This window comes from Haemophilus sp. HN_Hi08 (genome assembly GCF_049824455.1).
In the GTDB taxonomy this organism is placed as follows: Bacteria; Pseudomonadota; Gammaproteobacteria; order Enterobacterales; family Pasteurellaceae; genus Haemophilus; species Haemophilus influenzae_D.
In genome coordinates, this window is record NZ_CP187493.1 from 1,384,116 (window position 1) to 1,441,786 (window position 57,671).

Sequence of the window (57,671 nt, forward strand, 5' to 3'; positions counted from 1 at the left end):
GAAAATTTCTGTTACGCTTTCTGTTTCAATATGATGACCTAAAAGTGCATCTAATTTACTACGGCGAAGTTGAACTGTATTGACTTTAGGAAGATGAGTTTCATTGCTTACTTCGCAAATTCCCCCTGCTTCACCACCACAGATTTCAAGCAATAATGCGGTTGCTCGTTCCATTGCTTTACGGGCTAATTCAAAATCCACACCACGTTCAAAACGGTGTGATGCATCAGTATGTAAACCATATTGTCTTGCACGGCCTGCAATCGCTAATGGAGCGAAAAATGCAGATTCTAAAATTACATCTTTCGTTTCGCTATTCACGCCACTTTCAGCACCACCAAAAATCCCAGCTATTGCTAAAGGACCATTTTGATCAGCAATTAATAACGTGTTTGATTGAAGTTTTGCGGTTGAGCCATCTAATAATACTAATTCTTCCCCCTCTTTCGCTAAGCGAACTTGAACGGGTTGTGCAACTTTAGCTGCATCAAACGCGTGCATTGGCTGACCAAGCTCAAGCAAAATATAGTTAGTAATATCGACAATAGGATCAATAGAACGAATGCCACAACGACGCAATTTTTCTTGCATCCATATTGGCGATGCAACCTTCACATTAACGTTTTTCACCACACGCAATAAATAACGCGGGCAGGCATCTGGTGCTTGTAAATCAATTTGAATTTTATCAGAAATTGTTGCTGGCATCGCTTCAAAGTGCGGTTGATTTACTGGCTGTTTATTTACCACACCAATTTCACGCGCAATACCCGCAATGCTCAAACAATCCGCACGATTTGGCGTTAAGCTAATTTCGATGGCATTATCATTTAAACCCAAATATTCACGTAAATCAGTGCCGATTGGTGCATCAACTGGCAATTCAATAATACCGTCCGCTTCAACATCAATACCTAATTCAGAAAATGAACAAAGCATTCCTTCTGATGGTTGACCGCGTAATTTCGTTTTCTTAATTTTGAAATCGCCCGGTAATACAGCCCCTTCTGTTGCGCAAGCGACTTTTAAGCCTTGACGACAATTTGGTGCACCACACACGATATCCAATAAACGATCACCGCCTACGTTCACTTTAGTTACACGTAATTTATCCGCATCTGGATGTTGTGCACATTCCACCACTTCACCAACAACGACACCATTAAATGTACCCGCAACGGCTTCTACACCATCCACTTCTAAGCCAAGCATGGTAATTTGCTCGCATAATTGCTCGGTGGACACCGCAGGGTTCACCCATTCTCTTACCCACTGTTCACTAAATTTCATTTGTTGTTATCCTTTTAATTCTAATCCGAGAAATTACTTAAATTGTTTTAAAAAACGTAAGTCGTTTTCAAAGAACGAACGTAAATCTGTGACGTTATAACGTAACATTGTTAAACGCTCAACGCCCATTCCCACGGCAAAACCAGAATATTCATTCGGATCAATACCAACGTTACGCAACACATTTGGGTGCACCATACCACAGCCCAACACTTCTAACCATTTACCGTTTTTACCCATCACATCCACTTCGGCTGAAGGTTCAGTAAACGGGAAATAAGATGGACGGAAACGCACTTGTAAATCTTCTTCAAAGAAAGCGCGTAAGAAATCGTGTAATAAGCCTTTCAATTCTGTGAAATTTGCTTTTTTATCCACATAAAGCAATTCAATTTGGTGGAACATTGGCGTGTGGGTTTGATCGTAGTCATTACGATATACACGTCCTGGAGCCATAATACGGATTGGTGGCTGCATTTTTTCCATCGTACGAATTTGCACGCCAGAAGTTTGGGTGCGAAGTAATAATTCTGGATTAAACCAGAAAGTATCATGATCCGCACGTGCTGGGTGATGTTTAGGAATATTTAACGCATCGAAGTTGTAATAATCACTTTCAATTTCAGGGCCATTTTCAACTGAAAAGCCAAGTTCTGAGAAAAATTTTGTTACACGATTAATCGTCATGGTAACTGGGTGTAAGCCACCAGTTTCAACTTTGCGGCCTGGTAAACTGACATCAACACGTTCTTTTTCTAATTTTGCGTTAAGTTCAGCCTGTTCCCACTCCGTTTTTTTTGCATTTAAAAATTCTAACGCAGCTTGTTTTGCTTCGTTAATTTTTGCGCCCATAGCCGGACGCTCTTCTGCTGACACATTACGCAATTCTTGCATTAATTGAGTAAAATGCCCTTTCTTACCAAAATATTCGACACGGATTTCATCCAAAGCCGTTAAACTTTTATCCTGAATGGATTCAATCGCTAATTTTGCTTTCTCAACAAGCTCGTTCAGATGTTGCATAGTTTCCCCTACTTCTCTTTTCTCTATAAAATAAAAAACCGAGTAATGATAATACCAAGTCCTTAAAAAGTAAAAGAATAATACGAAAAATCATTGGTTTATCAAAAATAAAAATGGAATAACCTTATCGCTATTCCATTTTGTCTTGTTACCAACAAAATCGTTCATTCACAAAATTTTCTGACCGCTCTTTTTGCCATTTTTCTTTATTTTTTGGATTGCCAAAAAAACGTGCTTGTTCCTGTAAACGTTGAACTAATTTTTCCTCAGCTTCTTTTAATGCTTTTTGACGATTTGCAAATTTTGAGGGCAATGCTGGTAAGAAAATAACTTCATAAGGATGCGTAATTGTCCATTTCATCGCGTTTTCTGCAGCACGACTTTGTTTATCAAAATTGCAAAACGCATAAGCATTAACAAACTGCCCTACTACGTGGCTGAAGCCTGTATTATCCTGTACCGTTTGTTTTGGTAAATCCAATACATAAAGTGCGGTGATCAAACGGTTTTGTCCACGATAAAACCAAGTAACCGCTTCATCTCTTAAGCCAAAATCGTAAGCCCGAGCAGATAATGTGAACATTGTGATTGGGGAAATACGAGCAGGATTTTCTTCTACAAAATTTACCGCACTTTTATAACCTTTTAGCGTATTTTCACGTAACATAGGATCGATTTCTTTATGTACAAATACATTTTCTGCTTTTCCATTTTCCGCCGAATAATAAGGTTTAATATAAATATCCACAGATTTCACTGGAGTTTTACTGATAGAGCTACAAGCCGTAATAAAAAGTGCGGTTATAAAATATAGCATTTTAAAAATAGGAATTTTGGCAAAATTCAAACAAATCCACTGACTAAGTGAAGTTTTTATCAATAATTTCATATTTTCCTTATATAATGGCACGACAAATTTCAACATATCGTTATTATGAAAATCCATCTTATCCGCCATAACACCACATTAGAATTTAATAATGAAACAAGTTTACTCGATCATCTCGAGAAAAATAATATTCATCATGAATATCAATGCCGTAATGGCTATTGTGGTTCTTGTCGTGTGAAGATTAAAAAAGGCAAGGTGTCTTATAAAGAAATGCCTCTTGCCTTTCTACAACCCGATGAAATTCTACTTTGTTGCTGTCAAGTAGAAAGCGATATTGAACTTGATTTATAAATTATTTAAATCCAACACATCCGTCATATCAAATAAGCCATTTGCTTTATTTTCCAGCCATTTACCCGCACGCACTGCACCATTAGCGAAAGTCATACGGCTTGATGCTTTATGGGAAATTTCTACACGCTCGCCAATATCAGCAAACCAAACAGTGTGTTCCCCCACCACATCCGAAGCACGAATAGTTGAAAAACCAATTTCATCACGTTTACGTTCGCCTGTAATTCCTTCACGGCAGAACACTCCGTGAGTTTTTAAATCACGACCTAAAGTTTTCGCGATATGTTCGCCCATTGAAAGTGCGGTGCCAGAAGGTGCGTCCACTTTGTGGCGATGATGCACTTCGATCACTTCAATATCGCAATAATCCCCCATCACTTTTGCCGCTTTTTCTAAAAGCTTGAAGACTAAATTCACACCAACACTGAAATTTGATGCAAACACAATAGCAATTTTATCTGAAGCTGCTTTAATCGCCGCTTTACCATTTTCATCAAAACCTGTTGTACCGATCACCATTTTTTTATTATTCGCTACGCAAAATACAATATGCTCAAGGGTACCTTCTGGTCGAGTAAAATCAATTAATAAATCGAATTTATCTTTTTGGCTTTCAAGATCGTCTAAAACTATTACACCAATTTGACCAATGCCCGCCAATTCTCCCGCATCTGTTCCGACTAAAGATGATCCTTTGCGTTCAAAAGCTGCACCTAGTTCTACGCCTTCCGCAGAATGAACCGCTTGAATTAATTGACGCCCCATTCTTCCGCCAGCACCAGCGATTGCAATTTTTAATGTCATGTTACTTCCTTTTTTATTAATGAATTATTTCGTTGATGCCATTATAGACAAGCACACAACCAAAAAATAAAAATACAATACCTGCCATATTATCAATATAACGACTGTATTGACTGTATAAACGCTTGGCAATATTACGTGAAAAAATCAATGAAATCACATAAAAATAACAAAATGTTTCTACCACAATCACTGCAAAAGCCAAGATAATTTGCCACATTTCAGTGATATTCACTAAAACAAGCGACATCACGCTACTAAAATACACCACGACTTTTGCATTAGATAAATTCACTAAAAGTCCTTTCAAAATTTCTTTTTTAATCGTGGTTTGCTGATTAAATTCAGTATCAGAGTGCGGTTCAAATTGAGCGTGTTTTTTACTGCGAGCCATTAAAAAACCGAGATATGCTAGGTAACTACCGCCTAGCAACATAATAACACCATGTAATGCAGGAATAGTAACGAACAACACCGCCAATCCCAACATTGAAAGCATTGCCCAAAAAGCGATGCCAAGCGTTATACCTAAAATGCCACAAACTGTATTACGACGAGAGTTACTTGCCGCCATCCGACTTACATAAAAGAAATCAGGGCCTGGCGTCATTAAGCCAAATAAATGCACAATGATTAAATTCAGCATCACAACATCCAATACTGAATTGCAAATACGACAATCACCGCATAAATTGCCGCTAATACATCATCGACCATAATACCAAAACCACTTTCGAGTTTTTCGTCAAAATAACGAATTGGGAACGGTTTTAAAATATCAAAAAAGCGGAATAGCACAAAAGCAGACACAATCCATTGCCAAGATAATGACGGGATCGCCGCTAATACAATAAATACACCAATAAATTCATCCCAGACGATAGAACCATGATCATGCACACCCATATCTGCTGTGGTTTTTTGACAAAGGTAGCAACCGAGTAGAAAACAAAGTGCGGTAAAAATTAAAAAGGTTTTTACGCCTAATAAGGAAAGTAAAATCACGCCTAAAATTGTTCCAGCCAAACTCCCCCAAGTGCCGGGAGCAGGATGAATTAAGCCTGAGCCAAAACCAACGGCAAGCAAATGAATAGGATTTAAAAGAGAGATTTTTTTAAGAGGATTATTTTCTGTCATTTTGATTCCTTAAAATGATCGAACCCACTTGAAAAAGTTATATACACAGGTTTTCCATCACGTAAAAAACGAGGCGAAAAGTCACCGCACTTTTCAGTGATTTGACCAATTCGAGTACAAGACACGTTCAGTTTTTTCAAGCGTAATTCTAATTCATCTTTATATTCGGGCGGTATGGTAAAACAAAGTTCATAATCTTCTCCGCCAGTTAAGGCAAATTGTTCCGCTTGAACGCGATCATATTTATGCAAAATCGCTGATGAAAGAGGTAATGAAGAAAATTCAACTTCGGCACTACATTGGCTTCGTTCAAGAATATGCCCTAAATCAGAGATTAACCCATCGGAAAGATCAATGGCTGCATGGGCAATATCAATTAACACCCGTCCAAGTTCAATTCTAGGTGTGGGTCTAAGATGACGTTGTTGCAAAAAAACATCATCAGAATCAACCGCACTTTTGCCCGATAAAATTTGCGTTAAACCTGCTGCGCTATCGCCTAAGGTGCCTGAAACATAAATTAAATCGCCGATTTGTGCTTTATGCCGACAAATTCCTTTGTCTTTTTCGACAAAGCCTTGTGCCGTAATCGTAATAGACAAATTACCTTTTGTAGTATCGCCACCAATTAATGTGACGTTGTATTGTTTTAATGTATGCAATAAACTTTGACTAAATGTTGAAAGCCAATTTTCATCTACATTTGGCAAAGTTAATGCCAGAGAAACCCATTTTGGCAAAGCCCCCATTGCAGCAAGATCACTTAAATTTGTTGCAACGGCTTTGTAAGCTAAATCTTCAGGAGAAATGCTTGGTAAAAAATGCGTATTTTCCACCATTGTATCCGTCGTAATGGCAAGCTGATAATTCTCAGGAATAGAAACCAGCGCACAATCGTCGCCAATAGACAATTGAACGGAATCATCAACTAATATTTGTTGCTGAAAATATCCTTTAATTAAATCAAATTCACCCATTGCCATTTTTCACCTATCTTATTAAAGAAAAGGCACGCGTTAAAAACGCGCGCCATTTTCAGTTTAAAAGGATTATTTACGCCCTAATGCTGGTGCGATTTTATCAAGTACGCCATTGATATATTTATGGCTTTCATCTGCACCGAAGACTTTTGCCACTTCAATCGCTTCATTGATAACCACTTTATATGGCACATCTAACTCGAAGCGCAATTCATAAACGGCTAAACGCAAAATTGCCGTTTCAATAGGATCAAGCTCATCAAAAGCGCGGTCAGTATAAGGCGAAATTGAAAAATCAACGGTTTCAATATTTTCTACTGTTTGACGAAATAATTTACGGAAGTAAGGTTTATCTACCCCATCCATATCTTGATCTAACACAAAGGCTAATTCCACTTGTTCTACAGTATTGCCGGATACTGCCCAAGAATACAAGGCTTGAACAGTACATTCACGCGCACGACGACGAGCAGAAGGCTTTTTCACTTGTTTTTGTTCTGTCATCATTTATGCCGCATCAATTTGTTGAATAAGATTAACCATTTCAAGTGCGGTTAAGGCTGCTTCTGCACCTTTATTACCTGCTTTAGTGCCAGCACGTTCAATTGCTTGCTCAATATTTTCTGTGGTTAATACGCCAAAAGCGACTGGGATTTCAGCATCCATTGCAACTTTTCCTAAACCGCTGCTTGCTTCCCCTGCTACATATTCAAAGTGTGCTGTACCACCACGGATAACTGTACCTAATGCCACAATCGCATCAAATTTTTTACTTTCGGCTAAACGACGAGCAACTAATGGCAATTCATAGGCACCAGGAGCACGCACGATAGTGATATTTTCATCTTTCACTTGACCGATACGTTTTAATGCATCAATTGCGCCTTCTAATAAACTTTCATTAATAAAACTGTTAAAACGAGCAATTGCTACTGCAACTTTTGCATTAGGTGCTGCGACTGAGCCTTCTAAAACTTTCATATTTTTTCCTATTATTAGCCATAATGATTTTGGCTCGGGATTTTAGCACAAAATCGCATATATTCAATATTAATAAGGCTTTACCCCATTTTATTTGAGGTATGTTTTTAAGACTATTTTAGTATTCATAGACCGCACCAATACTATATTTTTATGGAAAATTTCCTTTATTAAGGTAAACTATCAGCCATTTTGTGTGAATTAAATTTAGTTACAGAGGTTTAATATGTCTAAAGTGGCATCGATTGTTGATGTATTACGAGGAAAAGTGGCGATTGGCGAAACCGTCACTGTGCGTGGTTGGGTACGTACCCGTCGCGATTCTAAAGTAGGCTTATCTTTCTTAGCAGTTTATGACGGTTCTTGCTTTGATCCAATTCAAGCGATTATTAATAACGATATTGAAAATTACGAAAACGAAATTTTACGTTTAACAACAGGCTGTTCTGTCATTGTAACAGGTAAAATCGTTGAATCTCCTGCAGAAGGACAAGCGGTTGAATTACAAGCAGAAAAAGTGGAAGTGACAGGGTTTGTTGAAGATCCAGATACTTACCCAATGGCAGCAAAACGCCACTCTATTGAATATTTACGCGAAGTGGCTCACTTGCGTCCTCGCACTAATATTATTGGTGCTGTCGCACGTGTTCGCCATTGTTTATCTCAAGCAATTCACCGTTTCTTCCATGAGCAAGGCTTCTACTGGGTGGCAACTCCATTAATTACTGCATCAGATACTGAAGGTGCAGGTGAAATGTTCCGTGTTTCAACGCTTGATTTAGAAAATCTTCCACGTGGTGAAAATGGAAAAGTTGATTTCAGCCAAGATTTCTTCGGTAAAGAATCATTTTTAACGGTTTCAGGTCAGTTAAACGGCGAAACCTATGCTTGTGCATTAAGCAAAATTTATACTTTCGGCCCAACATTCCGTGCGGAAAACTCGAATACTACCCGTCACTTAGCTGAATTCTGGATGGTTGAACCTGAAGTTGCATTTGCAACGTTAGAGGATAACGCAAAACTTGCAGAAGATATGTTGAAATACGTATTCCGTGCAGTGTTAGCAGAGCGTAAAGACGACTTACAATTCTTTGAAAAACATGTAGATAAAGATGTTATTACGCGTCTAGAAAACTTTGTAAACTCAGATTTTGCACAAATTGACTATACTGATGCCATTGATGTGTTATTAAAATCTGGTAAGAAATTTGAATTCCCTGTTTCTTGGGGTATCGATCTTTCTTCTGAACACGAACGTTTCTTGGCGGAAGAATATTTCAAATCACCGGTTGTGGTGAAAAACTATCCAAAAGACATTAAAGCATTCTATATGCGTTTAAATGACGATGGAAAAACGGTGGCAGCAATGGACGTGTTAGCACCGGGAATTGGTGAAATCATCGGTGGTTCACAACGTGAAGAACGTTTAGAGGTGCTTGATAAACGTATGGAAGAAATGGGATTAAATCCAGATGATTATTGGTGGTATCGCGATCTTCGTAAATATGGTAGCGTTCCACATTCTGGTTTTGGTCTTGGTTTTGAACGCTTAATCGTCTATGTAACTGGCGTGCAAAATATTCGTGATGTGATTCCATTCCCACGCGCGCCAAGAAATGCGAATTTCTAATTAAATTTAACGTTAATATTGACCGCACTTACGCCAAAGTGCGGTCAATTTTTTCAGAATTTTAAGGAAAGCAAAATGGATAAAATTAAACAACTCTTTGCCAACAATTACAGTTGGGCGCAAAGAATGAAGGAAGAAAATTCAACTTACTTCAAAGAACTTGCGGATCATCAAACGCCACATTACCTTTGGATTGGTTGCTCTGATAGCCGTGTGCCCGCTGAGAAATTGACAAATCTTGAACCAGGCGAGCTTTTTGTTCACCGTAATGTTGCTAACCAAGTAATTCACACAGATTTTAATTGCCTTTCTGTTGTGCAATATGCCGTCGATGTACTTAAAATCGAACATATTATTATCTGTGGTCACACCAACTGCGGAGGAATTCACGCTGCTATGGCAGATAAAGATTTAGGGCTTATCAACAACTGGCTTCTTCATATTCGCGATATTTGGTTTAAACACGGACATCTTCTCGGTAAACTTTCCCCAGAAAAACGTGCCGATATGCTAACTAAAATTAACGTAGCGGAACAGGTTTACAATCTAGGGCGTACATCAATTGTAAAAAGCGCTTGGGAACGCGGACAAAAACTCTCATTGCACGGCTGGGTATATGACGTAAATGATGGATTTTTAGTGGATCAAGGTGTAATGGCAACCAGTAGAGAAACCCTTGAAATTTCCTATCGAAACGCTATCGCTCGTTTATCAATACTTGATGAAGAAAATATTTTGAAAAAAGATCATATTGAACCAACAGCAAATTGATACTCGCAATATTTCCACTAGAATTTCATTTATCTATTGTAGAATTTTATTGCTTGTAATGTCTTTTTATTGCAGCAGATTTTGTAAGTTTAGGTCGAGAAAAATGACAGTGGATAAAATAAAAAAGAAGCTAATTTTCCCGAAAATTTGCAAACAATATCATAAATAAAAACATTTGAGCGTTTTTGCACAATTTTAGTTAATAAGATTTTCTATACTGATACCTCATTTACATCAGAAAAGGGAAAATTATGAAAAAAATGATCTCAAGCGTATTTTGTTCGCTTATTGCTGGTACAGCTTGTGCAAAAACTCATCTGTTTTTAGCATTAATGTGCCAGATTTACCTAAACACGGATTTCACGCTAAAAACTTGTTAAGTGCCGATTATGGTTTTGGTTGCAATGGAGGAAATCTGTCACCAGCGATTTCTTGGGCGAATGCCCCGAAAGGGACGAAAAGTTTTGTAGTAACGATCTATGATAAAGATGCACCAACAGGCATTGGCTGGATGCATTGGATAGTTACAAATATTCCTGCAAATACGACCGCTCTTCCTGAAGGCATTAAAGCTGATGGTACTAATTTACCACAAGGTGCGCTGCAAACCCACACTGATTTTGGCGTGCCAGGATTTGGCGGAGCTTGTCCACCCGAAGGACAAAAACATCGTTATGAAATTAAAGTCACAGCAGTAAGTCTAGAAACCTTGCCAAATGTGACGGCAGATACACCAGCTTGGATAATTTTCTCTCCATTTATCCAACGCAAAATTTTTCTACCACGCCTAACCTAAATAACGGCAGGTTGCGTAAAATAGGATTTATCTAGTTTCAATTTATGTCTTTGTATAATGGTATTTTTTTCAGCAAGATTAGGACGAATGGGCATAAAAATTCCTTGTAAAAGTGCGGTCATTTTAAGTAATTTTTTATGAGTGTTCTAAATTATGCTAAACTCTCTCCCAATTTTTAAATGAAGGATCATTTAGAATAATCTGCTACCTATACAGATAAAATTATCGTTCAGTTATGTAATCAAATAATAGATGGAGAAGATTGCGAAGAATTTAACTGATTTATAGCTTTTGATATGATTATTTATAATAAAAAGAGCAGTTAAAAATTATGATATTTTTAACCGCCCTTTGTTTTGTTAAAGGTTAGATTGAACGCTTAACCTCAACCACTTCAAACACCTCGATTTGGTCGCCGACTTTTACATCGTTGTAGTTTTTCACGCCGATACCACATTCCATACCGTTACGAACTTCAGATACATCATCTTTGAAACGACGAAGAGATTCTAATTCCCCTTCAAAGATAACGACGTTGTCACGTAATACACGGATTGGGTTGTTACGTTTCACTACCCCCTCGGTTACCATACAACCTGCGATTGCACCAAATTTCGGATGACGGAATACATCACGAACTTCAGCTAAGCCAATAATTTCTTGTTTAAATTCAGGCTCTAACATACCGCTCATTGCTGCTTTAATTTCATTCAACAATTCATAAATGATTGAGTAATAATGTAAATCAATGTTTTCTGCCTCAATGACACGACGAGCTGTTGCATCCGCACGAACATTAAAGCCAACAATGATGGCATTAGATGCTGCCGCTAAAGTTGCATCAGTTTCAGTAATACCACCTACACCTGAACCAACAACTTTAACTTTTACTTCATTAGTAGAAAGTTCATTTAATGCTTGAACAATCGCTTCTACGGAGCCTTGTACGTCCGCTTTCACAATGACGTTCAATTCAGCCACATCGCCTTCAGACATATTGCTAAACATATTTTCAAGTTTCGCTTTTTGCTGGCGAGCTAATTTCACTTCACGGAATTTACCTTGACGATATAACGCCACTTCACGTGCTTTTTTCTCATCACGTACAACGGTTGCTTCATCCCCCGCTGCAGGCACACCTGAAAGACCTAATAATTCAACTGGAATTGAAGGACCAGCTTCATCAACTTCTTTTCCGTTTTCATCACGCATTGCTCGTACACGGCCGTATTCAAAACCACAAAGTACGATGTCACCTTTACGTAGTGTACCTGATTGCACCAAGATAGTTGCCACAGGCCCTCGACCTTTATCCAAGTAAGATTCAATGACTACACCACTTGCCATACCGTCTTTTACAGCAGTCAATTCAAGCACTTCTGATTGAAGTAGGATAGCATCTAATAAATCATCAACCCCTGTACCTTTCTTCGCAGATACTGGGACAAATTGCACATCGCCACCGAATTTTTCAGAAATGACATCATGTTGTAATAATTCTTGCTCAACACGGTCTGGATTTGCTTCTGGTTTATCAATTTTATTTACTGCAACCACTAAAGGCGCACCTGCTGCTTTTGCGTGTTGAATCGCTTCGATAGTTTGAGGCATCACACCATCATCGGCCGCAACAACAAGAACAACAATATCTGTTGCTTTTGCACCACGCGCACGCATAGAAGTAAAGGCAGCATGTCCTGGAGTATCCAAGAAAGTGATCATTTTGCCATCATCCATTTCTACGTGATACGCACCGATATGTTGGGTAATACCACCTGCTTCGCCTGCAGCCACTTTCGCTTTACGAATATAGTCTAGTAAAGAAGTTTTACCGTGATCAACGTGTCCCATAATAGTTACAACTGGCGCACGCGTTACTTTTTCTGCGTTTACATCACGATCGCCTAATACTGCTTCTTCAAGCTCATTTTCATTGCGAAGAATCACTTTATGACCAAGTTCTTCCGCTACTAATTGAGCGGTTTCTTGATCGATAACTTGGTTAATGGTGACCATTTCACCCATTTTCATCATCACTTTAATGATTTCTGTCGCTTTCACCGACATTTTGTTCGCAAGTTCTGCAACGGTAATGGTTTCGCTAATCACAACATCTGCTTTTACTACTTGAACTGGTTTAGTAAAAGCTTGTTGAAGTGCGGTGCCTTTTTTTCCATTTTTACCTTTACCAAACTTAGCATCTTTTTGATTTTTACGATTAGATTCGCGCTCGTTTTTCGAGTTTTTGCTATTTTCATCGTCACGACCGCCTTTTTTTGCTTTTGCTACTTTATTTTTACCTCGACCACGATTTTCATTACGACGATCTTCTTCATCTTCTGCTTCAAGTGCATATCTTGAACTTAAATTGTAATCAGAATAGTCTTCTGAAGAAGATTCATTGTCTGAATCATCTGCTTCAGCATAACGTTTAGCTTCTTCTGCTGCACGACGAGCTTGTTCTTCTGCTTTTTGACGAGCCACTTCTTCAGCTTTACGACGAAGTTCAGCTTCTTCTGCTTTACGTTTCTCTTTTTCAGGATCAACAAATTTAGCTTTAGAATCTACCGCACTTTTTGCTGGCTTAGCGGTTTCTGCTTTCGCTTTTTCAGCTTTTGATTTTTCATCAGCTTCTTTCTTAGTTGCCGCTTTTTCAGCTTCTAAACGAGCTTTTTCTTCTGCCGCTTTTTGTTCAGCAATTTTTTTCGCTTCCGCTTCTTGCTGTGCTTTTAATTTTGCTTCTTCTTGTTGAGCAATATCGGTTTTTACTGTGCGTTTTTTACGTACTTCTACTTGTACAGCTTTACTTTTTCCACTCGTTGTTGTACCACTCACTGTAGTTTTTGTTCTGCGTTGAATGCTTAATTTTTTTGGCACATCAGCCTTTACATCTTCAGTCATTACAGCTCTCCTTATTCTTCTTCGCCAAACCAACAAATATTACGTGCAGCCATAATTAAATCTGCGGCCTCTTCTGCGGTTAATTCTTCAATATCAGTTAAATCATCAACGCCTTGTTCTGCGAGTTCTTCAAGGGTGGTAATTTGTTTTTCTGCTAGTTTGATCGCAACGTGACGATTCATTCCCTCTAAATTCAATAAACGATCTTCAACATTCGCTTTTTTCAGAGCTTCTTCTTCAGCTACTGCTGCGGCTGTAATCGCATTTTTAGCACGGGTTTGAAGTTCTTCAACAAGATCTTCATCTTCTAAACCATCAATTGCTGTCAATTCATTCATTGGCACATAAGCAATTTCTTCTAAACTTGTGAAACCTTCTTCCACAAGGATTTGAGCAAATTCTTCATCAAGTTCTAAGGCATTCATAAATAAGTTTAACACTTTGTTATCTTCTGCTTGATGTTTTGTGTTTAACTCATCGGTCGTCATTACGTTTAGTGTCCAACCCGTTAATTGTGTTGCTAAACGCACGTTTTGACCATTACGACCAATTGCTTGCGCAAGGTTAGCTGCTTCAACGGCAATATCCATAGAATGATTATCTTCATCAACAATAATAGAAGACACATCCGCAGGTGCCATTGCATTGATCACAAATTGCGCTGGATTATCATCCCAAAGTACAATATCAACTCGTTCACCGCCAAGTTCATTGGTAATTGCCTGAACACGTGCACCACGCATTCCTACACAAGCACCAACAGGATCGATACGTTTATCATTTGATTTTACCGCGATTTTAGCACGAGAACCCGCATCACGAGCTGCACCACGAATTTCAATCATTTCTTCGCCAATTTCAGGCACTTCAATACGGAATAATTCGATCAACATTTCTGGTTTAGAACGTGTCACAAATAATTGTGCAGTTTTGCCTTCAGGATTCACTTTATAAAGTACCCCACGAACACGATCTCCCGGACGGAAGTTTTCACGTGGTAACATATCTTCACGTGCAATCATCGCTTCCGCTTTATTGCCAAGGTCTAAAATAATACTGTCTCGACTTACTTTTTTTACGGTGCCTGTTACAATTTTTCCTTCTTCTTCACGAAATTGTTCAACCACTTTTGCACGTTCAGCTTCACGAATTTTAGTGCTAATAACTTGACGTGCCGTTTGCATTGCAATACGGTCAAACGCAATAGATTCAATTTGATCTTCTACATACTCTCCAAGTTGCAAATTTGGATCATCAAATTGCGCCGCTTCCAAAGTAATTTCCTTCGTTGGTACTTTTACTTCATCTACGACTAACCAACGGCGAAAAGTATCAAATTCCCCTGTTTTTGGATTAATTGAAACGCGAATATCCGTTTCATATTCAAACTTCTTCTTAGTAGAAATCGCAATCGCACTCTCCAATGCTTCAAAAATTTTCTCACGTGGTAATAATTTTTCATTGGATACAGCTTCTGCCGCCAGTAAAATTTCTTTACTCATTTCTCTTTTTCTCCTTTTAAAATTTTGCAACAACATTCGCTTTTTGAATGTTTCCGAAGACTAAAATTTGTTCTTGATCATCAACGATTAAAGTAATCATATCCTTTTCAATACGCTCTAACTTACCTTGCCATTTACGGCGTTCCATCACTGGAATTCGCAAATGTACTGCGATATCTTGCCCAATATAACGTTCAAATTGTAGTAAGGTAAATAGCGGACGATCTAAACCTGGTGACGACACTTCTAGATTGTATTTATCCGCAATTGGATCTTCCACGTCTAAAATTGCGCTCACTTGACGACTTACATCAGCACAATCATCAACCGTCACACCATCATCTTTATCTATAAATAAACGCACCGTCATAAAACGCCCCGCACGCTGACACTCAATTCCCCACAATTCACAGCCTAAATCCTCTACCGCATCTTGTAGCATTTCTTGTAAATTTTGTTCTAACGTAGCCAATTTCTACTCCTATATAAGGTGCAATTCATCGCACTATATCATAACCTTATGAAACCTTATCCTAAACAATACTTATCTCCTCTATTTTAGTAATAGTAAGAAGATAGTTTATTAAATCTCAGGCATAAAAAAAGGGTTAGGTTCATAAGAACCTAAGCCCAGTTACTAAATTTCTTATAGAAAAAAACCCCAAAACTGGGGTTCTTTTACTGAACTTATTATTGGTTGCGGGGGCTGGATTTGAACCAACGACCTTCGGGTTATGAGCCCGACGAGCTACCAAGCTGCTCCACCCCGCGTCCGAAATATGTGCGACATTATAGTGATAAAAATTTAATATGCAAGGAATTTTGTAAAATCATTGGGATAACAATTTAATAAAATTAACAATATATCTCCTAAAAGTAATCTTTTTTATATAAAAGAAAATACTGGTTAGAAAAATTTATATCATTAACACAAATTAAAATAGTCAATATAAATTCTAATTATTCAATAATTTAATTTTCTCAATCACGTTTGTTGTTGAACAACCATTTTCAAAGTTTAGCACTTTAACATCGCCACCGTTTGCCCAAACTTCTTTTGAGCCAGCAATCTCTTCGGGTTTGTAATCTCCGCCTTTGACTAAAAGATCTGGTAGAATGTCACCGATTAAACGCTGTGGTGTGTCTTCGATGAATGGCACCAACCAGTCCACAGATGCCAAACCAGCCAATACCGCCATACGAGTTTCAAGATTGTTAATTGGGCGATTTTCGCCTTTTAAGCGTTTAACAGAATCGTCGCTATTTACTGCGACAATTAAACGATCGCCTAATTTACGTGCATTTTCTAAATAAGAAACATGGCCTGGATGCAAAATATCGAAACAGCCATTAGTCATCACAATTTTTTCACCACGCGCTTTCGCTTGTGCGACTGCATCTTTTAATTCTGCTTCGCTCATAATGCCAAATCCCGTTTCAGGACGAGCATGAATCGCATTTTCAAGTTCCACGGTCGAAACCGTTGAAGTACCCAATTTACCCACCACAACTCCTGCGGCAACATTGGCTAAATAACAAGATTCTTCGAAAGAACGTCCATCTGCTAATGCGGTTGCTAATACACTAATGACAGTATCACCGGCTCCCGTCACATCAAATACTTCTTTTGCGACAGTTGGCAAATGATAAGGCTCTTGATTTGGGCGTAATAATGTCATTCCTTTTTCAGAACGCGTCACCAAAAGTGTGGTTAATTCAATATCAGAAATTAATTTTAAACCTTTTTCAATAATCTCTTCTTCTGTATTGCATTTGCCCACAACGGCTTCAAACTCAGACATATTTGGTGTCAATAATGTCGCACCACGATAACGTTCAAAATCAGTTCCCTTTGGATCGATTAACACAGGCACATTTGCTTTGCGTGCAATTTGAATCATTTTTTGAACATCTTTAAGCGTGCCTTTGCCGTAATCAGAAAGAATCAAAGCACCGTAATTTTTTACCGCACTTTCTAACTTCGCTAATAAATCCTTGCAATCTACATTATTGAAATCTTCTTCAAAATCAAGGCGGAGCAGCTGTTGATGACGAGATAAAATACGTAATTTAGTAATGGTTGGATGAGTCTCTAATGCAACAAAATTACAATCGATTTTTTGTTTTTCTAATAAGTAGGAAAGTGCAGAACCAGTTTCATCTTGTCCAATCAATCCCATTAACTGAACGGGTACATTGAGTGAAGCAATATTCATTGCCACATTTGCTGCACCACCCGCGCGCTCTTCATTTTCTTGTACACGAACCACTGGCACTGGCGCTTCTGGTGAAATACGGTTGGTTGCACCGAACCAATAACGATCAAGCATCACGTCACCTAATACGAGTACTTTTGCTTGCTTAAATTCTGCTGAATATTGAGCCATTTTAAAATCTCTCTAATTTGAATAACCAAAATTGTGGCGATTTTACCACAACTCAAATTTACGATAAACTACGCCCCTAACTTACGTGGAAAGAACAATGAAAAACGAAAAACTCCCTCAATTTCAACCGCACTTTTTAGCCCCAAAATACTGGCTGTTTTGGCTAGGTGTGGCAATTTGGCGAAGTATTTTATGTCTTCCCTATCCTATTTTGCGCCATATTGGTAATAGTCTCGGTTGGCTGTTTTCACATTTAAAAGTGGGTAAACGTCGAGCTGCCATTGCACGCCGTAATCTTGAACTTTGTTTCCCTGATATGCCTGAAAACGAACGTGAGACGATTTTACAAGAAAATCTTCGTTCGGTAGGCATGGCAATTATCGAAACAGGTATGGCTTGGTTTTGGTCGGATTTACGTATCAAAAAATGGTCAAAAGTTGAAGGCTTACATTATCTAAAAGAAAATCAAAAAGATGGAATTGTTCTCGTCGGCGTTCATTTCTTAACGCTAGAACTTGGCGCACGTATTCTTGGTTTGCATCATCCTGGCATTGGCGTTTATCGTCCAAATGATAATCCTTTGCTTGATTGGCTACAAACACGAGGTCGTTTACGCTCTAATAAAGATATGCTTGATCGTAAAGATTTGCGTGGAATGATCAAAGCTTTACGCAATGAAGAAACCATTTGGTATGCGCCTGATCACGATTACGGCAGAAAAAATGCCGTTTTTGTACCATTTTTTGCTATGCCCGATGCTTGCACAACCACTGGTAGTTATTATTTATTGAAATCCTCACAAAATAGCAAAGTGATTCCATTTGCGCCATTACGCAATAAAAATGGCTCAGGCTATACAGTGAGCATTTCAGCACCTGTTGATTTTACGAATTTACAAGATGAAACGGCGATTGCTGCGCGAATGAATCAAATCGTTGAAAAGGAAATAATGAAGGACATAACGATATACATGTGGCTACATCGTCGTTTTAAAACACGCCCCGATGAAAATACGCCTAGTTTATACGATTAAAAGTGCGGTCGAATATCACCGCACTTTTTGATAGAATTTTCTCAAATTTAAAAAATTAACGACTCATCTAACCATGACAACCAATTATTCAGCTCAAGAAATTACCGTTCTTAAAGATCTCGAGCCGGTGCAAATTCGCCCTGGTATGTATACAGACACCACTCGTCCTAATCATTTAGCACAAGAAGTTATTGATAACAGTGTGGATGAAGCCCTTGCAGGTTTTGCCACAAAAATTGAAGTAATTTTACACCCCGATCAATCCATTGAAGTCACAGACAATGGTCGCGGAATGCCTGTGGATATTCATCCTACAGAAGGCGTTTCTGGCGTAGAAGTAATCCTGACTAAACTGCATGCGGGTGGTAAATTCTCCAATAAAAATTATGAATTTGCAGGTGGTTTACACGGTGTGGGGATTTCTGTGGTGAATGCACTTTCTGAACGTGTGGATATTCAAGTCAAACGTAATGGGGAAGTGTATAAAATTGCCTTTGAAAACGGCAGTAAAGTAGAAGAATTGGAAGTTATCGGGACTTGTGGCAGACGCACAACGGGAACAACCGTTCACTTCAAACCGAATCCAAAATATTTTGACAGTGCAAAATTTTCCGTTAGCCGCTTACGCCATTTGTTAAGAGCGAAAGCGGTACTCTGCTCAGGGCTTGAAATCAAATTCATTGATAAAGTAAACAATACTCAAGACATTTGGTTATATGAAGATGGGCTTTCCGATTACCTTATCGAAGCAGTAAATGGCTTTGAAACCCTTCCCGAAAAACCATTTGTTGGCGAATTTAAAGGAACAAATGAAGCGGTTAGCTGGGCATTACTTTGGTTGCCAGAAGGTGGCGAACTGATTGGCGAAAGCTATGTAAACTTAATTCCGACTATTCAAGGTGGAACACATGTTAATGGTCTAAGACAAGGTTTATTAGATGCCATTCGTGAATTTTGCGAATTTAGAAATCTATTACCACGCGGGGTAAAACTTACCGCTGATGATATTTGGGATCATTGTTCTTACATTCTTTCCCTTAAAATGCAAGATGCGCAATTCGCAGGGCAAACTAAAGAACGCTTATCATCACGCCAAAGTGCGGTGTTTGTCAGCGGTGTTTTAAAAGATGCGTTCAGTTTATGGCTAAACCAAAATGTACAAGACGCTGAAAAATTAGCAGAAATTGCCATTAGTTCTGCACAACGCCGATTACGTGCGGCCAAAAAAGTCGTACGTAAAAAACTTGTTAGCGGCCCAGCATTACCAGGAAAATTAGCAGATTGCGGCTCACAGGATTTAGAAAAAACAGAATTATTTTTAGTGGAAGGCGACTCTGCGGGCGGTTCGGCAAAACAAGCGCGTGATCGCGAATATCAAGCGATTTTGCCGTTACGTGGGAAAATCTTAAACACATGGGAAGTTTCCCCTGATCAAGTATTAGGTTCAACAGAAATTCACGATATCGCCGTGGCTCTAGGCATCGACCCTGACAGCAATGATTTATCACAACTTCGCTACGGTAAAGTGTGCATTCTCGCCGATGCTGACTCCGATGGACTTCACATTGCCACCCTACTCTGCGCCCTGTTCTTACGCCATTTTCCAAAATTGGTACAAGACGGTCACGTTTATGTGGCTATGCCACCACTTTATCGTATTGACTTAAATAAAGAAGTCTTCTACGCATTAGATGAAAGTGAAAAAGAGGCGATTTTAGAACGGTTGAAAAATAAAAAAGGTAAACCGAATGTTCAACGTTTTAAAGGTTTAGGTGAAATGAACCCATCACAATTGCGTGAAACAACAATGGATCCTAATACTCGTCGCCTTGTTCAATTAACTTATGATTTAGGGGAAGATCAAGGCTCAGATACATTAGAACTGATGGATATGTTATTAGCGAAAAAACGTTCCGAAGACCGTAAAAATTGGTTGCAAGCGAAAGGCGATCAGGTTGATTTATCTGTTTAGACTAAATTAATCTCCGCAAATCCGAATTTTAATAAATTAAAAATATATCAATTAACAGAAACAAAAATGACAAATATCAACTATGAAGGCATTGAGCAAATGCCTCTACGTACTTTCACTGAAAAGGCTTATCTCAACTATTCTATGTATGTCATCATGGATCGTGCGCTGCCTTTTATCGGCGATGGTTTAAAACCCGTTCAACGCCGTATTGTATATGCGATGTCTGAACTTGGCTTAAATGCCACAGCAAAATACAAAAAATCAGCCCGTACCGTCGGTGATGTACTCGGTAAATTCCATCCACATGGCGACAGTGCTTGTTATGAAGCCATGGTATTAATGGCGCAACCTTTCTCTTATCGTTATCCTCTGGTAGATGGTCAAGGTAACTGGGGCGCGCCAGATGATCCAAAATCTTTCGCTGCAATGCGTTATACGGAATCACGCCTCTCTAAAATCGCTGAAATCTTGCTGAGTGAACTAGGACAAGGAACAGTAGATTATCAACCAAACTTTGATGGAACATTGGCTGAACCGCAATATTTACCCGCTCGTTTACCTCACATTTTATTGAACGGAACAACAGGTATTGCAGTGGGTATGGCGACAGATATTCCACCGCACAACATTAATGAAATTGCTGATGCGGCAGTGATGTTGTTAGATAATCCGAAAGCAGGATTAGATGATGTACTTGAAATTGTTCAAGGCCCAGATTTTCCAACAGAAGCGGAAATTATTTCGCCCAAATCAGAAATTCGTAAAATTTATGAGCAAGGTCGTGGCTCAATAAAAATGCGTTCAACTTGGAAAAAAGAAGACGGAGAGATCATTATTTCTGCGCTTCCACATCAATCTTCGCCATCCAAAGTCATTGCACAAATAGCCGAACAAATGACGGCAAAAAAACTGCCAATGCTAGAAGATATTCGAGATGAAGCCGATCACGAAAACCCAATTAGAATTGTACTAGTCCCTCGCTCAAATCGCGTCGATACTGATGCCTTAATGGCACATTTATTTGCGACTACAGATCTTGAAAAAAGCTACCGTGTAAATATGAATATGATTGGGCTTGATCATAAACCAGCGGTAAAAGGCTTATTAGAAATCTTAAATGAATGGCTCACTTTCCGTCGCACAACCGTCACTCGCCGTCTTCAATACCGTTTGGATAAAGTACTCTCTCGCTTACATATTTTAGAAGGTTTAATGATAGCTTTTTTAAATATTGATGAGGTTATCGAAATTATACGTCACGAAGATGATCCAAAAGCAGAGCTTATGGCACGCTTTAATTTAAGCGATGAACAAGCCGATGCAATTTTAAATTTACGCTTACGTCATTTAGCGAAATTAGAAGAAAACCAGCTCAAAGCTGAACAAGATGAACTTGAAAAAGAGCGGTTAAATTTAGAAGCAATTTTAGGATCAGAACGCCGTTTGAATACGCTTATCAAAAAAGAAATTCAAGAAGATGCGAAAAAATATGCGAGTCCACGTATGTCTCAACTGGTCGAACGTGAAGAAGCCAAAATGATCTCTGAAAGTGAGATGACGCCAGCAGAACCAGTTACTGTCATCTTATCAGAAATGGGCTGGGTACGTTGTGCAAAAGGACACGATATCGATCCTAAATCATTAAACTACAAAGCTGGCGATAGCTATCGGGCTCACGCTTGTGGCAAGAGTAATCAAGCCGTTGTATTCATTGATAGTACGGGGCGGAGTTATGCACTCGATCCGCTTTCCTTGCCTTCCGCCCGCTCCCAAGGCGAACCTCTCACAGGAAAACTCAATTTACCAGCTGGTGCGACCATTGAATATGTTGTAATGGCAGGCGAACAACAAGAATTATTGATGGCTTCTGATGCGGGATATGGTTTTATTTGTAAATTTGAAGATTTAATTGCACGTAACAAGGCTGGAAAAGCCTTGATTTCTTTACCAGAAAATGCCAAAGTGTTGAAGCCTAAAAAACTGATAAATTCTACCGCATTTGTTGTCGCGATCACATCAGCAGGCAGAATGTTGATTTTTCCAGCACAAGATTTACCGGTATTATCAAAAGGTAAAGGCAATAAAATTATCACTATTCCCGCAGCGAATGCAAAAGATCGTAGCGAACTATTGACAAAATTATTGCTTATTTCAGATCAAGCAAGTCTTGAATTTTATTCTGGAAAACGAAAAATTGTATTAAAACCAGAAGATCTGCAAAAGTTCCGCGCAGAACGAGGCAGAAAAGGTTCGACATTACCACGTGGATTACATACCAATCTTGAAATTATGGTAGTCGAGCCGTAACACAACACATCACTTAAACATAACTTAGGGAGATCCAATTTATGAGCTATACTTTTAGCACGTATGAAACCCTTGCATTAGCAAGCTTAGTTTTGCTATTGGGCTATTTTTTGGTTAAACGCATTAATGTATTAAAAACATTTAACATTCCAGAGCCAGTTGTTGGCGGCTTTATTGTTGCCATTGGTCTTTTAATTTGGCACAAAATTGATGGAACATCCTTTAACTTCGATAAAAATCTACAAACCACAATGATGTTAGTGTTTTTTACTTCTATCGGTTTAAGTGCCAACTTTTCCCGTCTAATTAAAGGCGGAAAGCCACTCGTTGTATTTCTATTCATTGCTGCATTATTAATCTTCGGACAAAACGTTATTGGCATTGCAAGTTCAATGGCATTAGGAATCCATCCCGCTTATGGTTTACTTGCAGGTTCTGTAACCTTAACAGGTGGTCACGGCACTGGAGCTGCTTGGGCGGATACATTTGCACATCAATTTAATCTACAAGGTGCAACTGAAATTGCCATTGCCTGTGCAACTTTCGGTTTAGTATTCGGTGGTATCATCGGTGGTCCTGTCGCTCGTTTCTTATTAAATCGCCAAAAACAAGGCGAAAATCCTGAAAATGATGAAGTTGATGACATTCAAGAAGCATTTGAACACCCAACTTATAAACGTAAAATTACTGCACGTTCATTAATTGAAACAATTGCAATGATTTCAGTATGTTTATTAATTGGTCAATATTTAGATGTACAAACAAAAGGTACTGCACTCCAATTACCAACTTTCGTATGGTGTTTATTCACTGGTGTTATTGTCCGCAATATTTTAAGCAACATTTTCCGTTTCCAAGTAGCAGAATCCGCTATTGACGTATTAGGTAGCGTAGGCTTATCCATCTTTTTAGCAATTGCTTTAATGTCATTAAGACTTTGGGAACTTGCAGGTTTAGCAATTGATGTATTAATTGTTCTTGCTATTCAAGTCGCATTTATGGCTACCTTTGCAATCTTCATTACTTATCGAGCAATGGGTAAAGATTACGATGCCGTCGTATTAAGTGCTGGACACTGTGGTTTTGGTTTAGGCGCAACCCCAACAGCAATCGCTAATATGCAAGCTGTTACCAGCCGTTTTGGACCATCACACAAAGCATTTTTAATCGTTCCAATGGTCGGTGCATTCTTTATCGACTTAATCAACGCAGCATTATTGAAAGTCTCATTTGCCGTTGTAAATATGCTCGCGTAAAGTGCGGTTGAAATTTACAATATTTTAAAAAATGCCTTTATCTTAAATTGATAAAGGCATTTATTTCAATATAATCAATTATTTCAGCTGCAATATCAACCCCACTTGTTTTTTCAATCATTTCTAAGCCTGGACTTGCATTTACCTCTAAAACCAATAATCCATTTTTTGAACGAATTAAATCCACACCAGCCACATCTAAACCGATGGCTTTTGTTGCTCTAATGGCTATCTGTTTCTCGTCATCGCTTAGTATAATTTTTTCAGTTTTTCCACCACGATGACAATTCGCTCGAAACTCGCCATCTTGTCCGATTCGTTGCATCGTTGCTACAACTTGATCACCAATCACAAAACAACGAATATCCGCATTGCCCGCTTCTTCGATAAAATCTTGCTGCAACATAGATATATTAGTTTGCTTAAAAGCTTCCATAATGCTCACCGCACTTTGTGGCTTTTCAGCTAAAATTACCCCAATTCCTTGTGAACCATTTAGCATTTTTAAAATTGTCGGCGAACTGATATGAGCTATCGTCGCCTGAGCTTGCATTTCACTGCCACTTAAAAGTGAATTGGGAACTGGAACACCTGCATTCAACAACAGTTGCAAACTTTTCCATTTATCACGTGCATTTAAAAATGCCTGAGATGAATTTAAACAAAAAGTCCCTTTGCCTTCAAAATGCTGTAAGACTGAGCATCCCATTTGTGTACTTGTTGTGCCAAATCGAGGCAAAACAGCATCATAATCAGGCAATAGATAAGGTTTAGACCCTGAATTTTCTTGATAAAAAATCTGAAAGTGCGGTGGATTTTGTGAGAGTTTTAAGAGGCAACGATTCGGATCTAAAATATCCATCTCATGCCCTTGACGTTTAGCAGCTTCTTTTAAGCGTTGGCAACTATAAAGACGAGGTTCACGGCAAAGCATTAATAATTTCATAACATTTAATTTATTATCTACGATGTTCCGTATATTACACGAATAAAAACACTTTATGTAGACGATAAAAATCAGGTAGAATTGCCTGGAATGTTTAACTCAAAAAAGGAAATCTTATGTTCGTTGTTATTTTTGGTCGTCCTGGCTGCCCTTACTGTGTGCGTGCAAAAAACCTTGCTGAAAAATTAAAAGGCGAAGTTGCTGATTTTGGCTATCGTTATGTGGATATTCATGCAGAAGGCATTACTAAAGAAGATTTATCAAAATCAGTTGGTAAACCAGTAGAAACCGTACCACAAATCTTTATTGATGAAAAACCAATTGGTGGTTGCACTGACTTTGAAGCATTAATGAAAGAACAATTTGGTATCGTTGCTTAATTTTTCTTTTAATTTACAAAAAAGCCACTTTCAATCGAAAGTGGCTTTTTCATAGAATCGTTTTAACCGTTATAACGTTTAAAAATTAATGTCGCATTTGTACCACCAAAACCAAAGCTATTTGACATGACAGTTTGTAATCCTGCATTTTCTTTCGTCTTAGTAACGATGTTGCAACCTTCAGCGGCTTCATCTAAGGTTTCGATATTAATACTTGGTGCAATAAAATCATTATCCAACATTAATAACGTGTAAATTGCTTCGTGTGCACCCGCCGCACCTAAAGAGTGACCGGTCATTGATTTGGTTGAAGAAATCGCTGGGATTTTGTCACCAAATACATTTTTGATTGCACCTAATTCTTTCACGTCACCTACTGGTGTAGATGTGCCATGTACGTTGATGTAATCAATTGGGGTATCTACAGTTGCCATTGCCTGTTTCATACAACGCTCTGCACCTTCGCCACTTGGTGCAACCATATCGTAACCGTCAGAAGTTGCGCCATAGCCGACAATTTCCGCGTAAATTTTTGCACCACGAGCAAGTGCGTGTTCTAATTCTTCCACAACCACAACAGCACCACCACCTGCAATAACGAAACCATCGCGGTTTGCATCATAAGCACGAGATGCTTTTTCTGGCGTTTCATTGTATTTAGTTGAAACGGCACCCATCGCATCAAATTCAGTTGCACATTCCCAAGATAATTCTTCCGCACCACCTGCAAAAACCACATCTTGTTTGCCTAATTGAATTAACTCAACCGCATGACCGATACAATGTGCAGAGGTTGCACAAGCAGAACTCATTGAATAGTTCACACCACGGATTTTATAAGGAGTAGCTAAACAGGCAGAAACACTTGATGCCATTGTTTTCGTTACTGCGTAAGGACCAATCGCCTTTATACCTCTAGGACCACGCACCGCATCACAAGCCACTAACTGGTTATGTGCAGAACCCGTACCCGCACCAATCACTAAACCAGTACGATCATTAGAAACTTGATCTTCTGTTAAGCCAGCATCCTCAATCGCTTCACGCATAGAAAGATAAGCATAAGCCGCTGCATCACCCATAAAACGGAACACTTTACGATCAATGTGCTCGCTTGGGTTTAATTTGATTGTTCCGGCAACATGGCTACGCATATTCATTTCAACAAACTCAGGCACAACTTCAATACCTGATTTCCCTTCTTTTAATGAAGCCAATACTTCTTCTTTGTTGTTACCGATACTTGAAATAATCCCAAAGCCTGTAATTACAGCTCTTCTCATTGCTTCTTCCTTATTGTTTTATATGTAAAAATAACGGCACAAAATTACTACGAAATAAAAATATTTCAAGCAATAATTCATTTGTTCGACCAGTTCAGAAAATTGCGTTATTATACGCAAATTTCATTAGGCAAGAAAGAAATAAAAATGACCTTTAGCGTGCAACATGCTGAGATTCACTTCAATCGAAACCATATTCCCGTCTCAGATCAATTCAATGATGTCTATTTTTCTAACGAAAATGGATTAGCCGAAACAGATTATGTTTTTCTACAAGGTAATCAACTTTGGGAACGTTGGATAACCCACAAAGAAGCCAATTTTGTTATCGCAGAAACGGGATTTGGTACAGGATTAAATTTCTTCGCAGTAACCCAATTATTCCGTGAATTTCGCCAACAACACGAGAATCATCCTTTAAAACGCCTAAATTTTATTTCCTTTGAAAAATATCCGCTAAAAATCACCGCACTTTCGCAAGCGCACCTTGCCTATCCGCAGTTTGAAGATTTAAGTGCTCATTTGCAACGTTATTGGCCTTCATTGATTCTAGGTTGTCATCGTATTCATTTTGGAGAGACAACCTTAGATTTATGGTTTGGAGATGTATCAGAAAACTTGCCACAACTTGGCGATTATATGAATGAACGTATTGATGCTTGGTTTTTAGATGGTTTTGCGCCAAGCAAAAATCCTGAAATGTGGAATGATGATCTCTATAACTTAATGTTTCGTTTCACAAAACCCAATGGTTCTTTTGCCACTTTCACCGCAGCAAGTGCGGTTAGAAAAGGACTTGAATCCGCAGGCTTTAATGTGACAAAACGTAAAGGCTTTGGCAAAAAACGGGAATGTTTAAGTGGGCTAAAAATACAATCAAAATCTACCGCACTTTCCACACCTTGGTATCTTGCTCAGCCTGCGAAAATGGAAAAACAAGATGTCGCTATTATCGGCGGTGGTATTGCTTCTCTTTGTGCAGCCATTTCCTTAGTAAAACGTGGGGCAAAAGTCACCATTTATTGTGAAGATGATGTGCTCGCTCTCAATGCCTCAGGCAATAAACAAGGCGCATTTTATCCGCAACTTAACGATGATAATGCGCTAACCGTTGATTTTTACCTGCACGCTTTCAGTTACGGTCGCCAATTACTTGATTGGACAATCGCACAAAACATAGCGTTTGAACACGAATTTTGCGGCGTAGCACTATGTGCTTACAACGAAAAAAGTGCGGTTAAATTGACAAAGATTTCTCAACTTGGTTTACCGAACGAAATCTTCCAAATGCTGAATGCTGAACAACTCAGTGAAAAAGTGGGATTACCACTTAATTGCGAAGGCGGTTGGATTGAACAAGGGGCTTGGCTTGCACCAAGACAATTTGTTCAAAATGCCTTTTCATTTCTTGAAAAGCAAGGTGTAATCATTAAAACCTCACAAAAAATTACCGCACTTTCTCAACAAGAAAAAGGTTGGGAACTAGAAAATACGCAAGGTCAAAAATACTGCCATGAAGTCGTCATTCTTGCGAACGGATATAAAATTACTGATTTTATTCAAACAGAAAAGCTACCGCTCTACCCTATCCGCGGGCAAGTTAGCCAAATTCCAACATCAGAAAACTTAATCAAACTGAAATCTGTGCTTTGTTATGATGGCTATCTCACTCCAGCCGATCAATTAAAAACCTCACATTGCATCGGCGCAAGCCATATTCGTGATAACGTTGATCGCCATTTTAGCGAACAAGAACAACAAGAAAATCAACAAAAACTCCAGCAAAATATCATGCAGAATTGGACAAAGGACGTGGATACTTCTGGCAATTTGGCTCGAGTGGGCATTCGTTGCTCCGTACGCGATCTTGCCCCAATGATTGGAAACGTCCCGAATTTTGAACAGCAACAAGCGGATTATTACAATTTATTCAACCTCCGCCGCCGTAAACAACCTATTCAAAGTGCGGCCAATTTTCAGAATCTTTTCTTAATCGCAGCCTTAGGTTCTCGCGGGCTTACCTCCGCTCCACTCTTAGGCGAAACCTTAGCTTCAATCATTTATGGCGAGCCATTACCAATAAGCGAAGCCATATTACATAACCTTTCAGCTAACCGAGCTTGGGCGAGAAAGTGGTTGAAAGGTTCAAAAGTTGAATAAATCCATAAGATTCAGAACCTTACAAAAATAACTTTAACGTGTTAAAATCAAAACAAAATTTAAATATAAAAATGAATACAAAAGTGTTATGCAATCAATCAATCAATCAATCAAATTGTAGAATTTGTTAAAACTTGCTATAAGCCTGAGGAAGTATTTCATTTTCTTCATCAGCATTCCATTCCTTTTTCCGCCATTGGAGGAATGACCAATCAAAATGTTCTACTTAATATTTCTGGAGTTAAGTTTGTATTAAGGATCCCTAATGCCGTAAATTTGTCACTTATAAATCGAGAATATGAGGCATTCAATAATGCACAGACATATCGTGCTGGTTTGAATGTAGAAACTCCCGTATTAGATGCTAAAAGTGGCGTAAAACTGACTCGTTATTTAGAAAATAGTAAGCCTTTAAGTCAAACACAATTAAACGAACAAAGTTGTTTGTCTCAAGTTGTGAATAATTTATGTCGTTTACACAACAGTGAATTTGTTTTTCGCAATGTATTTAGCGTATTCGATGAGTTCCGCCAGTATTTTTCATTGCTAGAAAACAAATCCGCTTTTTTTCAAGCAGATCCTAGAATGGATAAACTTTCAGCCGTATTCTGGCAATTTGAAAATATCAATAAAGACTTAATTTTACGTCCGTGCCACAATGATTTAGTCCCTGAAAATATGTTATTACAAGATGATCGGCTATTTTTTATCGATTGGGAATATTCTGGCTTAAATGATCCGTTATTTGATATAGCGACGATCATTGAGGAAGCTCATTTATCGAAAGAAGCTGCTGATTTTCTATTAGAAACCTATTGCAATCAGACAAATAAATATCACAAGACAGAATTTCAAATCGCTCACAAACGGTTAAAAATCCATCGTTTTTGCCAAAATGTATTGTGGTTTTTATGGACAAAAGTAAAGGAAGAACACGGCGAGAATTTTGGCGATTATGCGTTAAAACGCTTAGACGCAGCATTTAAACTATTAGAGGAATTGCCATAATGCGTGGCTATCTCTTTGGCATACTATCCGCTGTATTTTGGGCATTATCTGGATTGTTATATAATGAATTACCATTAAGTGAATATACTGCGTTAGGGAAAGTGATTTCATTGCTTTTTTTAATTGATTTTTGCTCGTTATTTGTAATAGGCATAATATTGTGGCGAAAAAATGCGGTAGATTTTCAAGGCGTTTTTTGGAAACCTGCGTTATCTGGCATATTAGGCGGACCAATAGGAATGTCTGGCTATTTATTAAGCATTCATTATTTAACGATCTATTATGCAGCACCGCTTTCATCTCTCTTTCCCGTTATCGCTGCGTTAATGTCTTATTGGATTCTAAAAGAAAAAATTAGCAAAATAGCCCAATTCGGATTCGCCTTGGCTATTATTTCTTCTTCGTTGCTTGCTATTGAAGTAGGACAAGAAATAACCTTTAATACTATTGGTTTTATTTTTTTAATAATTTGTACATTAGGGTGGTCATCTGAAATAGTGATATCCTCCTATACAATGCGTTCTCTCTCTGGACTTCAAGTGTATTTTTTAAGACTATGTGGTTCAACTATTGGTTATTTATTGATTCTATTTATTCTTTCCTTGAAAGATTTCTCACTAGATATACTTAGTTTTAATTATGTACAAATTGCTGGTGTAATAATCTTTGGGGCATTATCTTACTGCTGCTATTACCAAGCGATTTATCTGTTAAAACCAATCAAAGCGATGGCATTAAATATTACTTATTCTATTTGGGCGATAGGATTAGGTTATCTTATCTATCAACAGCCGATTCAACCTACCTCTTTAATACTCGCCCTATTGTTAAGTGCGGGCGTCATAATGACACTGTATTACAAAGGAGAACAAAAATGAATACAATTATTTTGGCTGCAGGCCTAGGCAGTCGTTTTAAAGACATCACACAAAGCACTCATAAAGCCCTATTAGATATTCATGGAACACCTAACTTAGAACGGACACTCGCTTTTCTACGTCAAGCAAATATCGACAATATTGTCATTGTTACAGGGTATTTACACGAACAATTCGAGTATCTAAAGAAAAAATATGACTGCACCTTGATTTACAACGAAAAATATCGCGAATATAACAGCATTTATTCCTTTTCTCTGGCACAAGACTTCTTTAGTGATTGTTATGTTATTGATGCGGATGTTGTGCTCAATCGTAATATTTTTCTAACGAAGCCACCACACAGTAAATATTTCACAGTCATCCGTTCTAAAACGTACAATGAATGGCTACCGATTTTAAATAGTAGTGGGCAAGTAATGCGTATTGAGATTGGATCATTAAACCAGCCTAGCTTGTCAGGGGTATCTTATTGGACAACTCAGGATTGCAATATTATTCTAAATTTGCTCAAAGAATATACAAGTGAAGTGCAATTAAAAAATCCCACACTTTATTGGGACACCATTCCGATGGAATATATAGATAAATTAAATGTTCATACACAGCAACTTAACCGTGATGATATATTTGAGATGGATAACCTTGATGATTATCAGCGTATTTTACAAAAATTGACACCAAACAAGGAAAAATAATGAAAAAATTGACACTTAGAGAACAACAACTCGTTTGTCTCGATATCTTAGATTATTTCCACGCTCTATGTGAGAAACACCAAATTCGCTATTCTCTTGGTGGTGGAACATTAATCGGTGCTATACGCCACAAAGGCTTTATCCCTTGGGATGATGATATTGATGTATATATGCACCGCGATGAATATCAAAAATTTGTTGATGTTTGGTTTCAAGAAACTCACGAATACTACAATATGGAAACAGTAGAAGACATACTTGCTCAAAAGACTGGAGAAATGGCAAAAATCTTTGATTGTCGTACTCAAATAACCGAAATTGACGGAAAAAAAAGCGCAATGTTTATAGATATATTCATCTATGATGGGGTGCCAAATAATCCAAAGATCATCTGCTCTTTTATGAAAAAATATAGAAGAACTCATCGTCGTTTCTATTCTTGCAAGAAAAGATGGTTAAGAGAAAAAAAAATACCTTATGGAAAGCAATACTTAATAAATTGAGCCATTTAATATTTTCCAAAATGCAAAAAAATCTAGAGCAATTTCAAATAACATATCCGATAAAACAATGCGATTATATTGGTCTTGTACTATCTGATTATGACGATTGTGGTGGTTGGCAAAAATCTTATATGCCGAAAGAATATTTTAATCACATTGTTTATAAAGAATTTGAAGGACGACAATTTCAAGTAATGAATGGATATCACGAACACTTAACGCAATATTATGGAGATTATATGAAGCTTCCACCAGAAGAAGACCAAAAGCCACATCATATTCAAGAAGCGTATATTTTGTAAGCGAAAGGGCAGATTTAATTCTGCCCTTTTTCAATTATTACTGAACCTTCCCACAATTCAAACAATACAAATACTGTCCTTTAGGATCATTAAATTTAGTTAATACATTCAATTCTTTTTGTAATTTTTGAATTGGAGCTGGCAGACCAAGCCATTTAGCTAACTGTTCTTGCGCACCTTTTTTAGTATCGCGCAATAAGGTGCTAATTAAACTCACATTATCATCAGTGAACCATTCCACGCTAAAATCTTGTACGGCAGTATCTTGGCGTTGATTCACTAATTGCTCTGCTTTATTGACCGCTTCATTAAAAGAACCGATCTCATCCACCAAACCATTTTGGAATGCGTCACTACCCAACCAAACCTGACCTTGAGCAAGTTTATCTACTTGTGTTTTAGAAAGCTGGCGACCTTTGCTGACAATTTCTAAAAATCGGTCATAACCATGCTCAATTTCTGTTTGATAAATATCTTGTACGGGTTTTGCTAATGGAGAAAACGCTGATGTATTAGCTAATTCAGTGGTTGAAACACCATCTGAACTCACTCCGATTTTCTTTATGCTATTTTCAAAAGTCGGGAACATCGCGAAAATACCGATAGAGCCTGTAATAGTGTTTTCATCGGCAATAATATAATCTGCAGTGGATGAAATCCAATAACCGCCAGATGCTGCCATTGCGCCCATAGATACGATGACAGGCTTACCGATTTTCTGTAAGTTTTCTGTTTCTTGACGAATAATTTCAGAAGCAAAAGCACTACCGCCTGGTGAATTCACTCGTAAAACAACGGCTTTTACTGAGTTGTCATCGTAAGCTTTACGGAGAATTCGCGCAATAGTATCACCGCCTGAATTTTCATCATCACTTTCTCCATCGATAATCGCTCCCTCCACATTCACAACCGCAATTTTATTCGGTACGTTGTAATGTTCTAAGCGATCAGGCAGTTGAGTCAAATAATCATCAAATTCGATAAGGTTCGCTTTTCCATCGCTTCCTTTGCCAAAAAGTGCGGTGAGTTTTTTATCTAAATCCAAACGAGTTACAACATCGGTTACTAATCCACGTTGTTGGGCATAAGCGGTACTATTGCCTTTTAACGCTTTAAGATCCGATAAATATTGTTTCGCATTCGGCAAAACGTTATCTTTCTTAATATTACGATTTTCGCTGACGGATAAAACATAATTATTCCACATTTCGCCTAACCAACGCTGCATATTTGCTTTTGCCTCAGCCGACATATCGTTGCGTAAAAATGGTTCTACTGCTGATTTATAAGTCCCTACGCGGAAAATATGTGGTGTAACGGCTAATTTGTCGAGCATCTCTTTAAAATACAAATTCTCTTGCGATAAACCGTGAATATCCACGCTTCCAATTGAATTTAAATAAATTTCATCCGCAAAACTCGCTAAATAATATTGTCCTTGTGAATAATTATCCGCATAGGCGATCACTGGTTTTCCTGCATCTTTAAAATGACTGATAGCGCTACCAATAAAATCTAATGCAGGCAAATCTGCCCCTTCAAAATAATTAAGATCAAGCACTAATCCTTTAATTTTAGGATCATCTTCCGCTTGTTGAATAGCAAATACCACATCAAACGTCGAAATTTTTCTAGGAACGTGCTCGCCATTCAATTCGCTTAATGCATCTTGCCAACGAAGTGTTTCATCGCGGTTGTCCGCTAGATAGCCATCTAAATTCAGTAATAACGCGCCTTCCCCTGTTAATGTTATAGATTTTTTTCCACCGCTTGAAAAACTAATAATAGCCATTAGCAGAAACACAAAACCTAAAAACACGACATTCATCACAAGATCACGAATGAAACATAGTGCTTTCCAACAAAATTTTAATACTCGAAACATACAAATTACCTTTAAAAAAATTTACCCTAGCGTATCACAAAGCCTTGCCAAAAACTATGCTATAATCTACCGCACTTTTATTCATAGGGAATAATAAAATGGATGCACTTACACTTTTAACCACAAGAAAATCAAATAAAAAATTAACCACACCTGCGCCTAATGCAGAACAGCTTGAGCGTATTTTCGAAGCAGCAATGCGTGTGCCAGATCACGGAAAATTACATCCTTATCATTTTATTGTAATGGAAAATGAGAGCTTAAATAAATTAGAAACACTACTTAAAGCTGCCGTTGTAGAATTTGATTTGGGTGAAGAAAAATTGATGAAAGCTGAAAACCTAGCACATCGCGCACCTATGGTTATTGGTGTGGTAGCAAAAATCAATCCAACTATCGTTAAAGTGCCAGATTGGGAACAAATGCTAAGTGCGGGCTGTGCAACTTACGGAATACAACTGGCTGCCCAAGCACAAGGATTTGATAACGTGTGGATTTCAGGAAAATGGGTTGAGGGAAGTGCATTACGAGAAGCTTTCGGATGTCGTGAACAAGATCGTGTGATTGCCTTAGTTATGATTGGCACAAGCATAGAAAAAGCAGAACGTGAATACCGTATTATCGATACAAAAGATTTTGTAACCTATCTATAAAATATTGCTTTCCTCAAGACTTAGAGGAAAGCAAAATATTGCACTACTCTTCTTCCAATTCATCCGCCATCGCTGCCAATATTTCTCGTGTAAGAATGACTAATGCACGATAAAAAGGCAAGGTTGCTTGCGTTTCAACTTGAGTTAAAAACTTCGCTGCACAAGGCAATAAAAAGGTTTCAAAGAATTCTTGCTGAGCCACTAAAGAATCCAAATTATCTTCAAGCCAAGAGGCTGTAAGTAATAATAAAGCAAAATGATCCGCACTTTCCACCTCTGGCATATTGCGTACAAGGCGAAAATTCACAAATTCTTCAACATCAATCTCGTAAGCTGAAATAGCCGTCATCACTTTTCCATTCGCTGCAAATAATTTTTGATACTCTTGGTTCAATAAATTGAGATCAATTTTAGCTTGTAGGCTATTCAGTGCTAATTCACTTTCTTTATCAGTATCTAATGCCCAAACTGGACTCAAACCTTTTTGTTGTAACCAAACAAATGCGTCAGCGAGTACTTTATCTGTTGGAGAACGATAAAAAAGATTACCGAATAATCGACTAATTAATGAAAAATTATTAATTTGTTTTTCAGACATTACGCTTTTTCCTTTAAAAGTGCGGTCAATTTTTCTTGAGTTTTTTGAGCAGCAAGTTCAATCATCGCTTTACGAGCCTTATCATCAATTAAATGAATATCTCCAAATAATTCAAACTCGACATTTTCAATGCCACAGTAATTAAACAATCCATTAATCAAACAATGATTAAGCGATTTATCCACACCAAATTCTTTATATTTATCAACATTACTGCCAATAGTAATAAATTGCTGCATTTGCTTATTTTTGAGTAATCCCACTGATTCGCCGTTTTCTGTTTTATAGGCAAAGCCATGGCTTAATACGCGATCTAAATAGCCTTTCAAAATTGACGGAAATCCCATCCACCAAAGGGGATAAACCAACGTAATTAAATCCGCTTGAAGGATAAAATCGTGCTCTTGCTGAATATCTTCTGGAATAATACCTTTGTTAGCATTTTGCAATTCTTCATGAGATAAAATTGTATTGAAATTCATTTCATAAAGATCACGAAAAAATACATTTACACCCTTTTCTTGACTGATTTGCTCAATACGATTAGCAATTGCTCGCCCAAAACTATGCTCTGAATTAGGATGAGCAAAAATAATTAAGTGATTCATTTTTCTTACCTATTTGTAGGGAAATAAAACGTGGCAAAAGTCTATCAAAATAGACCGCACTTTGCATATAAAATCATATAAAAAAAGCGGGCAATGCCCGCTCTCTTATTTGCATCATAATTATGCTGCATTTTTACGTTCTTCTTCCATACATACTGCCGCAGTAAATAATACGTCAGTTGATGAGTTTAATGCCGTTTCAGTTGAGTCTTGTAAAATACCAATAATGAAACCAACACCGATCATTTGTGCTGCTACATCATCAGAAATACCAAACAAGCTACAGGCTAATGGAATTAGTAATAATGAACCGCCCGCTACGCCAGATGCACCACAAGCACAAAGTGCTGCAACAATACTTAATAAAAGCGCACTAACGAAAGAAACTTCTAAGCCAAGTGTATGAACTGCAGCTAAAGTTAAGATAGTAATAGTAATCGCCGCACCCGCCATATTAATGTTCGCACCTAATGGAATAGAAACAGAATAAGTTTCTTCATCAAGATTTAAGCGTTTTGCTAATTCAATATTCACTGGAATATTTGCTGCGGAACTACGTGTGAAGAATGCAGTTACACCACTTTCGCGTACACAAGTCCACACTAATGGGTAAGGATTACGACGGATTTTCCAGTAAACCAAAATAGGGTTTACTACAAAAGCAGTAAATAACATCGTACCGATTAATACTGCAAGTAATTGCACATAACCGCCTAATGCAACTAAACCTTTATCAGATAAGGTTTCAGCCACTAAACCGAATACACCAAATGGCGCAAAAGAAATAATCACGTGAACAATTTTCGATACGCCTTCTGCAAAATCAGATAACACATTTTTAGTTGCATCAGATGCGTGACGTAACGCCAACCCTAAACCAATAGACCAAGCTAATACACCAATAAAGTTCGCTTTGAAAATCGCATTTAATGGATTATCTACCACATTCAAAATTAATGTTAGCAACACTTGACCAACGGCTTGAGGTGCAGAACTTGAATCTTCTTTCGCAGCCAATACCACTTCCGTAGGAAATAGAAAACCAGCGATCACAGCAACAAATGCAGCCAAGAAAGTCGCAAACAAATAAAGTACAACAATTTCTTTCATATTACTTTTCGTGCCAATCTTACGATTTGCAAGCGCAGCCATAACAAGAAAGAAAATTAAAATTGGTGCAACGGCACGCAGAGCCTTTACAAAAATCGAACCTAATACGCCAACTTTTTCAGCAAGATTAAAACCAATGGTTTCTTGTAATGGTGCTGAAATCAATGCAACAATAATACCAAGAACCAAACCAGCGGCAATTCGTTTTACCAAACTACCGTGAAATAACAGACTAAATAGATGTGATGTGTTCATATTTTTATCTTTCTTTTAGTAAATTTAACTTCAGATTGTTACCAATCCACCTATGGGGAGTTAAAGATAGCGTAAAATTTTAATGAAAGAAAATATTTTTTATTATTTTTCACTCTAAAAGTGAACTTTTTTCTAAAGTTGTTAGATATTCTCTAAAAACATACTTATAAAAAAATTTTTTATTTAACCTATTGACACCCTGTATGAAACATCAGTATAATTTAACTGTACAAAAAAACAAGGTAAAAGGTTATTTATCCATATTATTTAACGGGAGATAAGAGAATGAACAACCAAACTTTGGCTACACAATATGAAATGGATTTTTCTTATAATCCACTGCCTTTTTTCAGTGATATAGAAGATAACCTTAAATTCAACAAAAAATTAGACTTAAATCTTTACTGTATCAAACGTCCAAAACAAACTTGTTTTATTCATATAACTAATCCAAATATGTTGGCTTGGGGAATTGAAAGCGGCGATATGTTAGTCGTCGAAAAAAATGATGATCTTTACTCTGGTGATCTTGTGGTACTTGAAGAAAACAATGAATTTCACGTCTATGAATTTATGTTACATAATGATAATTACCTTTTTATGGCATTGGATTCCACGACACCAAATATAAATACAAAAGATTGGTCGAATTTGCCTATTGTCGGCACCGTAACCAACACTATCCATCAAATGAAACGTCGCGATAAAATGAAATGGGCAGCCTAGTTGGAATAACTAAAGACAAATAAAAAAGTGCGGTAAAAATCCACCGCACTTTTATCTAGTATCTAGATTATATTTCAATTAATTACTCGTCACTTTACGTCTCGCAATCACTGCATCAGAAAGTTGTTGCAATAATCTTTCAGAATCTTCCCATCCAATGCACGCATCCGTAATGCTTTGTCCGTAAGTCTGTGCTTTGCCATCAACTAAATCTTGACGACCTTCCACTAAATGACTTTCCACCATTACACCAAAGATTTGTTTAGAACCAGATGCGATTTGATGACACACATCTTGGCAAACCTCCATTTGTTTTTTATATTGTTTACTGCTGTTTGCATGGCTAAAATCAACCATAACGTGTGGAATACGCCCTGTTTTTTCAATATCAGCACAAACTTTTTCTACATCTTCAGCACTATAGTTAGGGCCTTTGTCTCCACCACGTAAAATAATATGGCAATCTTCATTCCCTTTTGTAGAAACAATGGCAGAATGACCAAATTTAGTGACAGATAAGAAATTGTGGGGAGCTTCTGCCGCACCAATTGCATCTAAAGCGACCTTTACTCCGCCATTAGTGGCATTTTTAAAACCAACCGCACAAGATAAACCTGAAGCCAACTCACGATGAACTTGTGATTCTGTTGTTCTAGCCCCAATCGCTCCCCAGCTCATAAAATCAGCCAAATATTGAGGTGTAATCATATCTAAAAACTCGCCCGCAGCAGGCACACCAAGATCATTAATATCTGAAAGTAATTTCCGTGCAATACGTAAACCATCATTTAAACGATAAGTATCATTTAAATACGGATCATTAATTAAACCTTTCCAGCCCACAGTTGTACGCGGTTTCTCAAAGTACACACGCATAATAATTTCGAGGCTATCTTTATATTTATCACGTAATGGTTTTAAACGAGTCGCATATTCAATGGCAGCTTTCGGATCGTGAATGGAGCAAGGTCCAATTACAACTAATAAACGCTCATCTTTAGCCTGAATAATATTATGTGCCTCATGACGAGTTTGCTTCACTAATGCCGCAGCATATTCACTCGCTGGATATTTTTCTAATAAGGCAATCGGTGGTAACACCTGATCGACTTTTTCAATTCGCGTATCATCGTTTGCCACGACAATTTCAATTTTCTCTTTAGCCATACATCACTCTCTTGCTTTCAAATGTTGTATTTAAATTATGTAGCTAATCTACACTTATTTCTTGTACTAGTAAACTAGTTCGTTATGTTTTTAGAATAAAATCTACGAAGTTCCTATTAAACTATCTTTACAACCTGCTTGCAAGCTGAATGAAACGAAATAATTAAGTAAATAAAAGATAAAAAAATACCGCACTTTTGTGCGGTACTCTCTAAATTAATGGCTACTTAATACTTGTGCAGGTTGTAATTTAGCGGCTCGGCTTGCTGGATAAAGGCTCGCAATTAAACTCAAGGCAAGTGCAGCGATTAAAACCATCAAAACATCCAACCAATGTAACTCGCTTGGCAAGAAATCCACAAAATACACATCGCCCGATAATAATTTCTTACCGATAATCCACTCAATACCTTGAATAAAAGTGGTAAGATTTAATGCAAGTATAATGCCTAGCACAATTCCAATTAAGCAACCTTTCATTCCTGCCTGTAAGCCATACCAAATAAAAATACGTTTGATGAAAGCGTTATTCGCCCCAAGCGTACGCATAATTGCTATATCGCCTTGCTTATCTTTTACTGCCATAATCAGCGTAGAAACAATATTAAAACACGCCACACCAATCACAAGCACCATTGCGATGTACATCACAGTTCGAATAAGCTGAATATCTCGATACATATAACCAAATTTACTAATCCAATTTTGCATATATAGCATCTGCGGATAATCATTAAGCATTGATAAATCCAGATTTCTCACAGAAAAAGGATCATCTAATTTCAATTCAACACCTGTAATTTGATCTGGTTGATAAGTTAAAAACGTTTGTGCTTGAGCAAGCGGCAATAAGGCATAACTATAATCAAGCTGACCATCTAAGCGTAAAATAGCGGTAACTTGCACTGGCTCACGAGTTGGTTGAGCAAATTGTTCATCGCCGTTTTGCTGAGAAATAAGTAAGGTAATCCAATCCCCTACTTTTACATCAAGTTCTTTAGCGATACCCGATCCCAAGACTAATCCGCCTTCTTTCTCAAATTTGTTCCAACCTTGCTCTTGTACAAAATTACCAATTGAACTTACCTTATCTTCTGCTTGTTTTTCAACACCTTTGACCTGAACAACTTTCAATTTCGAGCCATTTTCTACTAATGCAGTAAAGCTCACAAAAGGAGAAATGCCTTTAATTTGTGGATTTTGTTGTAAGCGTTTTTCTAAATTTTGCCAATGATGAATTGTGAGATCTTTCGCTTGAGGCACAGAAAAAATCTCAATATGCGGCACGACTGCCAAAATCCGTTGATTAAGCTCACGCTCAAAACCATTCATCGCACTTAAGCCAACAATTAAAACTGCAACGCCCAGCGCAATACCAATTGCAGAAAATTTTGCAATTAACGCAACCAAAGGATTTTTCTGCTTGCCACGTTGATAACGCCAGCTAATAAAAAACGGCGTATTCATTACACACCTTCCTTCAAAAGACCATCTTGCATAACCAAACGGCGTGATAATTTTTCCGCAAGCCCCATATCGTGAGTGACTAATAAAAAGGCGATATTTTGTTCTTGATTAAGTTGTTGAATGAGTTCAAAAATGCTTTCTGTGGTCTTGTGATCAAGATTCCCTGTTGGCTCATCCGCCAAAACTAACGATGGATTATTCACTAAAGCACGTGCAATCGCCACACGCTGACGTTCCCCACCAGAAAGCGCAGAAGGACGATGGGTAATTCTATGGCTTAATCCCACCGCACTTAGCATTTTTTCGGCACGATCTTTCGCTTCTGTTTTATTTTGATGACCAATCAACATCGGCATCATCACATTTTCAAGTGCGGTAAAATCTGCCATTAAATGATGGAATTGATACACAAATCCTAAATAACGATTACGCAAAGCAGCTAATTCATTAGCCGATGCTTTTTGCAAAGATTGTCCATTAATAAACACTTCCCCACTACTTGGCTGATCAAGCCCTCCTAAAGTATGCAATAAAGTACTTTTCCCTGAACCAGAACTCCCCACAATCGCAACCAACTCTGCAGGTTCCATAGAAAAAGAAACACCTTTTAACACTTGCGTTTGATTTTCGCCCTCTTGATAAAATTTATTGATGTTTTCGCATTTTAATAAATAGTTATTCATTTTTTACTCGTTTTAACCGCACTTTAGCGGCAGATAATCCCATCAAAAACTTGCGCGAGTCTATCACACTTTTCCTTGAGCTTAAATTTCAATACACCCAAAGTATTCAAATCCTGTTTCAGGAAAATGTTTTTCAAGATAACGTTTTAAATAGCGTTGGGTTTCTTGACTAATAATAGGATCATATTCTGGGTAACCGTTATACATTACACTTAATACTGAAATACCGCGAGTACGACAAGACTCTAAACTTAATAATGTGTGGTTTATACTGCCTAATTTTCCCGATGTGACCAAAATCAAAGGATAATTGTTTGACTGGATATAATCCAACGTCGTCGCTTCCTCGCAATAAGGCACCATTAACCCACCAGCCCCCTCCAGCAACACATAATCATATTTTTCTGCCAAAAGTGCGGTGGATCTTTCAATGATTTTTGCATCAATTTTTCTACTTTCTCGCTTTGCAGCTAAATGTGGAGAACAAGGATATTCAAAAACATAAGGGCAGGTTTTGCCTTGTAAATCTTCTTCCGTTAAATCAATCCCTTGAATCTTTCGATGCACAAGCAAATCATCAGCGATATTTTTACAACCTGTTTGAATCATTTTTTGTGTAATCACGGAAAAGCCTTGTTCCATCAACTTTTTAGCATAAATCCCTGTTGCCACTGTTTTACCCACATCGGTATCAATCCCCGATATAAAAATAACTTTGCTCATAAGCTGCCTTATTGCCTGCCCGCCGCAGAGTAGCGCGCGATAAAAAATAACGGATGATAAGTCAGGCGCACTTTGCCCGACGGCATACTGAACGCCGACAAGTAATCGTCAATAAATCCATTGAGATTTTTTCTTGTCCAATTTTTTTGGTTCGTGGCGGTAACGCCTGTATATTTAAGGTGTTTGAGTACATCCAATGGCGTATCAAAGTCTAGTATTACCTTAAAATCCTCACACCATAAAAGCTCAAAATCTTTGGCCAACCAAGCCTGCCATTGGGATAAAGTCGGGTAATTTAAGCCTATATTTGTGATTTGGCGAACTTCTTTTAAATTGTCTTCGCCAAAGGTCGCAACCACCAATAATCCGTTTGCTTTCAAGCCTGTTTTGCAATGGGCGATAAAAGCCTCGGGTTGGTGAAACCATTGCACGGCGGATGCGCTTGCGATTAAGTCAAATTGTCGTTGAAAAGGAAAGTTTTCCGCATCGCCGCAATAAAAATCAAAGGATTGCGGCAGTTTTTCAGCCAGTTGGGTCTGCACATCGCACAAATCATTAAATAACCAATAATCCGCTGAAATCTGTTTTTGCAGCAAGGCACTCAACATTCCTGAACCGCAGCCTAGTTCCAAAACGTTATCTAATGACCCATTTGGTAAATAGTCTTGTAAATGCACCATTAAATTAATCGTCATTTTTTGTTGAATTAAGGCGTGCCGGTCATAATCGTTTAATGCTTTTTGGAAAGCCTGCCGAATGCGCGATTTATTTATGGCAGTCAGTGATTCCATAGTGCCGACCAATGGGTAAATCTTGAAAACAGGTAATGTCCGCCGTCAATTTCCCGAACGGTGCAACGCGGTGTCCAATACCGGTGCTGATTGGCAGGCATAAAAATTTTATCGCCCGATCCGACCAAGGCATTTGTCCAGCAGATAAGATCTGTACGCCTATCTTGCCCGATCATCGCAAAAAGTGCGGTAAGTTCTTGATGAATTTCGTCAAACGGACGGGCGGGAAATTGTTGGTAATCTTCAAAAGATACTTTGTCACCACAGATTCTGCGTTCAAATTTTAAACGGGTATTTTCCGTGAGGTTCTCCAATGTGCCTTTAAAAACGGCACAAGGGATACCGAAATTATCATCGCAAGGTAAACCTGTGCCATTCACTGCTGTTGCAGATTGTAAGGTGATTCCTTGTAATACTCGCTCTGCCACCCAAACACCCATTGACCATGCCACTACACGAATTTGCTGATAGGCAGAAAAATCAAAATCTAACTTCAAATCTTGATAATCGTAGCAAATTAATAAATCATGATCTGTTGGCAAAATCAAATGAGCCACCGCATCAAGAGGTGTCCCCCAGCCAGCAAAATAAACTATTAAATGCTCACCTTGATGATCATAAAATTTCGTTTTCACATTATTTCCTTATAAGCATGCCACAAACTGTTTTACTTCATCTATTGTCATATCTGCCGTCAAAGATAATCGTATTCTGGATGTACCTTTTGGTACTGTCGGTGGTCTAATTGGCAAGCAATAATAACCTTGCTCTTGCAGAGTTTTCGCCTTAGCAAGGGTTACTTCGTTCTCGCCTAAAATATAAGGAACGATGCAAGTTTGGCTTGGCATTATTTGCGTTCTATGCTCCACTTCTTGGCGTAAAAATGCACTTAACTGCTCAAGATGAGTTCTTTCTTTTGAAAATTGTGGCAATCGTTCAAAAATAAAATAAGTCCAAGCCACATTAAACGGCGGCAGCGCGGTTGAAAAAATCAATGGACGCATTTGATTAATCAAACACTCTTTTAATATTTGATCACAGACGACATAAGCCCCCATTGAAGCTAAGGCTTTGCCAAAAGTACCAACCAATAAATCAATCTCGGCAATCAAATTATCCCGTTCGGCAATACCCAATCCGTTTTGCCCATAAACACCGATTGCGTGGGCTTCATCCACATAAAGATAAGTATTGGGAAACTGTTTTTTTAATTGGACAAGCTGTTTCAAATCCGCCACATCGCCGTCCATACTAAAAACAGATTCGGTAACAATAAAAGTGCGGTCAAATTTTCCAGCATTTTTTTCGAGCAGATTCTTTAGATGTTCATAATCATTATGACGATAACGAAAGAATTCACATTGGCTTAAACGAATGCCGTCAATCATACTGGCGTGAACGAATTTATCTGCCAAAATCAAACTTTTCGTCGTCGTCAAAGCAGGCAAAATACCGAGATTGGCGTGATAGCCGCTGTTGAACAATAACGCGCTTTCCCGTTTGAAACGTTGTGCGACAAGCGCTTCCAAATCGGTATAAATAGGAAAGTTGCCCGTTAATAAACGCGATGAAGAACTGGTAAAAGAGGGAAAATTACCGCCGTATTGCTGCAAAAAAGACCAGCGCAAATTTTCATCTGATGCCAAACCCAAATAATCATTAGACGACATATTTAGCATTTTGCGGTTTTCCCGCGTAATATACCGCCCTTGATGAATCAAATCCGGAATCGAACGATATTGATTTTGTGCGCTAAGCTGTTCCAGTTGCTGTTTAAAAGCATCCATTTTTCATCCTAATGTTCATATTCCTGTGTTAAAGCCAGAATCATGCCTTTTGTTAATTTCTGAAGTTCATCATCTTTAATCACAAACGGCGGCATAACATAAACCAATTTTCCGAAAGGTCGAATCCAAACACCTTGTTCTACAAAACGCGGAACTAAAGTTTTCATATTTACCGCACTTTTCATTTCAACCACCCCTATCGCCCCTAATACGCGAACTTCTTTGACATAATCTTTTTCAGCTAAAGGCAAAAGCTGTTGTTTTAAGAAATGCTCAATTCGCTGAATATTTTGCTGCCAAGGGCTTTCTAACAATAAACGGATAGATTCCGCCGCAATCGCACAAGCCAACGGATTTGCCATAAAAGTTGGCCCGTGCATAAAGCATTTAGCCTCACCGCTACAAATAGTTTGCGCAATTTCAGTGCTTGTAATGGTTGCCGATAAAGTTAAATAACCACCTGTTAAGGCTTTACCGATACACATAATATCTGGCGAAATGCCTGCGTGTTCGGCTGCAAATAATTTTCCTGTTCGACCAAATCCCGTAGCGATTTCATCAAAAATCAGCAAAACGCCATATTGTTTACAAAGTGCTTGTGCTTTCACTAAATAAGTTGGCGAATAAAAATACATACCGCCCGCACCTTGTACAACAGGTTCTAAAATCAGTGCGGCGATTTCATTACCTTTTTCTCGAAGTAAATCAGCTAAAGGTTCAATCGCACAATCATTCCAAGATTCATTAAATGAAACATTAGGTTGAGGAAGAAAATACTGCACGGGCAGGCTTTGATGAAATAAATGATGCATACCTGTGGTTGGATCACACACTGACATCGCATTCCACGTATCGCCGTGATAACCTGAACGAATAGTGGCAAATTTTTGTCGCTGTGGTTCCCCTTTTGCGTGCTGATATTGAATAGCCATTTTCATCGCCACTTCTACCGCAACTGAACCGCTATCGGCAAAAAAGATTTTATCCAGTCCATTGGGCAAAATTTGTACTAATAATTGAGCTAATTCCACCGCTGGATCGTGGGTAAATCCACCAAACATAATATGGCTCATTTTTTCCAATTGATTCTGTGCAGCCGCATTTAAGCGTGGATGATTATAACCGTGCAACGCTGCCCACCAAGAAGACATACCATCAATCAAATGACGACCATCTTTTAAGGTTATCATCACGCCATCAGCGCGTTCTACCGCATAAAGCGGCATATCAGAAGAAACTGAAGAATAAGGATGCCAAATATGTTGTGTATCAAAAGCTAAAAGTGATTGTTCATCCATCATTCATTTACCATTAAAACTTATTCATATCGCAAGGCAGCGGCAGGTTCTACTTTCGCCGCACGATAAGCAGGGTAAAGTGTAGAAAGCAAGGAAAGTAACAGCGAAAATCCAATAACAAAAATTATTTGAATCAAGGATAATTCTGTCGGAAAAAAAACACCTTGTGGATTTACCGCACTTACAATCTCTGTTAAGTTCAAGGTAACTAAAACACCCAAAATAGCACCGAGCAATGTGCCAACAAATCCCACCAGTAATCCTTGATAAATGAACACTGAACGAACTTGAGATTTTGTTAAGCCCTGAGTTTGCAAAATCGCAATTTCCCCTTGTTTATCCACCACCATCAAACTTAACGAAGTGACAATATTGGAAATCGCCACAACAATGATCAAACTAATCAGCAATCCCATCATATTTTTTTCCATTCTCACCGCTTGGAAAAATTCGCCTTTTTGCATACGCCAATCCGTGATTTTTTGTGTTGGGAAATGTTGTGGGAGTTCTGTAATTTGGAACGGATCATTCAAAAATAAACGATAGCCCTGCGCTTGCTGCGGTTGAATACGCATTAAGCGACCAATATCTGTAATATTAGCAAAGGCTTCATAACCAGATGCTTCGCCATAATCATAATAAATATCGCTAACAGTAAATAAACGCTGCATTGGCACCCGACCGAATGGTGTATATTGGCTATTTTCCGTAATCATCAAACGGATTTTATCCCCAACATTCACGCCCAGTTTTTGCGCCAGTTGATCGCCAATGACTAGTTTAAATTCCCCACTAGGCAAAATTTCATTAAATTTAGCCTGATCAAAAGATTCAACCAAAGGATCATCAGAAAATGATTGAATACCTATAATTTGTCCTGCGCTCACGCCTTTTGCTGTTTGATAAATCACATTTGTTGTATTGATCGGCACGGCTTTTTGGACAAAGTGCGGTAAATTTTCTAGCGTTTTTTCCGTAGAAATAGGCTGATCTTCACTGACAATTGCGTGAGGAATGGAAGATAACACCTGTTGTTTTTGGTAATTCTCTAAACCATTCATCACAGAAAGCACAATGATCAATGCCATAACTCCCAGCACTATCCCCAAACTTGCAAGATTTGTGACTAATCGCCCAAAACGATCCGCACTTTTCGCACGCCAATAACGTAGCGCAATATAAAAGGAAATAGGGAAATTCATTATTTTTGATTTAATTGTTGTACAAATTCTTCGATGTTTTGCATTACTTTGCCAACTAATGTTGTCACTGCACTATCGCTCGCCCAAGCAATATGTGGAGTGATAATTAAATTAGGCATCATTTTTGCGGCTAAAATTAACGGATTATCTTTTTCTGGTGGCTCTTTTACCATTACATCCAAAGCCGCTCCGCCTAAATGCCCCGTTTTTAACGCATCAACTAAGGCAAGTTCATCAATCAAAGGCCCACGCCCTGTATTAATCAAAAATGCACCTTTTTTCATTTTGGATAAGGTTTCTGCATTAATTAAATTCTTGGTTGTTTCCATTAATGGGCAATGCAACGTCACAATATCCGATTGTCTTAATACTTCCTCAAAGGGCGTATAACCTTCACGGCAAACAGTAGCATCTTTATGTTCTGCATAAAGTACTTTCATTCCCACGGCATTCGCCAAACGCCCAACTTCTGTCCCTAAACAACCTTTACCAAATACGCCCAATGTTGAACCACGCACATCTGTAATTGGGTAATCAAAATAACAAAATTGTTTACTTTCCACCCATTTTGCTTCCCTTTGATCGCGTAACCAACCAGCCAAACTGTGTTTTAAAGAAAAAATCAGACCAATTACGTGTTCTGGTACAGTTGTACTGGAATAACCTGTCACATTACGCACGGCGATACCCATTTCTTCTGCTGCCGCAAGATCAACATTATTTGTACCTGTTGCAGTAATCGCAATCAACTTTAACTTAGGTAATTGTTTTAACGTTTCTCGATCAAAAATGACTTTGCTGGTAATAACAATGTCCGCATCTTTCGCTCGCTCAATGGTTTCGGCAGAAGACGTATAATCATATTCAGTCCAAGTATGTTCAAAACTTGGGCGAGGAATTGAAATATGTTTAGGAATAGCCGTGCTATCTAAAAATACGATGTTCATTAATTGCTCCTTTTTATATACAAAGTGCGGTCAAAATTAACCGCACTTTTGATGAAATTTAAATTGAGGTATCCAATTCTGGGAAAGATTTTACTAAATCGTCAATGGATTTCATTTGAGACACAAAACCTTCAAGAGCAGAAAGTGGTAACGCTGATGGGCCATCACATTTCGCTTGATTTGGATTTGGATGCGCTTCTAAGAATAAACCTGCAATGCCGACAGCTAAACCTGAACGTGCGAGTTCCGTTACTTGCGCACGACGACCACTTGATGCTGCCCCAAATGGATCACGGCATTGAAGTGAATGGGTTACATCAAAAATAACAGGGCTACCCTTAGAGGCTTTTTTCATTACGCTAAAGCCAAGCATATCCACAATTAAATTATCGTACCCAAAGTTTGTACCGCGATCACAAAGAATGATTTTATCGTTACCACATTCTTCGATTTTTTCCACAATATTACCCATTTGACCAGGGCTTAAAAATTGTGGTTTTTTCACATTAATCACTGCACCTGTTTTTGCCATCGCTTCAACGAGATCTGTTTGACGCGCCAAAAAGGCGGGAAGTTGAATAATATCTACAACATCAGCAACAGGCTGACATTGATAGATTTCGTGTACATCGGTAATAATTTTTACACCAAAGGTCTCTTTTAATTCTTGGAAAATTTTTAATCCTTCTTCCATACCTGGGCCACGGTAAGAATGAATAGATGATCGATTCGCTTTGTCAAAAGAAGCTTTAAATACATAAGGCACGCCAAGTTTCTCTGTCACTTTCACATAGGCTTCGCACACTTGCATTGCCATATCACGGCTTTCCAGGACATTCATTCCGCCAAAAAGCACGAAAGGTTTGTCGTTTGCAACATCAATATTACCAATTTTTACAATTTTATTTTGCATAAATTTTCCTTAAATCAATGGAGGGGAAAAGTATCTTTATTAATTTCGCCTTTTAGTTCTAAAAGTTGCGTGCGGATAAACGCCGCCGTTGGATCTTTTGGACAATGTTCCACAAAAAATTCTAAATCTTTCAATGCTGAAGGATAAGCCCCCATCTGAGCTAAAACCAAACCGCGGTCACGGATATGATAAGGATTTTCAGCGTCAGTAATCATTAAATTCTTAATATAGTGGTATGCCATATCGTTATGCTCTTCACGAATAAGCGCATTCTTCGCCAGTTGCTCAAAACGAGAATAAAGCAAGGAAAGATCGGCTCTATCAAGTTCTTCGGGTTGAATTTTCGCACCAAACCCAAATGCACCTTCATAAAATTGCTGTAATTTTTCTTGCGAGATATAAGTGCCATCCCAAGGATCAATAAAAGCCACTTCATCTCTTACTTCAGCACGTAAAATGAGCTGCGTTGGAAAATTTACTGGATAAATCGGTAAATCCAATGCCTCAGCTAAATAAAGCACAATTGCCCCAAGAGTCACTGGCATTCCTTGACGATACTCGAGGACATAGGGCAAATATAAATTACGTGCATAGAAATACGCTTCTGGATCGCAACAAAAGCCCCAATCGCCGTAAAATAGTTGTAGCAAATGATGAATCTGTTCTTCTTTCGACCAATCTGGCGAAATTTCTTTACGTGCTTTACGCACAAGCCCACCCATTTTTCCCCGAAGTTGTGCTTCTAAACTGCCATCATCAGAGATAACAAGATAAAAATGCACAAATTTATCGTATAACGCACGTCGATAATATTTCATTACTTCTTCCAAAAACCTAAAGTGACGCGTTCATTGTCGCCATAATCGCGTACAGTTTCAACAATTTCCCAATGATTTTCGAGGAAAATTGACCGCACTTTTTCGCCTTGTTGCCATCCGTGTTCAAGCAATAATGCACCATTAGAATTCAAATAATTCGGTGCTGACTCAATAATATAACGTAAATCAGCATAACCAGCATCATTCGCCACTAATGCGGAAAGCGGTTCAAAACGCACATCGCCTTGACGTAAATGTTCATCTTGCGCATCAATATAAGGTGGATTGCTGACAATAAGATCAAATTGCCCTGTTATATTTTCAAACCAACGGCTCTGCAAAAATTCTACATTTAGCTGATTTCTTTCCGCATTAGATTGGGCTAACGCCACAACATCGGGCATAAGATCAACACCAATTATTTCTAATGAAATTTGTCGTTTTTGACAAATAGAGGAAAGCTCCGAGGCTAATGCTAACGCGATAGCACCTGTGCCTGTGCCGAGATCAAGAATACGAAAGTTCGGTGGATTTTCTTCCAATTTTACTAACGCAATTTGTAATGCTTTTTCCACTAAAATTTCGGTATCTGGTCTTGGAATCAATGTACCTTTTGAGACATTTAATGGCAATGACCAAAATTCTTTTTCGCCAAGAATGTATGCAATAGGTTCTCCGTTTAAACGGCGATCTAAAAGTGCGGTCAATTTTAACCGCACTTTTTCATCAATCTCAGTATCATCAAAAGCAAGGATTTGCGTACGCGGTTTGCCAGTAGCATATTGAAGAAGCACAAGCGCATCAATTTTACTATTTTCAGAGGGATTTTTTTGAGCTAAATCCGCCTTCGCTTGTGCCAGCCATTCTTTATAATTCATTAATTTTCGTCTTTTAACACAATCGTGCCAGCCACTAAATCAGTTAAAGAACGGCGGTCATCTCGCACCAGTGCAACAATACCGCTAATAATCAATAAGAAACTCGTCCACGCCAATAAAATATCAATAATTTCGCGACCGATGTATTTACCAAATTCAACGGGTTGATTGGTATGATAATTAAATACACGCAAGCCTAACCAGCGTTTTGCCATTGTTTGGCCATAAGTTTTCATAAAATATAACTGAAAACCAATATATACCATCGTCCCTAATACACCAGCAAAATCCCCCAATGCAAAACCAAGACCAACCATCACCCAAAGTACAAGCCCATTAATCATACTCGCAAGCCAGCGTTTAAAACTGCTCGCTTGAGCGGGTTGAGAAGGCTGGAAAGCAGAAGAAAATTCCGCATCTTTTTGATTTTCAATGATCATTGTATTTCCCTGTAAAGTTAAAAAGGACATCTGAAATCAGACTCCCCTATTATTAATTTTGTTCTGACAACGCCGCTAACTGATCCGCTTGATATTCAGTAATAATCGGCTGAATCAGTTCATCAATTTTACCATTCATCACTTCATCTAAACGGTAAATAGTGAGGTTAATACGATGATCAGTCACTCGACCTTGCGGATAATTATATGTACGAATTTTATCAGAACGATCGCCCGAACCTAACAAGTTACGGCGCATATCTGTTTGTTCTGCGGCTTGGCGTTCTTGCTCTGCTTGAACAATACGTGACGCTAATACCGACATTGCTTTCGCTTTATTTTTGTGCTGTGAACGCTCATCCTGACATTCCACCACAATGCCTGTTGGAATATGTGTAATACGCACCGCAGAATCCGTTGTATTTACGTGCTGACCACCAGCGCCTGATGAGCGATAAGTATCAATACGCAAATCCGCAGGATTAATTTCTGGCATTTCAGATTCCGGCAATTCTGGCATTACCGCAACGGTACAAGCAGAAGTGTGGATACGCCCTTGCGATTCAGTTTTTGGTACACGTTGCACACGATGACCACCAGACTCAAACTTCAACTGACCATACACACCTTCTCCGCTCACTAAAACAATAATTTCTTTAAATCCGCCCTGCTCACTTTCATTTTCACTTAATACTTCCATACGCCAACGTTTACTTTCCGCATAACGGCTATACATACGGAATAAATCTCCCGCAAAAATGCCTGCTTCATCGCCGCCTGTTCCCGCACGAATTTCTAAATAGCAGTTATATTCATCATTAGGATCTTTCGGCAATAAAAGAATTTGAAGTTGCTGTTCCACTTCTTCAATTTCCGCTTTGGATTCTTCGATTTCCATTTGCGCCATTTCTTTCATTTCAGGATCGTCGAGCAATATTTCAGCTTCTTCAATATTTTGATTTAATTGCGTCCAACGATTAAAACATTTCACCACTTCTTCAAGTTGAGAATATTCTTTAGAATACGCACGGAATTTATCCTGATCACTAATCACAGAAACATCACCCAATAAGGCTTCTAGCTCTTCATAACGTTCTTTTAAACTTTCTAATTTTGCAATAATGGAATCTTTCATCATTTGTAAGTCACCGAAAATAAAATCGGCGTATTCTAGCCGATTTTAGGGAGAATTGACAGTGAAAAGGAGATTAAGAATTTCAGACGCTTTATTTGTGATTTACCCACTATTTATTGGTGTCTTGTTTTTGATTGAGCTCACGATATTTATCACACCCTTCTTGACTGCGTAAATCGCAAGCATCGCCAAAATATTTTTTGGCTTTGGATTTATCTTTTTCCAACTCGCCTAGCTTAATTAACACTTTCGGATCTTTACTTAACACCAATTCTTCTTTAATCGCTTCGATTTTTTCTTGAAGATCAGGTTGATTTGGTAAATCATCACGACTAAGAATATTCAGTTTTAAATCGGTGGTATCGTTAATTTTTTTACCTTTACAACCTAGATGGCGATTACATTTATTAATCAATTCCTCAACCATTTTTTCATTTTTTGACGTACCTAATCCCAATAAATAAAGCGTAGCTAAATTTTGGTAAATATCAATGCTAAAGATGCTCAGAAAAATCAAATGTTACAAACACATCATCCGAATTATTGATGTTAATACTCCTATAAGTTTCACTATACCAGTAAAATGCTTTAGACCAATCTTGCTGAACACCATCTCCATAAAAATAGGCTACAGCTAGATCTGCCTGTGAAGATGGATACCCTGCCTCAGCATTTTGATTTAGTAACATTATTGCACTTAGCTTATCTCCCTTTTCATATAAATCCCTAGCTTTCGAAGATTTCGCCTGATAACTTCCTAATTGAACAGCTTTTTCAAGGGATTCATCTTCTCTTTGCTTATCTAAATTGGATAATTGATAATAAGCCTCAGCATAATTCTGAGCTGCTGCTTTCTCATACCATTTTTTAGCAAATTCTTTTTGGTTATTACTTTCATATACTTGAGCCAACTGAAATTGTGCAACTGGATAACCTTTTTCAGCCAACACACGCAAACGTTCAGCAGGAAAGTTTTCTAATTCCTTTCTTGCCTTTACATCTGCATAATGCTGTTCACGCTCTAATAAACGTTCCAACTTTCGAATTTCTGCCTGTTCTGGGTAATATTAGGTAAAATACACCGATCCGCCACCAATTACTGCCAATAATAAAACGGCTAAGGTTAATTTTTTCTTCATTATTTTGTTCCTTGATTTAATTGTTTATACATCTCACAACCTTTTTGCTCTTTATTATCACAAGCCTTGCCAAACCATTTTTTGGCAGTGGCAAAATTTTGTTTTACTCCTATTCCGCCCATATAAGCAAGACCAACTATTGCCTGCGCTCGAGAATTATTATTTTCTGCTGCTTTTTGATACCATTTTATGGCTTCAGTTTTATTTTCTTTTACTCCATCGCCATCATAATACATATCGCCCAATATCATTTGGGATTCAGTATCATTTTGATTTGCCGCTTTTTTCAACCATTTCACTGCTTCCGTATTATTCTGTTTTACGCCAACTCCATCTTTATACATCATTCCCACTTTAAATTGGGCATCAACATCATCTTGCTCCGCAGCTTCCTTCAATAATTTAAAGCCTTCTTGGTAATTTTGTTTTACACCCAAGCCGTTAATATACATACCAGCTAAATCATATTGAGCGATACGTACACCTTGTTCAGCCGATTTTTTATACCATTTTATCGCTTCAAAATAATCTTGCTTTATGCCATCGCCATTTTTATATAACACCGCTAACATCCCCTGTGCAATCCCATCTCCCTGCTCTGCTAAAGGACGAATAATTGCTAATGCGGACTTAAAATCTTTCTGTTCAAATAAATGAATAATCTTATCAAATTGCTCCTCTTCCATTGCATAAACGGTTGATTGAAAAGAAAAGATAGAAGCACCTAAAAGTGCGGTGGTAAGAAGTGTTTTTGTGAGTTTCATTTTAATTTCCTATTAAATTGAATGAATGGATAATCTTTTAGTTTTATTCACTAAAATTGGCGTATAAGTCGCAAAATCTTTAAGTACTTCTCCGTGTGGATGACCTTTTCTTCGTTGGCTATCGGCTGAAAATACACTAATACAAGGCGACAATATCTTCGCTAATCCTTGTTGCTAATTATGCTTTGAACCGTGATGGGGAACTTGCAAGCAATAAATTCTCGCCATTCTCTCCGCACCTAATGATTGCGTTAAATCGGTTAATAATGGCAAATCATTTAAAAACGCATCGCCGGTGTATAAAATGGCATTTTTTGTTTTATCCTTTGGAATAACCGCTATTTCATTTTCATTGTCTGTCGAAACATCAAAAATATGATTATTTCCCATTCCCCAAAAAGAAGGGAGTTTTATATTTCGAATATATAAATATTGAGAAATAATATTTTTGTTTTTACTTCCATTTCCAAATGCGAGAGAGTAGAGTGTTTTTAAGGCTGGAGTTGGGTCTGTGGAATTAGACCGATGAGATTGAATAATTTGTTTAACCTGCTTTTGAAAAGCGGTCAAATTTGTTGGCACTTTTGCAAGCAAATGAAATGACACATTATATAAAACAAATTCAAACTGCTCTTCGCCTTTTCTAAATAAAAGGGCTTTATTAGGATTAAACCAATGTAAATTTTGTTCTGACTTATCAAATTCATTTGATAATTTTTCAGTAGTTTCAAAAGAAAGTACATCATCAAAATTACTTGGATCAAGACTTATCGAAATTTCACTCTCATTTTCTTTTGCAGGTAATAAGAGAAATTTGGTTTCGTTTAATTCTTCAGCAAAATCAGTTTTTAAATATTGAATAGGGTTCTGATAAAATGCCCATTCTTCATCATCTGGCTGAATATCTAAAAGAGAAGCAATTACTAAGCGTTGCCATAAGGGATAATAAGGCACAACCCAGCGTTTTATTTTTCTCTTATTTTTGAGTAGTTCTTTTACACCACTAATATGATCTTTATCAAAATGCGAAAGCACTAATAAATCAATATCAGCATTATTTTCTTGCTGGTTATATTTTTGCACGGCATTTTGGATAAGTTTCTGACTTGAATTCGTGCCACAATCATAAACCCAATGAAAGGATGGGGCGTTTCCCATTTGAATACGCCCACTTGAAAATAATCCCTGCCCCACATTCCAAAATTCGCATTGTAAGATTGGCATTAGCATTCCCCTCTATTTAGCTTACCGTAATATTCACACCCTATTTTCTCCCCATTATCACAAGCCTTACCAAACCATTCTTTGGCTAAAGCTTTATTGAGTTGAACACCTTTTCCTAAAAGATATTCTAATCCTAATAGAGCTTGAGCATTTGCATTTCCCTGCTCCGCCGCTTGGCGATACCATTTCACCGCTTCAACATCATCTTGTTTGACGCCTTGTCCGTTTCGATACATATTGCCCAAATTAAATTGAGCCTTTGCATCCCCCTGCTCCGCCGCTTGGCGATACCATTTCACCGCTTCAACATCATCTTGTTTGACGCCGCGTCCCTTCTTATACATCACACCCAAATTAATTTGAGCATTTGCATATCCCTGCTCCGCAGCTTTGCGAAACCATTTCACTGCTTCAAAATCATCTTGTTTGACGCCTTGTCCATTTATATACATCAAACCCAAATTAAATTGAGCAATAGCATTCCCCTGTTCTGCCAAAGATAACCAAAGTTTAAAGGCGGTTTGATAGTCGCTTTGCTTATAAGCGGTTAAACCTTGTTGGAATTGCTGCGCAGGCGTATCTGCCCAAGCAGTATAATGAAAAGAAGCAAGTGAAAAGCCAAGAATAGCAGTAGTAATAAGTGTTTTTGAGAATTTCATAAAATCGTCCATTTATTAATCAATAATTGAAACAACCAAACATTTTTTGTTTAGCAAGATGTTTTGTTGTACTCTCTGTAAAGAGAGTACAACACCCAGTATACTGGGTGTAAAATGATTAAAAATTGAACTATTTAATTAGGAGGGAATTTGGGGTTATTAAGACTGAAAAAAGTGAGCTATCTTGCTCACTTTCTACTATTAAATACGCGCGACATCAAACTTAGCCAAATTAATTTCATCTTCTGTGCCATAAAATATAGCAAGCGCATGACGTAGCGTTTCCGCTCGTTTTGGTAAACCTTTTTCCGCATAGATTTTCACTTGTTCATACACGGCTTGTTTAAAAGGCTGTGTATCGCCTGGATTGCCATTCAAATTATCCGCACTGGCAAAATAACGGAAACCAGCCGCCGTTGCCAAAATCCACTCCAATGCTTGCGGTTTCACTTCAACTTTTTCAAAGTCACGCTGGCGTTCTTCAGAACGTCCATCTGGCTCATACCAATAACCAAAATCTTCTAGTTTACGACGTTCTTTGCCTGCCACTAACCAATGGGCAATTTCGTGCAATGCACTGCTGTAAAAGCCTTGCGCAAAATAAATCGCGTTATAAGGCACTTCATCATTTGCGGGTAAATAAATCGGTTCATCACCGCCTTTGACTAAGCGAGTGTTGTATTCCTCTTCAAAACATTGATTAAAAATCGCAATAATATCTTCTAATTTATGTTCCATGGTATCGACTCCTAAAAAAACCGCGAAATTATATCACCAGAGGCTCATTTGTTCTCGTTTATTTTCTTCGGGTAAATTGACATGTAGCCCAATCAAACGAATCGATCGCCCTTTTGCTCGCATAAAAATTTGAGGAAGTAATTGCTGAAAACTCTCTAAAGAAAGTGACAAACCAGTTTTCTCTAAAGTAGTTACTTGAAAATCTTCAAATTTAAGCTTTACGCCAATTTTACGAAGTGCAGATAACGGTATATTACGGCTAACACGTTCAAGGCGACGAAGTAGTTCTTGATAAAGATTATTCAATAAGGCTAAAGCTTGCTCAATTGTGTGAATATTTTCAATCAACGTCTGTTCTACGCCAACTGATTTACGTTCACGATGGGCTTGTACTTCACGATCATCAATGCCGTGGCTAAAATCCCAAATACGTTTACCCGCTTTACCAAATTGGTTTAATAAGACAATTTGATCAAAATTTTGAATGTCAGCACAAGTTTCTAATCCCATATCGAGTAATCGTTGTGATGTTACTTTACCTACGCTAGGAATTTTCTTTAAAGGTAAGGTTTTAATAAATTCACTGACTTCGTTCGGATTAATCACAAATTGCCCATTAGGTTTGTTCATATCCGAAGCAATTTTGGCAAGGAATTTTAAAGGCGCCACACCAGCGGAGGCGGTTAAATTCAACTCATCAAAAATTGCTTGGCGGATTTCTTGTGCGATCCAAGTCGCAGAGCCTGAACATTTTTGGCAGTGCGTGACATCTAAATAAGCTTCATCTAAAGAAAGTGGTTCAATAATATCGGTATAACGCTGGAAGATTTGATGAATTTGTGCCGAAACTTGTTTATACAACGTCATATTCACAGGCACAAGAATGAGATTAGGACACTTTTTTATGGCTTGAGCCGTAGGCATTGCGCTATGCAAACCAAATTTT

At 38.1% G+C, this 57,671-nt stretch carries 56 protein-coding genes, 1 tRNA gene and 1 pseudogene (2 of these 58 cut by a window edge); 16 read left to right on the plus strand and 42 right to left on the minus strand.

All coding sequences use genetic code 11. The features are described from left to right. From pheT to ACPT8O_RS06760, 3 genes are all read right to left on the minus strand, one after another. Positions 1-1,290: the 5' portion of a phenylalanine--tRNA ligase subunit beta gene (gene pheT, locus ACPT8O_RS06750; RefSeq protein WP_021035164.1), read on the minus strand. The gene continues 1,098 nt to the left of window position 1, outside the view; 1,290 of the gene's 2,388 nt are visible here — the first part of the coding sequence; it begins with the start codon at positions 1,288-1,290; the stop codon falls past the left edge of the window. A gap of 33 nt (positions 1,291-1,323) precedes the next feature. After that, positions 1,324-2,313, minus strand: a complete 990-nt coding sequence (gene pheS, locus ACPT8O_RS06755; RefSeq protein WP_021035163.1) for a phenylalanine--tRNA ligase subunit alpha — start codon at positions 2,311-2,313, stop codon at positions 1,324-1,326. A gap of 148 nt (positions 2,314-2,461) precedes the next feature. After that, a complete protein-coding gene (locus ACPT8O_RS06760; protein ID WP_041175413.1) occupies positions 2,462-3,202 on the minus strand; it encodes a hypothetical protein in 741 nt (246 codons plus the stop codon). 45 nt (positions 3,203-3,247) lie between these two features. On the opposite strand from ACPT8O_RS06760, the gene yfaE reads away from it, so the two are divergent. After that, positions 3,248-3,496 carry a class I ribonucleotide reductase maintenance protein YfaE gene (gene yfaE, locus ACPT8O_RS06765; RefSeq protein ID WP_021035161.1) on the plus strand — a complete coding sequence of 83 codons (249 nt, stop codon included), beginning with the start codon at positions 3,248-3,250 and terminating at the stop codon, positions 3,494-3,496. On the opposite strand, the gene dapB is transcribed toward yfaE, so the two are convergent. From dapB to ribH, 6 genes are all read right to left on the minus strand, one after another. Then, complete coding sequence (gene dapB / locus ACPT8O_RS06770; RefSeq protein WP_005660315.1) at positions 3,491-4,303, minus strand: 4-hydroxy-tetrahydrodipicolinate reductase; 813 nt, start codon at positions 4,301-4,303, stop codon at positions 3,491-3,493. The two genes, yfaE and dapB, sit on opposite strands and share 6 nt — an antisense overlap. 16 nt (positions 4,304-4,319) lie before the next feature. Continuing rightward, positions 4,320-4,949: a LysE family transporter gene (locus ACPT8O_RS06775; protein WP_005660313.1), complete on the minus strand. Its 630-nt coding sequence runs from the start codon at positions 4,947-4,949 to the stop codon at positions 4,320-4,322. Further along, positions 4,949-5,440, minus strand: a complete 492-nt coding sequence (locus tag ACPT8O_RS06780; protein ID WP_005660311.1) for a phosphatidylglycerophosphatase A family protein — start codon at positions 5,438-5,440, stop codon at positions 4,949-4,951. Before ACPT8O_RS06780 ends, ACPT8O_RS06775 begins: the two co-directional genes overlap by 1 nt. Continuing rightward, a complete protein-coding gene (gene thiL, locus ACPT8O_RS06785) occupies positions 5,437-6,423 on the minus strand; it encodes a thiamine-phosphate kinase (protein WP_005660309.1) in 987 nt (328 codons plus the stop codon). The genes ACPT8O_RS06780 and thiL overlap by 4 nt, the downstream gene beginning before the upstream one ends. 66 nt (positions 6,424-6,489) lie before the next feature. After that, on the minus strand, positions 6,490-6,924 hold the full coding sequence (nusB, locus tag ACPT8O_RS06790; protein ID WP_005660308.1) for a transcription antitermination factor NusB: 435 nt from the start codon (positions 6,922-6,924) through the stop codon (positions 6,490-6,492). Between the two features lie 3 nt (positions 6,925-6,927). Then, positions 6,928-7,401, minus strand: a complete 474-nt coding sequence (gene ribH, locus ACPT8O_RS06795; protein ID WP_005628657.1) for a 6,7-dimethyl-8-ribityllumazine synthase — start codon at positions 7,399-7,401, stop codon at positions 6,928-6,930. A gap of 226 nt (positions 7,402-7,627) precedes the next feature. Between ribH and asnS the strand changes: the two genes are divergently transcribed. The 3 genes from asnS to ACPT8O_RS06810 all read left to right on the plus strand — a co-directional run bounded on the left by asnS (position 7,628) and on the right by ACPT8O_RS06810 (position 10,598). Beyond that, on the plus strand, positions 7,628-9,031 hold the full coding sequence (gene asnS, locus ACPT8O_RS06800; protein ID WP_021035158.1) for an asparagine--tRNA ligase: 1,404 nt from the start codon (positions 7,628-7,630) through the stop codon (positions 9,029-9,031). A gap of 75 nt (positions 9,032-9,106) precedes the next feature. Further along, a complete protein-coding gene (gene can, locus ACPT8O_RS06805; protein WP_041175330.1) occupies positions 9,107-9,802 on the plus strand; it encodes a carbonate dehydratase in 696 nt (231 codons plus the stop codon). A 334-nt stretch (positions 9,803-10,136) separates the two neighbouring features. After that, entirely contained in the window at positions 10,137-10,598 is a 462-nt protein-coding gene (locus tag ACPT8O_RS06810; protein WP_021035156.1) for a YbhB/YbcL family Raf kinase inhibitor-like protein, read from the plus strand. Positions 10,599-10,964: 366 nt separating this feature from the next. Here ACPT8O_RS06810 and infB read toward each other — a convergent pair whose 3' ends face one another. The 5 genes from infB to hldE form a co-directional block, all read right to left on the minus strand. Continuing rightward, positions 10,965-13,499, minus strand: coding sequence for a translation initiation factor IF-2 (infB, locus tag ACPT8O_RS06815; protein ID WP_021035154.1), 2,535 nt, complete (start codon positions 13,497-13,499; stop codon positions 10,965-10,967). Between the two features lie 11 nt (positions 13,500-13,510). Then, complete coding sequence (nusA, locus tag ACPT8O_RS06820; RefSeq protein ID WP_021035153.1) at positions 13,511-15,001, minus strand: transcription termination factor NusA; 1,491 nt, start codon at positions 14,999-15,001, stop codon at positions 13,511-13,513. A gap of 16 nt (positions 15,002-15,017) precedes the next feature. Continuing rightward, entirely contained in the window at positions 15,018-15,473 is a 456-nt protein-coding gene (gene rimP, locus ACPT8O_RS06825; RefSeq protein ID WP_021035152.1) for a ribosome maturation factor RimP, read from the minus strand. 222 nt (positions 15,474-15,695) lie between these two features. Next, a tRNA-Met gene (locus ACPT8O_RS06830) sits at positions 15,696-15,772 on the minus strand. A 185-nt stretch (positions 15,773-15,957) separates the two neighbouring features. Further along, positions 15,958-17,388 (minus strand): bifunctional D-glycero-beta-D-manno-heptose-7-phosphate kinase/D-glycero-beta-D-manno-heptose 1-phosphate adenylyltransferase HldE, encoded by a 1,431-nt coding sequence (gene hldE, locus ACPT8O_RS06835; RefSeq protein ID WP_425613295.1) that lies wholly within the window; start codon positions 17,386-17,388, stop codon positions 15,958-15,960. A gap of 97 nt (positions 17,389-17,485) precedes the next feature. On the opposite strand from hldE, the gene htrB reads away from it, so the two are divergent. The 4 genes from htrB (at position 17,486) to gltS (ending at position 23,959) form a co-directional block, all read left to right on the plus strand. Further along, positions 17,486-18,421, plus strand: coding sequence for a lipid A biosynthesis lauroyl acyltransferase HtrB (gene htrB / locus ACPT8O_RS06840; RefSeq protein WP_021035150.1), 936 nt, complete (start codon positions 17,486-17,488; stop codon positions 18,419-18,421). 73 nt (positions 18,422-18,494) lie between these two features. Continuing rightward, positions 18,495-20,393, plus strand: a complete 1,899-nt coding sequence (gene parE, locus ACPT8O_RS06845) for a DNA topoisomerase IV subunit B (RefSeq protein WP_021035149.1) — start codon at positions 18,495-18,497, stop codon at positions 20,391-20,393. 66 nt (positions 20,394-20,459) lie between these two features. Then, entirely contained in the window at positions 20,460-22,703 is a 2,244-nt protein-coding gene (gene parC / locus ACPT8O_RS06850; protein ID WP_021035148.1) for a DNA topoisomerase IV subunit A, read from the plus strand. A gap of 41 nt (positions 22,704-22,744) precedes the next feature. Further along, positions 22,745-23,959, plus strand: coding sequence for a sodium/glutamate symporter (gene gltS / locus ACPT8O_RS06855; protein WP_021035147.1), 1,215 nt, complete (start codon positions 22,745-22,747; stop codon positions 23,957-23,959). A 37-nt stretch (positions 23,960-23,996) separates the two neighbouring features. Here the strand turns inward: gltS and ACPT8O_RS06860 are convergent, their stop codons facing one another. Then, entirely contained in the window at positions 23,997-24,905 is a 909-nt protein-coding gene (locus tag ACPT8O_RS06860) for a RimK family alpha-L-glutamate ligase (protein WP_021035146.1), read from the minus strand. A gap of 116 nt (positions 24,906-25,021) precedes the next feature. On the opposite strand from ACPT8O_RS06860, the gene ACPT8O_RS06865 reads away from it, so the two are divergent. Next, positions 25,022-25,285, plus strand: a complete 264-nt coding sequence (locus ACPT8O_RS06865) for a GrxA family glutaredoxin (protein ID WP_005650929.1) — start codon at positions 25,022-25,024, stop codon at positions 25,283-25,285. 62 nt (positions 25,286-25,347) lie between these two features. Here the strand turns inward: ACPT8O_RS06865 and fabB are convergent, their stop codons facing one another. Further along, positions 25,348-26,568: a beta-ketoacyl-ACP synthase I gene (gene fabB / locus ACPT8O_RS06870; protein ID WP_021035145.1), complete on the minus strand. Its 1,221-nt coding sequence runs from the start codon at positions 26,566-26,568 to the stop codon at positions 25,348-25,350. 147 nt (positions 26,569-26,715) lie between these two features. Between fabB and mnmC the strand changes: the two genes are divergently transcribed. The 5 genes and pseudogenes from mnmC (at position 26,716) to ACPT8O_RS06895 (ending at position 32,117) form a co-directional block, all read left to right on the plus strand. Continuing rightward, the gene (mnmC, locus tag ACPT8O_RS06875) at positions 26,716-28,728 is read left to right on the plus strand and encodes a bifunctional tRNA (5-methylaminomethyl-2-thiouridine)(34)-methyltransferase MnmD/FAD-dependent 5-carboxymethylaminomethyl-2-thiouridine(34) oxidoreductase MnmC (RefSeq protein WP_041175329.1); all 2,013 of its coding nucleotides are present in this window, start codon (positions 26,716-26,718) and stop codon (positions 28,726-28,728) included. Positions 28,729-28,803: 75 nt separating this feature from the next. After that, positions 28,804-29,736, plus strand: coding sequence for a phosphotransferase (locus tag ACPT8O_RS06880; RefSeq protein WP_112083032.1), 933 nt, complete (start codon positions 28,804-28,806; stop codon positions 29,734-29,736). Then, on the plus strand, positions 29,736-30,614 hold the full coding sequence (locus ACPT8O_RS06885; RefSeq protein ID WP_021035142.1) for a DMT family transporter: 879 nt from the start codon (positions 29,736-29,738) through the stop codon (positions 30,612-30,614). The genes ACPT8O_RS06880 and ACPT8O_RS06885 overlap by 1 nt, the downstream gene beginning before the upstream one ends. Next, positions 30,611-31,312 (plus strand): CTP--phosphocholine cytidylyltransferase, encoded by a 702-nt coding sequence (locus tag ACPT8O_RS06890; RefSeq protein WP_021035141.1) that lies wholly within the window; start codon positions 30,611-30,613, stop codon positions 31,310-31,312. Before ACPT8O_RS06885 ends, ACPT8O_RS06890 begins: the two co-directional genes overlap by 4 nt. After that, positions 31,312-32,117 (plus strand): annotated as a pseudogene (locus ACPT8O_RS06895) (LicD family protein). Before ACPT8O_RS06890 ends, ACPT8O_RS06895 begins: the two are co-directional and overlap by 1 nt. 37 nt (positions 32,118-32,154) lie before the next feature. Here the strand turns inward: ACPT8O_RS06895 and sppA are convergent. Continuing rightward, complete coding sequence (gene sppA, locus ACPT8O_RS06900) at positions 32,155-34,002, minus strand: signal peptide peptidase SppA (RefSeq protein ID WP_021035140.1); 1,848 nt, start codon at positions 34,000-34,002, stop codon at positions 32,155-32,157. 98 nt (positions 34,003-34,100) lie between these two features. Between sppA and ACPT8O_RS06905 the strand changes: the two genes are divergently transcribed. Next, the gene (locus ACPT8O_RS06905) at positions 34,101-34,655 is read left to right on the plus strand and encodes an NAD(P)H nitroreductase (protein ID WP_021035139.1); all 555 of its coding nucleotides are present in this window, start codon (positions 34,101-34,103) and stop codon (positions 34,653-34,655) included. 43 nt (positions 34,656-34,698) lie between these two features. On the opposite strand, the gene ACPT8O_RS06910 is transcribed toward ACPT8O_RS06905, so the two are convergent. The 3 genes from ACPT8O_RS06910 to sstT form a co-directional block, all read right to left on the minus strand. Then, positions 34,699-35,253, minus strand: a complete 555-nt coding sequence (locus tag ACPT8O_RS06910) for a TorD/DmsD family molecular chaperone (RefSeq protein WP_021035138.1) — start codon at positions 35,251-35,253, stop codon at positions 34,699-34,701. Beyond that, the gene (locus ACPT8O_RS06915; protein WP_021035137.1) at positions 35,253-35,861 is read right to left on the minus strand and encodes an NAD(P)H-dependent oxidoreductase; all 609 of its coding nucleotides are present in this window, start codon (positions 35,859-35,861) and stop codon (positions 35,253-35,255) included. The genes ACPT8O_RS06910 and ACPT8O_RS06915 overlap by 1 nt, the downstream gene beginning before the upstream one ends. A gap of 120 nt (positions 35,862-35,981) precedes the next feature. Further along, the gene (gene sstT / locus ACPT8O_RS06920) at positions 35,982-37,226 is read right to left on the minus strand and encodes a serine/threonine transporter SstT (RefSeq protein WP_041175327.1); all 1,245 of its coding nucleotides are present in this window, start codon (positions 37,224-37,226) and stop codon (positions 35,982-35,984) included. A 285-nt stretch (positions 37,227-37,511) separates the two neighbouring features. On the opposite strand from sstT, the gene ACPT8O_RS06925 reads away from it, so the two are divergent. Then, on the plus strand, positions 37,512-37,952 hold the full coding sequence (locus ACPT8O_RS06925; protein WP_021035135.1) for a LexA family protein: 441 nt from the start codon (positions 37,512-37,514) through the stop codon (positions 37,950-37,952). A gap of 78 nt (positions 37,953-38,030) precedes the next feature. Here ACPT8O_RS06925 and aroG read toward each other — a convergent pair whose 3' ends face one another. The 22 genes from aroG to dinB all read right to left on the minus strand — a co-directional run. Beyond that, positions 38,031-39,119: a 3-deoxy-7-phosphoheptulonate synthase AroG gene (aroG, locus tag ACPT8O_RS06930; RefSeq protein ID WP_021035134.1), complete on the minus strand. Its 1,089-nt coding sequence runs from the start codon at positions 39,117-39,119 to the stop codon at positions 38,031-38,033. Positions 39,120-39,335: 216 nt separating this feature from the next. Continuing rightward, the gene (gene lolE / locus ACPT8O_RS06935; protein ID WP_021035133.1) at positions 39,336-40,586 is read right to left on the minus strand and encodes a lipoprotein-releasing ABC transporter permease subunit LolE; all 1,251 of its coding nucleotides are present in this window, start codon (positions 40,584-40,586) and stop codon (positions 39,336-39,338) included. After that, a complete protein-coding gene (gene lolD, locus ACPT8O_RS06940) occupies positions 40,586-41,269 on the minus strand; it encodes a lipoprotein-releasing ABC transporter ATP-binding protein LolD (protein ID WP_021035132.1) in 684 nt (227 codons plus the stop codon). Before lolD ends, lolE begins: the two co-directional genes overlap by 1 nt. A gap of 81 nt (positions 41,270-41,350) precedes the next feature. Next, the gene (bioD, locus tag ACPT8O_RS06945) at positions 41,351-41,992 is read right to left on the minus strand and encodes a dethiobiotin synthase (protein WP_021035131.1); all 642 of its coding nucleotides are present in this window, start codon (positions 41,990-41,992) and stop codon (positions 41,351-41,353) included. A gap of 8 nt (positions 41,993-42,000) precedes the next feature. Beyond that, the gene (bioC, locus tag ACPT8O_RS06950; RefSeq protein ID WP_021035130.1) at positions 42,001-42,783 is read right to left on the minus strand and encodes a malonyl-ACP O-methyltransferase BioC; all 783 of its coding nucleotides are present in this window, start codon (positions 42,781-42,783) and stop codon (positions 42,001-42,003) included. After that, positions 42,771-43,418 (minus strand): pimeloyl-ACP methyl esterase BioG family protein, encoded by a 648-nt coding sequence (locus ACPT8O_RS06955; RefSeq protein WP_021035129.1) that lies wholly within the window; start codon positions 43,416-43,418, stop codon positions 42,771-42,773. The genes bioC and ACPT8O_RS06955 overlap by 13 nt, the downstream gene beginning before the upstream one ends. A 9-nt stretch (positions 43,419-43,427) precedes the next feature. Further along, entirely contained in the window at positions 43,428-44,570 is a 1,143-nt protein-coding gene (bioF, locus tag ACPT8O_RS06960; protein WP_021035128.1) for an 8-amino-7-oxononanoate synthase, read from the minus strand. A gap of 8 nt (positions 44,571-44,578) precedes the next feature. Beyond that, on the minus strand, positions 44,579-45,868 hold the full coding sequence (gene bioA / locus ACPT8O_RS06965) for an adenosylmethionine--8-amino-7-oxononanoate transaminase (protein WP_041175411.1): 1,290 nt from the start codon (positions 45,866-45,868) through the stop codon (positions 44,579-44,581). 20 nt (positions 45,869-45,888) lie between these two features. Beyond that, a complete protein-coding gene (locus ACPT8O_RS06970) occupies positions 45,889-47,070 on the minus strand; it encodes a lipoprotein-releasing ABC transporter permease subunit (protein WP_021035126.1) in 1,182 nt (393 codons plus the stop codon). Continuing rightward, positions 47,070-48,017: a 2-hydroxyacid dehydrogenase gene (locus ACPT8O_RS06975; RefSeq protein WP_021035125.1), complete on the minus strand. Its 948-nt coding sequence runs from the start codon at positions 48,015-48,017 to the stop codon at positions 47,070-47,072. The genes ACPT8O_RS06970 and ACPT8O_RS06975 overlap by 1 nt, the downstream gene beginning before the upstream one ends. A gap of 58 nt (positions 48,018-48,075) precedes the next feature. Further along, positions 48,076-48,930 (minus strand): 3-deoxy-8-phosphooctulonate synthase, encoded by an 855-nt coding sequence (kdsA, locus tag ACPT8O_RS06980; protein ID WP_021035124.1) that lies wholly within the window; start codon positions 48,928-48,930, stop codon positions 48,076-48,078. Positions 48,931-48,944: 14 nt separating this feature from the next. After that, positions 48,945-49,748, minus strand: coding sequence for a SirB1 family protein (locus ACPT8O_RS06985; protein WP_021035123.1), 804 nt, complete (start codon positions 49,746-49,748; stop codon positions 48,945-48,947). Continuing rightward, positions 49,748-50,626: a peptide chain release factor N(5)-glutamine methyltransferase gene (prmC, locus tag ACPT8O_RS06990; RefSeq protein ID WP_021035122.1), complete on the minus strand. Its 879-nt coding sequence runs from the start codon at positions 50,624-50,626 to the stop codon at positions 49,748-49,750. Before prmC ends, ACPT8O_RS06985 begins: the two co-directional genes overlap by 1 nt. Next, positions 50,626-51,066, minus strand: coding sequence for an RDD family protein (locus tag ACPT8O_RS06995; protein WP_041175326.1), 441 nt, complete (start codon positions 51,064-51,066; stop codon positions 50,626-50,628). The genes prmC and ACPT8O_RS06995 overlap by 1 nt, the downstream gene beginning before the upstream one ends. Positions 51,067-51,118: 52 nt before the next feature. Next, positions 51,119-52,201, minus strand: a complete 1,083-nt coding sequence (gene prfA / locus ACPT8O_RS07000; RefSeq protein WP_172452371.1) for a peptide chain release factor 1 — start codon at positions 52,199-52,201, stop codon at positions 51,119-51,121. Between the two features lie 109 nt (positions 52,202-52,310). After that, the gene (locus ACPT8O_RS07005) at positions 52,311-52,616 is read right to left on the minus strand and encodes a hypothetical protein (protein WP_227894300.1); all 306 of its coding nucleotides are present in this window, start codon (positions 52,614-52,616) and stop codon (positions 52,311-52,313) included. A 79-nt stretch (positions 52,617-52,695) separates the two neighbouring features. Further along, the gene (locus tag ACPT8O_RS07010; RefSeq protein ID WP_051263889.1) at positions 52,696-53,238 is read right to left on the minus strand and encodes a tetratricopeptide repeat protein; all 543 of its coding nucleotides are present in this window, start codon (positions 53,236-53,238) and stop codon (positions 52,696-52,698) included. Positions 53,239-53,339: 101 nt separating this feature from the next. Continuing rightward, positions 53,340-54,104, minus strand: a complete 765-nt coding sequence (locus ACPT8O_RS07015; RefSeq protein WP_021035119.1) for a tetratricopeptide repeat protein — start codon at positions 54,102-54,104, stop codon at positions 53,340-53,342. A gap of 174 nt (positions 54,105-54,278) precedes the next feature. Continuing rightward, positions 54,279-55,328 carry an MBL fold metallo-hydrolase gene (locus ACPT8O_RS07020; RefSeq protein WP_425623317.1) on the minus strand — a complete coding sequence of 350 codons (1,050 nt, stop codon included), beginning with the start codon at positions 55,326-55,328 and terminating at the stop codon, positions 54,279-54,281. After that, positions 55,328-55,987, minus strand: coding sequence for a tetratricopeptide repeat protein (locus ACPT8O_RS07025; RefSeq protein ID WP_041175325.1), 660 nt, complete (start codon positions 55,985-55,987; stop codon positions 55,328-55,330). The genes ACPT8O_RS07020 and ACPT8O_RS07025 overlap by 1 nt, the downstream gene beginning before the upstream one ends. A 201-nt stretch (positions 55,988-56,188) precedes the next feature. Then, positions 56,189-56,725 carry an elongation factor P hydroxylase gene (locus ACPT8O_RS07030; RefSeq protein WP_021035116.1) on the minus strand — a complete coding sequence of 179 codons (537 nt, stop codon included), beginning with the start codon at positions 56,723-56,725 and terminating at the stop codon, positions 56,189-56,191. A gap of 33 nt (positions 56,726-56,758) precedes the next feature. Then, a protein-coding gene (dinB, locus tag ACPT8O_RS07035) for a DNA polymerase IV (RefSeq protein WP_041175324.1) crosses the window boundary here: on the minus strand, positions 56,759-57,671 show its 3' portion. The gene runs 155 nt beyond the window's last position; 913 of the gene's 1,068 nt are visible here — the last part of the coding sequence; its start codon lies off the right edge, out of view; it ends in the stop codon at positions 56,759-56,761.

What these genes read in the sequence shown, in the direction of transcription:
- ACPT8O_RS06905 (WP_021035139.1), top strand. Translation starts at nt 34,101, where the DNA reads ATGGATGCACTTACACTTTTAACCACAAGAAAATCAAATAAAAAATTA.
- fabB (WP_021035145.1), bottom strand. Translation starts at nt 26,568, where the DNA reads ATGAGAAGAGCTGTAATTACAGGCTTTGGGATTATTTCAAGTATCGGT.
- nusA (WP_021035153.1), bottom strand. Translation starts at nt 15,001, where the DNA reads ATGAGTAAAGAAATTTTACTGGCGGCAGAAGCTGTATCCAATGAAAAA.
- bioA (WP_041175411.1), bottom strand. Translation starts at nt 45,868, where the DNA reads ATGGATGAACAATCACTTTTAGCTTTTGATACACAACATATTTGGCAT.
- parC (WP_021035148.1), top strand. Translation starts at nt 20,460, where the DNA reads ATGACAAATATCAACTATGAAGGCATTGAGCAAATGCCTCTACGTACT.
- lolD (WP_021035132.1), bottom strand. Translation starts at nt 41,269, where the DNA reads ATGAATAACTATTTATTAAAATGCGAAAACATCAATAAATTTTATCAA.
- gltS (WP_021035147.1), top strand. Translation starts at nt 22,745, where the DNA reads ATGAGCTATACTTTTAGCACGTATGAAACCCTTGCATTAGCAAGCTTA.
- ACPT8O_RS07020 (WP_425623317.1), bottom strand. Translation starts at nt 55,328, where the DNA reads ATGCCAATCTTACAATGCGAATTTTGGAATGTGGGGCAGGGATTATTT.
- ACPT8O_RS06985 (WP_021035123.1), bottom strand. Translation starts at nt 49,748, where the DNA reads ATGAAATATTATCGACGTGCGTTATACGATAAATTTGTGCATTTTTAT.
- ACPT8O_RS06890 (WP_021035141.1), top strand. Translation starts at nt 30,611, where the DNA reads ATGAATACAATTATTTTGGCTGCAGGCCTAGGCAGTCGTTTTAAAGAC.
- ribH (WP_005628657.1), bottom strand. Translation starts at nt 7,401, where the DNA reads ATGAAAGTTTTAGAAGGCTCAGTCGCAGCACCTAATGCAAAAGTTGCA.
- mnmC (WP_041175329.1), top strand. Translation starts at nt 26,716, where the DNA reads ATGACCTTTAGCGTGCAACATGCTGAGATTCACTTCAATCGAAACCAT.
- parE (WP_021035149.1), top strand. Translation starts at nt 18,495, where the DNA reads ATGACAACCAATTATTCAGCTCAAGAAATTACCGTTCTTAAAGATCTC.
- bioC (WP_021035130.1), bottom strand. Translation starts at nt 42,783, where the DNA reads ATGGAATCACTGACTGCCATAAATAAATCGCGCATTCGGCAGGCTTTC.
- ACPT8O_RS06915 (WP_021035137.1), bottom strand. Translation starts at nt 35,861, where the DNA reads ATGAATCACTTAATTATTTTTGCTCATCCTAATTCAGAGCATAGTTTT.
- ACPT8O_RS06925 (WP_021035135.1), top strand. Translation starts at nt 37,512, where the DNA reads ATGAACAACCAAACTTTGGCTACACAATATGAAATGGATTTTTCTTAT.
- ACPT8O_RS06780 (WP_005660311.1), bottom strand. Translation starts at nt 5,440, where the DNA reads ATGACAGAAAATAATCCTCTTAAAAAAATCTCTCTTTTAAATCCTATT.
- ACPT8O_RS06995 (WP_041175326.1), bottom strand. Translation starts at nt 51,066, where the DNA reads ATGATCATTGAAAATCAAAAAGATGCGGAATTTTCTTCTGCTTTCCAG.
- hldE (WP_425613295.1), bottom strand. Translation starts at nt 17,388, where the DNA reads ATGGCTCAATATTCAGCAGAATTTAAGCAAGCAAAAGTACTCGTATTA.
- thiL (WP_005660309.1), bottom strand. Translation starts at nt 6,423, where the DNA reads ATGGCAATGGGTGAATTTGATTTAATTAAAGGATATTTTCAGCAACAA.
- infB (WP_021035154.1), bottom strand. Translation starts at nt 13,499, where the DNA reads ATGACTGAAGATGTAAAGGCTGATGTGCCAAAAAAATTAAGCATTCAA.
- sstT (WP_041175327.1), bottom strand. Translation starts at nt 37,226, where the DNA reads ATGAACACATCACATCTATTTAGTCTGTTATTTCACGGTAGTTTGGTA.
- pheS (WP_021035163.1), bottom strand. Translation starts at nt 2,313, where the DNA reads ATGCAACATCTGAACGAGCTTGTTGAGAAAGCAAAATTAGCGATTGAA.
- ACPT8O_RS07030 (WP_021035116.1), bottom strand. Translation starts at nt 56,725, where the DNA reads ATGGAACATAAATTAGAAGATATTATTGCGATTTTTAATCAATGTTTT.
- dapB (WP_005660315.1), bottom strand. Translation starts at nt 4,303, where the DNA reads ATGACATTAAAAATTGCAATCGCTGGTGCTGGCGGAAGAATGGGGCGT.
- ACPT8O_RS06910 (WP_021035138.1), bottom strand. Translation starts at nt 35,253, where the DNA reads ATGTCTGAAAAACAAATTAATAATTTTTCATTAATTAGTCGATTATTC.
- aroG (WP_021035134.1), bottom strand. Translation starts at nt 39,119, where the DNA reads ATGGCTAAAGAGAAAATTGAAATTGTCGTGGCAAACGATGATACGCGA.
- ACPT8O_RS06970 (WP_021035126.1), bottom strand. Translation starts at nt 47,070, where the DNA reads ATGAATTTCCCTATTTCCTTTTATATTGCGCTACGTTATTGGCGTGCG.
- ACPT8O_RS07015 (WP_021035119.1), bottom strand. Translation starts at nt 54,104, where the DNA reads ATGAAACTCACAAAAACACTTCTTACCACCGCACTTTTAGGTGCTTCT.
- htrB (WP_021035150.1), top strand. Translation starts at nt 17,486, where the DNA reads ATGAAAAACGAAAAACTCCCTCAATTTCAACCGCACTTTTTAGCCCCA.
- ACPT8O_RS06975 (WP_021035125.1), bottom strand. Translation starts at nt 48,017, where the DNA reads ATGAACATCGTATTTTTAGATAGCACGGCTATTCCTAAACATATTTCA.
- kdsA (WP_021035124.1), bottom strand. Translation starts at nt 48,930, where the DNA reads ATGCAAAATAAAATTGTAAAAATTGGTAATATTGATGTTGCAAACGAC.
- yfaE (WP_021035161.1), top strand. Translation starts at nt 3,248, where the DNA reads ATGAAAATCCATCTTATCCGCCATAACACCACATTAGAATTTAATAAT.
- sppA (WP_021035140.1), bottom strand. Translation starts at nt 34,002, where the DNA reads ATGTTTCGAGTATTAAAATTTTGTTGGAAAGCACTATGTTTCATTCGT.
- ACPT8O_RS06775 (WP_005660313.1), bottom strand. Translation starts at nt 4,949, where the DNA reads ATGCTGAATTTAATCATTGTGCATTTATTTGGCTTAATGACGCCAGGC.
- ACPT8O_RS06865 (WP_005650929.1), top strand. Translation starts at nt 25,022, where the DNA reads ATGTTCGTTGTTATTTTTGGTCGTCCTGGCTGCCCTTACTGTGTGCGT.
- lolE (WP_021035133.1), bottom strand. Translation starts at nt 40,586, where the DNA reads ATGAATACGCCGTTTTTTATTAGCTGGCGTTATCAACGTGGCAAGCAG.
- can (WP_041175330.1), top strand. Translation starts at nt 9,107, where the DNA reads ATGGATAAAATTAAACAACTCTTTGCCAACAATTACAGTTGGGCGCAA.
- bioF (WP_021035128.1), bottom strand. Translation starts at nt 44,570, where the DNA reads ATGGATGCTTTTAAACAGCAACTGGAACAGCTTAGCGCACAAAATCAA.
- ACPT8O_RS06860 (WP_021035146.1), bottom strand. Translation starts at nt 24,905, where the DNA reads ATGAAATTATTAATGCTTTGCCGTGAACCTCGTCTTTATAGTTGCCAA.
- bioD (WP_021035131.1), bottom strand. Translation starts at nt 41,992, where the DNA reads ATGAGCAAAGTTATTTTTATATCGGGGATTGATACCGATGTGGGTAAA.
- ACPT8O_RS06760 (WP_041175413.1), bottom strand. Translation starts at nt 3,202, where the DNA reads ATGAAATTATTGATAAAAACTTCACTTAGTCAGTGGATTTGTTTGAAT.
- ACPT8O_RS06885 (WP_021035142.1), top strand. Translation starts at nt 29,736, where the DNA reads ATGCGTGGCTATCTCTTTGGCATACTATCCGCTGTATTTTGGGCATTA.
- prmC (WP_021035122.1), bottom strand. Translation starts at nt 50,626, where the DNA reads ATGAATTATAAAGAATGGCTGGCACAAGCGAAGGCGGATTTAGCTCAA.
- prfA (WP_172452371.1), bottom strand. Translation starts at nt 52,201, where the DNA reads ATGAAAGATTCCATTATTGCAAAATTAGAAAGTTTAAAAGAACGTTAT.
- asnS (WP_021035158.1), top strand. Translation starts at nt 7,628, where the DNA reads ATGTCTAAAGTGGCATCGATTGTTGATGTATTACGAGGAAAAGTGGCG.
- nusB (WP_005660308.1), bottom strand. Translation starts at nt 6,924, where the DNA reads ATGACAGAACAAAAACAAGTGAAAAAGCCTTCTGCTCGTCGTCGTGCG.
- ACPT8O_RS07025 (WP_041175325.1), bottom strand. Translation starts at nt 55,987, where the DNA reads ATGAAATTCTCAAAAACACTTATTACTACTGCTATTCTTGGCTTTTCA.